This window comes from Bacillus sp. B1-b2 (assembly GCF_009183415.1).
Lineage (GTDB): Bacteria > Bacillota > Bacilli > Bacillales > Cytobacillaceae > Niallia.
Genome location: NZ_WEHU01000030.1, coordinates 1 through 50,157 on the forward strand (window position 1 = coordinate 1; position 50,157 = coordinate 50,157).

General features: G+C 33.8%; 49 protein-coding genes. 36 read left to right on the forward strand and 13 right to left on the reverse strand.

Annotation, left to right across the window (positions count from 1 at the left end):
* Positions 1 to 188 precede the first annotated feature (188 nt).
* Positions 189 to 923, forward strand: coding sequence for an EcsC family protein (locus F9279_RS20620; protein ID WP_152116080.1), 735 nt, complete (start codon positions 189 to 191; stop codon positions 921 to 923).
* Between the two features lie 165 nt (positions 924 to 1,088).
* Here F9279_RS20620 and F9279_RS20625 read toward each other — a convergent pair whose 3' ends face one another.
* Positions 1,089 to 2,270, reverse strand: coding sequence for a M20 family metallopeptidase (locus tag F9279_RS20625; protein WP_152116081.1), 1,182 nt, complete (start codon positions 2,268 to 2,270; stop codon positions 1,089 to 1,091).
* A 186-nt stretch (positions 2,271 to 2,456) separates the two neighbouring features.
* Between F9279_RS20625 and F9279_RS20630 the strand changes: the two genes are divergently transcribed.
* A complete protein-coding gene (locus F9279_RS20630) occupies positions 2,457 to 3,113 on the forward strand; it encodes a phosphatase PAP2 family protein (protein ID WP_193224655.1) in 657 nt (218 codons plus the stop codon).
* A 13-nt stretch (positions 3,114 to 3,126) separates the two neighbouring features.
* On the opposite strand, the gene F9279_RS20635 is transcribed toward F9279_RS20630, so the two are convergent.
* A complete protein-coding gene (locus F9279_RS20635; protein ID WP_152116083.1) occupies positions 3,127 to 4,530 on the reverse strand; it encodes a hypothetical protein in 1,404 nt (467 codons plus the stop codon).
* A gap of 254 nt (positions 4,531 to 4,784) precedes the next feature.
* Between F9279_RS20635 and liaF the strand changes: the two genes are divergently transcribed.
* From liaF to F9279_RS20650, 3 genes are read left to right on the forward strand one after another with little or no spacing between them, the layout of a single operon-like run.
* Positions 4,785 to 5,534 (forward strand): cell wall-active antibiotics response protein LiaF, encoded by a 750-nt coding sequence (liaF, locus tag F9279_RS20640; RefSeq protein ID WP_193224656.1) that lies wholly within the window; start codon positions 4,785 to 4,787, stop codon positions 5,532 to 5,534.
* A gap of 15 nt (positions 5,535 to 5,549) precedes the next feature.
* A complete protein-coding gene (locus F9279_RS20645; RefSeq protein WP_152116085.1) occupies positions 5,550 to 6,584 on the forward strand; it encodes a sensor histidine kinase in 1,035 nt (344 codons plus the stop codon).
* Positions 6,577 to 7,209 carry a response regulator gene (locus tag F9279_RS20650; RefSeq protein ID WP_152116086.1) on the forward strand — a complete coding sequence of 211 codons (633 nt, stop codon included), beginning with the start codon at positions 6,577 to 6,579 and terminating at the stop codon, positions 7,207 to 7,209. Before F9279_RS20645 ends, F9279_RS20650 begins: the two co-directional genes overlap by 8 nt.
* Positions 7,210 to 7,281: 72 nt before the next feature.
* On the opposite strand, the gene F9279_RS20655 is transcribed toward F9279_RS20650, so the two are convergent.
* On the reverse strand, positions 7,282 to 7,800 hold the full coding sequence (locus F9279_RS20655) for an antibiotic biosynthesis monooxygenase family protein (protein ID WP_152116087.1): 519 nt from the start codon (positions 7,798 to 7,800) through the stop codon (positions 7,282 to 7,284).
* A 125-nt stretch (positions 7,801 to 7,925) separates the two neighbouring features.
* A complete protein-coding gene (locus F9279_RS20660; protein WP_152116088.1) occupies positions 7,926 to 8,552 on the reverse strand; it encodes a spore coat protein in 627 nt (208 codons plus the stop codon).
* 396 nt (positions 8,553 to 8,948) lie between these two features.
* On the opposite strand from F9279_RS20660, the gene hemE reads away from it, so the two are divergent.
* The 7 genes from hemE (at position 8,949) to F9279_RS20695 (ending at position 17,393) form a co-directional block, all read left to right on the forward strand.
* Entirely contained in the window at positions 8,949 to 10,001 is a 1,053-nt protein-coding gene (hemE, locus tag F9279_RS20665) for a uroporphyrinogen decarboxylase (RefSeq protein WP_152116089.1), read from the forward strand.
* Positions 10,002 to 10,028: 27 nt separating this feature from the next.
* Positions 10,029 to 10,973, forward strand: a complete 945-nt coding sequence (gene hemH / locus F9279_RS20670; RefSeq protein WP_152116090.1) for a ferrochelatase — start codon at positions 10,029 to 10,031, stop codon at positions 10,971 to 10,973.
* A gap of 272 nt (positions 10,974 to 11,245) precedes the next feature.
* Positions 11,246 to 11,818, forward strand: a complete 573-nt coding sequence (locus F9279_RS20675; protein WP_152116091.1) for a TetR/AcrR family transcriptional regulator — start codon at positions 11,246 to 11,248, stop codon at positions 11,816 to 11,818.
* Between the two features lie 72 nt (positions 11,819 to 11,890).
* On the forward strand, positions 11,891 to 14,107 hold the full coding sequence (locus F9279_RS20680) for a YhgE/Pip domain-containing protein (RefSeq protein ID WP_152116092.1): 2,217 nt from the start codon (positions 11,891 to 11,893) through the stop codon (positions 14,105 to 14,107).
* Positions 14,108 to 14,335: 228 nt separating this feature from the next.
* The gene (locus tag F9279_RS20685) at positions 14,336 to 15,325 is read left to right on the forward strand and encodes a lipoate--protein ligase (protein ID WP_152116093.1); all 990 of its coding nucleotides are present in this window, start codon (positions 14,336 to 14,338) and stop codon (positions 15,323 to 15,325) included.
* Between the two features lie 155 nt (positions 15,326 to 15,480).
* Positions 15,481 to 16,755: a M48 family metallopeptidase gene (locus F9279_RS20690; protein WP_152116094.1), complete on the forward strand. Its 1,275-nt coding sequence runs from the start codon at positions 15,481 to 15,483 to the stop codon at positions 16,753 to 16,755.
* A 206-nt stretch (positions 16,756 to 16,961) separates the two neighbouring features.
* Complete coding sequence (locus F9279_RS20695; protein ID WP_226793786.1) at positions 16,962 to 17,393, forward strand: GNAT family N-acetyltransferase; 432 nt, start codon at positions 16,962 to 16,964, stop codon at positions 17,391 to 17,393.
* Between the two features lie 300 nt (positions 17,394 to 17,693).
* Here F9279_RS20695 and F9279_RS20700 read toward each other — a convergent pair whose 3' ends face one another.
* Complete coding sequence (locus F9279_RS20700) at positions 17,694 to 17,927, reverse strand: IDEAL domain-containing protein (RefSeq protein ID WP_152116096.1); 234 nt, start codon at positions 17,925 to 17,927, stop codon at positions 17,694 to 17,696.
* Positions 17,928 to 18,114: 187 nt separating this feature from the next.
* Between F9279_RS20700 and F9279_RS20705 the strand changes: the two genes are divergently transcribed.
* Positions 18,115 to 18,690, forward strand: coding sequence for a competence protein ComK (locus tag F9279_RS20705; protein WP_152116097.1), 576 nt, complete (start codon positions 18,115 to 18,117; stop codon positions 18,688 to 18,690).
* A 6-nt stretch (positions 18,691 to 18,696) separates the two neighbouring features.
* Here F9279_RS20705 and F9279_RS20710 read toward each other — a convergent pair whose 3' ends face one another.
* Positions 18,697 to 19,077 (reverse strand): hypothetical protein, encoded by a 381-nt coding sequence (locus tag F9279_RS20710; RefSeq protein ID WP_152116098.1) that lies wholly within the window; start codon positions 19,075 to 19,077, stop codon positions 18,697 to 18,699.
* A gap of 198 nt (positions 19,078 to 19,275) precedes the next feature.
* On the opposite strand from F9279_RS20710, the gene F9279_RS20715 reads away from it, so the two are divergent.
* The 7 genes from F9279_RS20715 (at position 19,276) to F9279_RS20745 (ending at position 31,758) form a co-directional block, all read left to right on the forward strand.
* A complete protein-coding gene (locus F9279_RS20715; protein ID WP_152116099.1) occupies positions 19,276 to 21,252 on the forward strand; it encodes an alpha/beta hydrolase family protein in 1,977 nt (658 codons plus the stop codon).
* A gap of 596 nt (positions 21,253 to 21,848) precedes the next feature.
* Positions 21,849 to 22,469, forward strand: a complete 621-nt coding sequence (locus tag F9279_RS20720; RefSeq protein ID WP_152116100.1) for a TVP38/TMEM64 family protein — start codon at positions 21,849 to 21,851, stop codon at positions 22,467 to 22,469.
* A gap of 36 nt (positions 22,470 to 22,505) precedes the next feature.
* The gene (gene lepB, locus F9279_RS20725; RefSeq protein ID WP_152116101.1) at positions 22,506 to 23,060 is read left to right on the forward strand and encodes a signal peptidase I; all 555 of its coding nucleotides are present in this window, start codon (positions 22,506 to 22,508) and stop codon (positions 23,058 to 23,060) included.
* A gap of 135 nt (positions 23,061 to 23,195) precedes the next feature.
* Positions 23,196 to 26,693: a helicase-exonuclease AddAB subunit AddB gene (addB, locus tag F9279_RS20730; RefSeq protein WP_152116102.1), complete on the forward strand. Its 3,498-nt coding sequence runs from the start codon at positions 23,196 to 23,198 to the stop codon at positions 26,691 to 26,693.
* A complete protein-coding gene (gene addA / locus F9279_RS20735) occupies positions 26,680 to 30,405 on the forward strand; it encodes a helicase-exonuclease AddAB subunit AddA (protein ID WP_152116103.1) in 3,726 nt (1,241 codons plus the stop codon). Before addB ends, addA begins: the two co-directional genes overlap by 14 nt.
* A 154-nt stretch (positions 30,406 to 30,559) precedes the next feature.
* Entirely contained in the window at positions 30,560 to 30,865 is a 306-nt protein-coding gene (locus tag F9279_RS20740; protein WP_152116104.1) for an HNH endonuclease, read from the forward strand.
* A gap of 260 nt (positions 30,866 to 31,125) precedes the next feature.
* The gene (locus F9279_RS20745) at positions 31,126 to 31,758 is read left to right on the forward strand and encodes a nitroreductase family protein (protein ID WP_152116105.1); all 633 of its coding nucleotides are present in this window, start codon (positions 31,126 to 31,128) and stop codon (positions 31,756 to 31,758) included.
* Between the two features lie 85 nt (positions 31,759 to 31,843).
* On the opposite strand, the gene F9279_RS20750 is transcribed toward F9279_RS20745, so the two are convergent.
* The 7 genes from F9279_RS20750 to F9279_RS20780 all read right to left on the reverse strand — a co-directional run bounded on the left by F9279_RS20750 (position 31,844) and on the right by F9279_RS20780 (position 34,250).
* Complete coding sequence (locus F9279_RS20750) at positions 31,844 to 32,062, reverse strand: spore germination protein (RefSeq protein ID WP_152116106.1); 219 nt, start codon at positions 32,060 to 32,062, stop codon at positions 31,844 to 31,846.
* A gap of 17 nt (positions 32,063 to 32,079) precedes the next feature.
* Positions 32,080 to 32,298, reverse strand: coding sequence for a spore germination protein (locus tag F9279_RS20755; RefSeq protein ID WP_152116107.1), 219 nt, complete (start codon positions 32,296 to 32,298; stop codon positions 32,080 to 32,082).
* Positions 32,299 to 32,364: 66 nt separating this feature from the next.
* A complete protein-coding gene (locus F9279_RS20760) occupies positions 32,365 to 32,901 on the reverse strand; it encodes a spore germination protein GerPE (RefSeq protein ID WP_152116108.1) in 537 nt (178 codons plus the stop codon).
* 2 nt (positions 32,902 to 32,903) lie between these two features.
* The gene (locus tag F9279_RS20765) at positions 32,904 to 33,083 is read right to left on the reverse strand and encodes a spore gernimation protein GerPD (protein ID WP_152116109.1); all 180 of its coding nucleotides are present in this window, start codon (positions 33,081 to 33,083) and stop codon (positions 32,904 to 32,906) included.
* Positions 33,080 to 33,718 (reverse strand): spore germination protein GerPC, encoded by a 639-nt coding sequence (gene gerPC, locus F9279_RS20770; protein WP_152116110.1) that lies wholly within the window; start codon positions 33,716 to 33,718, stop codon positions 33,080 to 33,082. The genes F9279_RS20765 and gerPC overlap by 4 nt, the downstream gene beginning before the upstream one ends.
* A 42-nt stretch (positions 33,719 to 33,760) precedes the next feature.
* Positions 33,761 to 34,000, reverse strand: coding sequence for a spore germination protein GerPB (locus F9279_RS20775; RefSeq protein ID WP_152116111.1), 240 nt, complete (start codon positions 33,998 to 34,000; stop codon positions 33,761 to 33,763).
* 28 nt (positions 34,001 to 34,028) lie between these two features.
* Complete coding sequence (locus F9279_RS20780; protein WP_152116112.1) at positions 34,029 to 34,250, reverse strand: spore germination protein; 222 nt, start codon at positions 34,248 to 34,250, stop codon at positions 34,029 to 34,031.
* A 284-nt stretch (positions 34,251 to 34,534) separates the two neighbouring features.
* On the opposite strand from F9279_RS20780, the gene F9279_RS20785 reads away from it, so the two are divergent.
* The 16 genes from F9279_RS20785 (at position 34,535) to F9279_RS20855 (ending at position 49,551) form a co-directional block, all read left to right on the forward strand.
* Positions 34,535 to 35,440 carry a fumarylacetoacetate hydrolase family protein gene (locus tag F9279_RS20785; protein ID WP_152116113.1) on the forward strand — a complete coding sequence of 302 codons (906 nt, stop codon included), beginning with the start codon at positions 34,535 to 34,537 and terminating at the stop codon, positions 35,438 to 35,440.
* Positions 35,441 to 35,502: 62 nt separating this feature from the next.
* Positions 35,503 to 35,841 carry a DUF1516 family protein gene (locus tag F9279_RS20790; RefSeq protein WP_152116114.1) on the forward strand — a complete coding sequence of 113 codons (339 nt, stop codon included), beginning with the start codon at positions 35,503 to 35,505 and terminating at the stop codon, positions 35,839 to 35,841.
* 114 nt (positions 35,842 to 35,955) lie between these two features.
* Positions 35,956 to 37,068, forward strand: coding sequence for a sensor histidine kinase (locus tag F9279_RS20795; protein WP_152116115.1), 1,113 nt, complete (start codon positions 35,956 to 35,958; stop codon positions 37,066 to 37,068).
* On the forward strand, positions 37,061 to 37,699 hold the full coding sequence (locus F9279_RS20800) for a response regulator transcription factor (protein WP_152116116.1): 639 nt from the start codon (positions 37,061 to 37,063) through the stop codon (positions 37,697 to 37,699). Before F9279_RS20795 ends, F9279_RS20800 begins: the two co-directional genes overlap by 8 nt.
* Before the next feature lie 99 nt (positions 37,700 to 37,798).
* Positions 37,799 to 38,110, forward strand: coding sequence for a DUF3243 domain-containing protein (locus F9279_RS20805; protein WP_413463233.1), 312 nt, complete (start codon positions 37,799 to 37,801; stop codon positions 38,108 to 38,110).
* A 340-nt stretch (positions 38,111 to 38,450) separates the two neighbouring features.
* Positions 38,451 to 39,383 carry an ABC transporter ATP-binding protein gene (locus tag F9279_RS20810; RefSeq protein ID WP_152116118.1) on the forward strand — a complete coding sequence of 311 codons (933 nt, stop codon included), beginning with the start codon at positions 38,451 to 38,453 and terminating at the stop codon, positions 39,381 to 39,383.
* 13 nt (positions 39,384 to 39,396) lie between these two features.
* Entirely contained in the window at positions 39,397 to 40,647 is a 1,251-nt protein-coding gene (locus tag F9279_RS20815) for an ABC transporter permease (protein ID WP_152116119.1), read from the forward strand.
* Complete coding sequence (locus F9279_RS20820; RefSeq protein ID WP_152116120.1) at positions 40,648 to 41,742, forward strand: ABC transporter permease; 1,095 nt, start codon at positions 40,648 to 40,650, stop codon at positions 41,740 to 41,742. It begins immediately after the preceding gene.
* A 71-nt stretch (positions 41,743 to 41,813) separates the two neighbouring features.
* Positions 41,814 to 41,942, forward strand: a complete 129-nt coding sequence (locus tag F9279_RS26015; RefSeq protein ID WP_264298274.1) for a hypothetical protein — start codon at positions 41,814 to 41,816, stop codon at positions 41,940 to 41,942.
* Positions 41,943 to 42,156: 214 nt separating this feature from the next.
* The gene (locus tag F9279_RS20825) at positions 42,157 to 42,777 is read left to right on the forward strand and encodes an NUDIX hydrolase (RefSeq protein ID WP_152116121.1); all 621 of its coding nucleotides are present in this window, start codon (positions 42,157 to 42,159) and stop codon (positions 42,775 to 42,777) included.
* A 252-nt stretch (positions 42,778 to 43,029) separates the two neighbouring features.
* Positions 43,030 to 44,343, forward strand: coding sequence for a hemolysin family protein (locus F9279_RS20830; RefSeq protein ID WP_152116122.1), 1,314 nt, complete (start codon positions 43,030 to 43,032; stop codon positions 44,341 to 44,343).
* A 369-nt stretch (positions 44,344 to 44,712) separates the two neighbouring features.
* Positions 44,713 to 45,726, forward strand: a complete 1,014-nt coding sequence (locus F9279_RS20835; RefSeq protein WP_152116123.1) for a siderophore ABC transporter substrate-binding protein — start codon at positions 44,713 to 44,715, stop codon at positions 45,724 to 45,726.
* Positions 45,727 to 45,760: 34 nt separating this feature from the next.
* Positions 45,761 to 46,768, forward strand: a complete 1,008-nt coding sequence (locus F9279_RS20840; RefSeq protein ID WP_226793789.1) for an ABC transporter permease — start codon at positions 45,761 to 45,763, stop codon at positions 46,766 to 46,768.
* Positions 46,768 to 47,832: an iron chelate uptake ABC transporter family permease subunit gene (locus tag F9279_RS20845; RefSeq protein WP_152116127.1), complete on the forward strand. Its 1,065-nt coding sequence runs from the start codon at positions 46,768 to 46,770 to the stop codon at positions 47,830 to 47,832. Before F9279_RS20840 ends, F9279_RS20845 begins: the two co-directional genes overlap by 1 nt.
* The gene (locus F9279_RS20850; RefSeq protein WP_152116125.1) at positions 47,829 to 48,581 is read left to right on the forward strand and encodes an ABC transporter ATP-binding protein; all 753 of its coding nucleotides are present in this window, start codon (positions 47,829 to 47,831) and stop codon (positions 48,579 to 48,581) included. The genes F9279_RS20845 and F9279_RS20850 overlap by 4 nt, the downstream gene beginning before the upstream one ends.
* 412 nt (positions 48,582 to 48,993) lie before the next feature.
* Positions 48,994 to 49,551: a GNAT family N-acetyltransferase gene (locus F9279_RS20855; RefSeq protein ID WP_152116126.1), complete on the forward strand. Its 558-nt coding sequence runs from the start codon at positions 48,994 to 48,996 to the stop codon at positions 49,549 to 49,551.
* Positions 49,552 to 50,157 lie beyond the last annotated feature (606 nt).

The window sequence follows — 50,157 nt, forward strand, 5'->3', positions numbered from 1 at the left end:
AAATAAACTGTGCACAGGGAAAATAAAAGTTCAATATAACACGTTGGTAAGCCGTATGCCTTAATAGGGCACGTGCGGTTTGATGAGGGGGTGGCCATGTGAATGGTCACCCTACTCTATTCGTTTTATAATACGGAACCATTTATATTCTCCATACGTATGTTATAAGATAAAAGGAGGTCAAAGAAATGCATGAGTATGAAAAAATGGCTTTGCTTGAGACAAATGAATGGAAAAGAAAGCTATTGAAGCGATCTTCTATTATACAGAGGGTTTCAAAAAAAGCCCAAAATAAAGTAAATTCCTATATACCTGAAAAAGTACATAAAGCCCTTACAGAAGCAATCAAGCAAATGATTCAAACAACCATTGCAGGAAGTAATGTACTAACTAAAAAAAATCAACAGCCACTACCATTTTTATTAGATAAGGATATTGAATTAAAACGAAAAATGGATCAATATCGAAAACTAGCAGTCGTAGAGGGAGCAGGTACGGGTGCAGGCGGCATTTTATTAGGCTTAGCAGATTTTCCTTTATTGCTATCGATAAAAATGAAGTTTTTAATGGAAGCAGCTAATATTTATGGGTATGATACAGATACATTAGAAGAAAGAATTTTTCTTTTGTATATATTTCAGCTAGCTTTTTCTAGTGAGGAAAAAAGAAGAGAAGTAGTAGAAATAGTGGAGAATTGGGAGAAACAAAAAGAAAAAGCTGCTACTCTTAATTGGCAAGAGCTTCAACAGGAATACCGAGATTTTATCGATCTTGTTAAGATGCTACAGCTAGTTCCAGGAATTGGCGCTGCAGTAGGAGCCGTTGCCAATTATAACTTAATGGACCAATTAGGAGAAGCTACCTTGAATGCATATAGAATTCGTTATTTTAAAGAGAACGAAACTAGGAAAAGTATAGAATAGAGGAAAAAAGGAAGGAATATCAAAGAGATATTTCTTCCTTATTATTTTTAACAGATTATTAGGACTGACTGCTAGCATAGCATATAAGCCAACGGTGGTACGGTTCTTCGATTGATTATTTTTCCTTGCAAGAAGGAAAGAGAGTACTGTTTATATATGAAATGTTTATTTTTCAAATGCTGTATGATATTGGTATGCTGCTGAACATAATGTTTTAGCTGCGATAAGCATGGCTTTCTCGTTAATATCGAATTTAGGATGATGGTGTCCAAATGCTTTTTCTTCTTCTTCTGGTTTAGCACCGGTAAAAAAGAAAGTTCCTTTAACATGTTGAAGATAATAAGAAAAATCCTCGCCTGTTAGGTCAGGATCACCTTCTACTACTTCTACACCAGGAATTTCTTTAGCACAATTGGCCAAAAATACTGTTTCTTCTTGATGATTGACAACAGGTGGATAGCCATCATGATAATCAAAGTCATAACTACAGTTTGCGGTTAGGCAAGTCCCATTTATGATTCTTTCCATTTCTTCTTTTATGATTGCTTGAGTCTCCACATTAAAGGTACGCACCGTTCCACCGAGTATGGCCGTATCTGCAATGATGTTAAAGGCATTGCCAGAATGAAGATAACCAATGGTTAGTACAGAGTGTTCGATAGGATTTACTCTTCTACTAACAATCTGCTGTAGGTTCAAAACAAGCTGTGAAGCTGTAACGAGAGAATCCTTCGTTTTATGTGGTTGTGCTCCATGACCACCTTTTCCTTGGATTTTTACTTCAAAACGATCTGCCGCAGCCATCATCGATCCAGCTCGATAAGAAATAGAACCCGTTGGTAGAGTAGCCCATAAATGTGTGCCAAATATGACATCGACCCCTTCTAAACATCCAGCTTCAATCATAGGCTTTGCCCCACCAGGAGAGTATTCCTCTGCATGCTGATGTACAAATACAAATGTTCCAGTAAGAGATTCTTTATACTCATTCATTACCTTTGCTAATACCAATAAGGTAGCAGTATGGCCATCATGACCACAAGCATGGGTCACTCCAGGTATTTTTGATTTATATGGAACATCTTTTTCATCTTGGATAGGAAGGGCGTCAAAATCAGCTCGAAAAGCTACTGTTTTCCCTGGTTTTCCTCCATATATTTTTGCTACAACACCATTTCCACCTATATTCCCCTCTACTGAGATTCCTAACTTTTTGTAAAAGGAAAGGATATATTGTGCTGTTTTAACCTCTTGAAAGGATAATTCAGGATATTGATGCAAGTATCTACGAATCTCGACCATTTCCTCGTAATATTGTTCTAATTGTAGAAACATGTTTTCTAACATTTTAATAGGTCACCTCTATAAAATTTATCAGAGTATTGGGTATTTTCATTATTATAACATGTAAATAATCCTATAGTGACTACTTCCATTTGAAGAACAACATTTCACTCTATTAAAAGAAGGAAAGTGTTGATAAAATAAGGAGAATGGATAAATATTCTAATAAATGTATTTATGGAGGATAAAATGGATATTAAAAATTCAAAAGTTGCTTTTGGAGGAATAGTACTTTCTATATTGTTGTTCATCTTAACGATCATTGCTGTGTCTAATGAAGGGGAGCTAGCATTTGATAGAGCAATTACGGACTTTATACATACTCTTATTCCATCGAGCCTAGACCCTTTCTTTGAAGGTGTTTCAGAACTAGGCGATAAAATCGGCATTGGGATAGTAGCTCTACTGTTTGTTATATTGCTATGGTGGAAAAAGAAAGACTATGCGGGAATTGCTGCATTTGTTTTGTGCGTGGGCTTAGGAAATGAAGTGAATAAAGTAGTAAAAGACTTGATTGCAAGACCAAGACCAGTTACAGCACATATACAAGAGGCTGATACTTTAAGTTTTCCAAGTGGTCATGCAATGGTTGGATTACTTTTATATTTATTCATTGCTCATCTTTTAGCAAAGGATTTAAAAAGTAATGCTGCCAAGCTTGTGCTGGCAGGAGTAGCCATGCTATTAATACTCTTAATAGGTATAAGTAGAATTGTTTTAGGTGCTCATTATCCGACTGATGTAATTGGTGGTTTTTTATTTGGGGGGATTTGGCTATTTATATGGGTATTTCTTTATGAAACATATCATGAGCGTTTAAATAGAAGAGGGGAAAAGCGAGTTTAAGACAACTCGCTTTTTAAATAAGAAACATCGCAAATATAGTGGTGACCACTAAGCCTATACAGACAGGTAATAGGTTTCTTCTTGCTAATTCGAAAGGGTCAACGTTACAGATGGCTGCTGCTGGTATGAGTGCCCAAGGGACGAGGGTTCCTCCACCAACCCATATAGCTGTAATTTGCCCTAATGCCGTTAATGTTTCAATACCACTACCTATAGCATGTGCAAATAAACCTGCTATAGACCCTGCTAAAGAGATGCCAGAAAATCCAGATCCATCTAGTCCGGTGATAACACCAACCAATGTTAAAGTAACAGCTCCTATTTCTTTTGTTAATGGAACTGTAGAGGCAAGTGCAACCCCAAGGTCATTAACAATACCTTGTGAGTTATCGGGTAGAACGTCACCAATAATGGTGCTAAAGCCAGAATCACCTAAGTAGAAAAAGGCAGCAATAGGAATAACAGGACCGAACACCTTAAAACCAAATTGAAATCCATCAATTAGATAACTGGTGGTTTTTTCTAACCCCTTGTTTTTATAAGATACTAACGTAATAAATACAAGGATGAATATGGCGGTACCCCCAACAAGAGCTGTCGCATCTCCCCCTTGGAGATTAAATATAAACATGGCCACTACATCTAGAATAAATAATAGAGGAATAAGGAGGGCGAAGATTCTCTTTTGCATCTTAGTTAAAAGCAACTTATTTACTTCTGGTAATAGATCAGATTTTGTAGAAGAAGTTGTTCCTGTTGTAAGCGTTAACGTTCCTCGTTTCATATCTCTTTTAATAAAATAAAAGGCACTAACTGTTGTCACAATTCCCATTACAATTACCAATGGTATACTTGCTTGCATAACATCTTGAACAGCTATTCCAGCAGCATCAGCAGTAAGTTTAGGAGCAGCTTGAATAATATAGTCACCTGAAAGAGCGATACCATGACCAAATAAATTCATAGCCATGGCAACAGCTATGCCTGGTAAACCAACACGCAACGCGACGGGCAACAAGACAGCACCAATTAATGCGACTGCAGGTGATGGCCAAAAGAAAAAGGATATGAGCATCATGACAATTCCAATAATCCAATAGGCTAATCCAGGCGAGCGTATTAATTTAGAAAAGGGAGAAATCATGACATCATTTATGCCTGTTTTCGTTAAGATTTTACTCATGGCAACTATGATAGAAATTACAACAATGGTAGGAAGTAATTCGGTTATAGCATATATAAAACTAGTAAAAATACTACTAACGGACGAACTAAGAGAACCAGTTGCTGTAATAGCGATTAGAAAAATTCCAACAATACAAATAAATGTAGTATCTCTTCTCATTACCATAAATCCTATGATAAAGAATATGAACAGTACATATATCCAGTGCAATGCAGTTAATTCAATACCCATACTATCTAGCCCCTTTCATCCAGAAATCCTTTAATCAATAGGCGTTTATCATTATTTGGATTTAATACAGATTATGTAGAGTGTGGTGAATGGTGATAAAAATAGAAGATGGAAATATACGGATATATAAGAAGGGAATACATAAATTCAGCCTTAAGGCGGAGAAAAAAACATAAGAAGCATGAACAAAAAAATACCAATGGATAGTACAATAGAGAAACTAGCCTCAATTCTGTAAGAAAGAAGGGATGATTATGAAAAAATCCACTTCAAAAATGCTATTCTCCATTAGTTTACTATTAGTAGGGGTAGTTCTATTACTAATAAATATAGGTGTCATTTCCTTGGAAATAAAAGAGGTTTTTGTCGTAGGATATCCATTTTTGCTTCTTCTATATGGATTATTTTCTATGTATCAACTTGTTATAAAGAAGAAGAAATATATATTCTTTCCTTTGTTTATTTTAACCTTTTCCATTTTACTTATCTTAGATCGTATTCATTTACTAGATTTTAAGTTTATAGATTTCTGGAAACTATGGCCGCTAATTCTTATTCTCTTTGCATTGGGGATTTGGAAGCCAGGACAAATAAAAATCGAATATGAAAGCAAAGACTTATATGAGAAAGTGATGACAAAAAAGAAGAGCTTTCGAATCGGAGAATTAAAATATAATAAGGACAATTGGTCAGTGGAACCTATGTATTTCGCTCATTTGATAGGAGATGTCTTTATCGATTTTACGAAAGGTTTTATCCCAGATGGAGAGACGGATATACAAATTTATGCCGCTATTGGAGAGATTAAGATTATCATACCAGAGGATTTGCCTATCCATATTACAGCTAGGTCAAAAATTGGTGAGGTGAATTTACTTCACTCTAGTAAAGATGGGATTGAAAATGAATTAGAATATAAATCTGCTGATTATGATGATGCTATAAAAAAAATAAGACTTCGTTTATCCTTGAAGATTGGTGAAATCAATGTGAAAAATGTATAGAAAGGAGGGAATTATATGGCAAATCGGTATCGACTTTTTATTCCTATTTTTACTACTAGTCTAGTAAGTTCGCTTATATTATTTGTTATGATGCAAGTGTATATTACGCTCAAACCACAGTCTATTTTTTCTTCCTTAGTAACACTTATGATAACGGCTATTTTGTTTATTACTAATTTACTAGCTGGTGCTTACTTTTCTAGAAAGATGAATAGTACAATTAAGAAACAGTTAGACGACATATTATGGTATTTATCAGCTCTTAGAAGAGGGAAGATTCCTAAAGACATAGCATCTTTACAAAATGAAATGACATATGATATTAAGACAGAGCTCTTTGATCTTTCGACATATCAACAGGAGCTTGTTTCTTCTTTACAAAGATTGGCTAATGAAAAAGCTAGCCTTGGCCAAACAGCTCATCAAGCAGCGGTTATGGAGGAGCGGCAGAGATTGGCTAGAGATTTACATGATGTTGTTAGTCAGCAATTATTTGCTCTTAATATGATGTCATCTGCAGCTTTTAAAATGTTTGATCGCAACCCTGAGTTAGTAAAAGAACAATTAAAGGATATCGTTATGATTGCGGGAAAGGCTCAAGGAGAAATGAGAGCATTATTACTTCACCTAAGACCAGTGGAATTAAGTAATGACTCCTTATGTGATGGGTTAATCAAATTGATTCAAGAGCTGAAGGGAAAGACGAGCATTACATTCTCAGCTAGTATTGATGAAATTGAACAGCTATCAACTGCTGGAGAAGAGCATTTGTTCCGAATTGTTCAAGAAGCATTATCCAATGTTTTAAGGCATTCTTATGCAGATAAAGTGAGGATTATTTTAGAAGAGCGAGAGAATTATGTTTACTTACATATTAGTGATAATGGAAAAGGCTTCAATCCATCTATTGAAAAAATGGCTTCTTATGGACTAAAGACGATGAAGGAACGCAGTGAAGAGATTGGTGGAGTAATGGAGATTCGCTCGAAAAGTGGGGAGGGAACCTATATTGATATTCGGGTACCAACAGAGGGGTGGAAGAATGATTAGATTAGTTATTGTAGATGACCATGAAATGGTTAGAAAGGGGATCAAATCCTATTTATTAACAGAACCAAATATGCAAGTTGTGGGAGAAGCAAATAGTGGGAAATCAGCTGTCAAATTAGTGCTAAAAGAGAAGCCAGATATAGTGCTTATGGATTTGCTAATGGAGGATGGTAATGGAATTGATGCAACAAAATTAATCTTAAAAGACTATCCTACCTGCAAGATTATTATTATTACAAGCTATTATGATGAAGCTCAAGTAATTCCAGCAATTGAAGTAGGTGCATATAGTTATCTCTTAAAAACAGCTAATGCCACGCAAATAGTGGATGCCATTAATAAAGCTCATTTAGGAGAAACAGTTATTGAACCGAAAGTAGCGAATGTTATGGTAAACAAATTGCGCTCCGTAGATAAACAGCCTCACCACACTCTAACAGAACGAGAATATGAAGTATTAATGTGTATTGGAGAAGGAATGACGAATCAAGCAATTAGTGAAGAATTATACATAGGGATTAAAACAGTGAAAACGCATGTAAGTAATATACTATCTAAATTAGGAGTAGCAGATCGTACACAGGCAGCTGTATACGCAAATAGGAATGGAGTTATAAAAAAGTAAGGAAGATATCCATTTAAAGAGACCTCAGAAGGATATCTTCCTTAAGCATCATGAAGTTGCTTTAAGAGGAACTTACTTTTTTTCAGGTATAAATAAGGATGTATAATAAGGCTTCCCATTAAATAAGGAATGTTGAAAGCTATTCCATGTATATTCCGTACTCTTTCCAATAGGTGCATTAGCATGATGAGGCAGTTGTTTCCATGAAATGTAATCCTGTTTATCCTTCCATAAACAAAGAAGTATATATGTGTCTCCCTTTTTCGGACTAAGTAAGCGAATAGCTGCCATATTACGTTCTTCTATCCCTTTTAAATACTCTTTTAAGCTGTATTCAAAAGTAGGTTTATGTTCATCACTAATTGGGATATGATTCATAGTAATATAACCATTGTTTATTAAAGCTCCATAGGAAAAGATAACCTCAAAAGCTCTTGGTTCTTGGAAAAGGGAACTACTAGAACTTTCATGTAGGAGTATAGCTCGATCACTTTCACTTTCTTGCATAAGTAGCATAGTTTCTTCTAAAATATTTTTTTCATATTTTTTAAATAAATAGTCATATGTCCCACTAGTAAGATAAATGTTCATTTGCTCTCCTCCTATAAGGTATTATTTTTAAGCATACTATAAATAGGAGATTCACACGAATAGAAAATGAGAAAACCTTGAATTAGAGAACGGTTAAAAGAGCCTCTAGTCCAAGGTTTAAGTTATTATTGGTAGAGTTGTCCACTATTACCAGCAGTAGAATCTTGATTATTCATCATAAAACCTTGCATGTTAGACGCATCCTCAGGAACAACTAGATACATGGAACCTATATTTTGTACCATTGATAAACTTGCTTCCTCGAGTAAATAGTAACCTTTTTTCACCATGTATTGCCACATTTCATAAGCGTGTGAACAGCTCATCATAAATGCTGTTTGACAGAAAGCACGAATTTCTGGATTTGCCATCTCCATTGCATTCCAAGCATACTCTCTTCCAGCTCGTTTCAGTGTTAATAAATAAGAGGTTGCCATTTCTCGATCATTCAAGTTGTCTACGATTGTTCGTGGTTGTACTGCAGGAGCTGGGGGTGTTTCCATATTAGTAAATTGGGAAAGCATTGCGTTTTCTTTTAGAAGAGGAAGTTCCTTAGTAGCACCTTCTCCTTTTTTTAGAAATTCCACTTTCATATTATAATCACGTATATGAAGAGGGAAATGTCTTTCTAAAATGCTTTTAAATTCAGGATCTTGCACATGGTTCATCATATATCCCATATTCGTAATACTATTAACACAGCTTAATGTTAATTCATTTAATGCATGTACTTCATGAGCAGCTAGTTTCATTTTTTTGTCTCCTTTAATATAATCTCAAGTTGTTTTAGACAACAAAGATTATATTTTCTATTTACTAGATGAAATATACCGAAAATATTTCCAATTTTTTCTTTAAGACAAGCTTAAAATCGTCTATTTTGTGACAATTTCCTACGTTATCTATGCAAAGATAGTGAAAAAGATATATATTAAAGATATAACCATGTTTCAGAATGTCATTTTTTACATAAGGTAAGGATAATAAGGACTATAAAGTGAGTGCCGAAAGAAATGGCATTCTTTTTTCATGGATATAAGTACTTTTGCTTGCAATTTATTTATATATATTATAATTTAATAATTATTATAATTAATTGGTGATATACAATATAAACATATACCTTTTGAAAGGTGGACATATTAAGAATGAGTAAAAAATGGAATGATACATTTATAAAGGCAGTGAGAGGAGAGTATACCGACTATGTGCCTGTATGGTATATGCGTCAAGCTGGACGCTCTCAACCAGAATATAGAGCAATAAAAGAGAAGTATTCTTTGTTTGAAATTACTCATCAACCGGAATTATGTGCATATGTTACAAAATTGCCTGTTGATCAATACAATGTAGATGCAGCTGTACTATATAAAGATATTATGACACCACTTCCTGCTATTGGTGTAGATGTAGAGATTAAATCAGGAATTGGTCCTGTTATTGCGGATCCAATTAAAACAATAGATGATGTGTTAAAACTAGGTATGTTACAACCTGAACAAGATATTAAGTATGTGCTAGACACCATTGAATTACTTACAAAGGAACAATTATCTGTGCCTTTAATTGGATTCTCTGGAGCTCCGTTTACTCTTGCAAGTTATATGATTGAAGGAGGACCTTCTAAGAATTATCATAAAACAAAAGCATTCATGTATAGTGATCCAGAAGCATGGAATGCACTAATGGATAAATTAGGAACAATGGTTATTACATATGTAAAAGCTCAAGTTAAAGCTGGTGCAAGTGTGATTCAGCTATTCGATTCTTGGGTTGGAACACTTAATGTACAAGACTATCGAACATTTATAAAACCAATTATGACTAAAATAGTGTCAGAGCTAAAGGCGGAAAATATACCACTTATTATGCACGGTGTAGGCGCAAGTCACTTAGCTCTTGAGTGGAATGACCTTCCTATTGATGTGGTTGGCTTAGATTGGCGATTACCGATTAGGGAAGCAAGGGAAATCGGTATTACAAAAGCTGTTCAAGGAAATCTTGATCCAAGCTTCCTTTTAGCTCCATGGAATGTAATCGAGGAAAGAGTGAAAGAAATCATTCAACAAGGAGTAAAACAACCAGGATTCATTTTTAATCTAGGGCATGGAGTCTTTCCAGAGGTTGATCCCGCTGTGTTAAAAAGACTAACTAGCTTTATACATGATTATTCAGGTGATTTACTTAGTAAACGAAAATAATGATAAAAGATAAGTGAGGGAATGTAGATGAGCCGTAAAAAAATGGGTCTTTTAGTGATGGCATATGGTACACCATATAAAGAAGCAGATATTGAGAGATACTATACAGATATCAGACATGGTAGAAAGCCAACTGAGGAAATGTTAGAAGATTTGAAAGGCAGATATGCAGCAATAGGTGGTATCTCTCCTTTAGCAAAAATCACGATGGAACAAGCAAAAGGACTAGAGGAACATTTAAATAAGATACAGGACGATATCGAATTTAAAATGTATCTAGGATTAAAGCATATTGAACCATTTGTAGAAGATGCTGTACAAAAAATGCATGAGGATGGCATAGAAGAAGCTGTAAGTATCGTGCTTGCACCTCACTATTCTACTTTTAGTATAAAATCTTATAATAATCGTGCAAAAGAAGCAGCAGAAAAATTAGGTGGATTAACGATTTATAGTGTAGAAAGCTGGTATAAAGAACCTAAATTTATTGCTTATTGGGCTAAACAACTGAAGGAAATTTATCAAAATATGTCTCAAGAAGAAAGAGATAATGCTGCATTAATTGTTTCGGCACATAGCTTACCAGAAAAGATTTTACAATATGGAGATCCATATCCTGAACAGTTAAAAGAAACAGCAAGCCTTATTGCAGAAGAAGCAAAAATCTCTACTTATTATTTAGGCTGGCAAAGTGCAGGGAATACGCCAGATCCATGGCTTGGTCCAGATGTTCAAGATTTAACAAGAGAACTATACAATAAGCATGGATATAAATCCTTTGTATATGCTCCAGTAGGTTTTGTATCAGAGCATCTAGAAGTTTTATATGATAATGATTATGAATGCAAAGTGGTTACAGAAGAAATAGGAGCATCGTATTATAGACCAAAAATGCCAAATGCACAGCCTGAGTTTATTGAAGCATTAGCTACGGTAGTATTAAATGAAATATCTGTTCATACAAAAGGATAAGTTGTATTTATGGGAAAAACTAAGCAATAACCTTTGGGTTTGCTTAGTTTTTTTTACTTATTTATTCAGTATAAGTTCACTCCATCTCTCGTTCTTCTTACATGCAATGATGGATTTCTTAGAAAACAAGCTTATTATAGTAATAATACATTCTTGCAACAACAATTACACTGTGGTATATTAATTTCTGTACTAAATGACCGAAATGTTATTTTGGTCATTTTATCTCATGCAGCGGATTCAATCGGTAAAAAAAGAAGTGAGGTGAATGCATGGCGGTTGATCGAAAAAAACTCATACTAGAAGCAGCAGCAAAGTCTTTTTCTATGTTTGGTTATAAAGCAACAACAATGGATCAGGTTGCGAAGATTGCCAATGTAGGGAAAGGCACCATCTATACTTTTTTCAAGAATAAAGAAGAGCTTTTTGAAGAAATTATCAATCAGTTGATACAGGAGATGAAGGAAAGGGCCGATGCATCTTTCAATCAACAATCAAGTTTTGTCGAGAATGTACACAGAGCTTTAATGAGCTTGCTAGAATATCGTAAGAAGCATCAACTGACCGTAAAGTTATTTCAAGAACAAAAGGAAATAGGCACAATGGAAGTTAAAGCTGTTATTAGTCATTTAGAAAATGCAATTTTGCATTATATGCAAGAACGAGTCCAAGAAGCAATGGATAAAGGAGAAATTAAAGGTAAAAACAGTGAAATTACTGCTTTTATTATTTTAAAGTTATATATTGCATTAATATTTGATTGGGAAAAAATGCATGATCCATTAAGTGCGGAAGAAATAGCCTCAAGCTTTGAATTACACCTATTTGAAGGATTATCATCATAGATAATCCTAAAATAATAACGAAAAATGACTAAATGAACTATTTGGTCATTGTGGAAAAATGGAGGAATATGTATGAAACAAAGTTTATTAAAAGCAGAGCTTTCCTCTATTTTTAAAAATAGAATGAAGCTTATTTCTATTATTGCCATTATCTTTATCCCTATCTTATATGCAGGTGTCTACTTATGGGCTTTCTGGGATCCCTATGGAAACCTAGATAAATTGCCTGTTGCCGTTGTAAATGAAGATACAGGTACGGAATTAAATGGAGAAGCACTAGAGATAGGAAAGGACCTAGTGGAGAACTTAAGAGATAGCAATGAGTTTCATTTTATTTTCGTTGATAAAGAAACTGGCTATAAAAATCTAGAAAATCAACAATATTATATGTTAATAGAAATACCGAAGAATTTCTCTGAGAATGCCACAACACTTTTAGAGGATAATCCGAAAAAACTAGATTTAACCTATGTTTCTAATCCTGGATATAACTTTATCTCCTCTCAGATTGGAAACTCTGCTATTGAAAAAATCAAAGAAGGCGTAAGTAAGGAAGTTACACAAACTTATGCAGAATCCATTTTTGATAATATAAACGAAATGAAAGATGGATTACAAACAGCAAGTGATGGTGCAAAGAAATTAGAAGATGGAACAAACAAAGTCAATAATGGCACAAATGAAGTATATGAAAACCTTGCAACCTTAGCAGAAAAATCTATTCAATTTTCTGAAGGTGTTAATACGGCCAATGACGGTATGACTAAAGTTGCTGATGGAGCAAAAAAATTAGATGATGGAATGTCCCAACTTCAAACAGCTCAAGGTCAATTGAATAATGCTGCAGGTCAATTGCAAAGTGGAGATCAAGCAATTTTGAACGGTATATCTCAAGCAAAAGATGGAATAGATTCTATGCAGGATAGTGTTCCTACTTTAACAAAAGGGACAACTGAGTTAATAGCTGGTTCCAATACATTAACTGCTGGCTTAACAGAATGGAATGATAAAGCTGAAGCATTGGCAACTGGTGCACAACAACTCAATGATGGTGCAGTAAAATTACAGGAAAAAATAGAAACCATCATTCCACTGCTTGAAGGTGTGCCAGAGGAAAATAAACAAGAATTAATCAAAGAATTACAGAAGCTTGTTGATGGAACTACATCTATTTCGACAAATACGACTGCGTTAAGCCAGGCATCTAGTCAGTTAACAAATGGCGGAAAAAACATAGCAAGTGGTTTAACAGAATTAAATAAAGGACAGGAGAAATTACAAGAAGGGGTAAACAAGCTAAGTGAAGGCAGTATCCAGTTAGAGAATGGAGCAAAACAGCAGGTTGCTGGTCAAGAAAAATTTGTTGCTGGTATGAATGAATTCTCCACTAAATTTACCGAAGCAGCTAATGGGTCCTCCGATTTAGTAAATGGAGCACAAACTCTACTAACAGGTATGAACTCATTATCTACTAACTCTATAGCTTTATCTGATGGAACATCTCAATTAAAGGATGGTTCATGGGAATTAGTGGAAGGAACAACCACTCTATTAGATGGTAGCAAGGAACTCTCTTCTAAACTATCAGATGGTGCAAGTGAAGCAAGCTCTATTCATTCAGATGAGAAAACTTATGATATGATGGCAGATCCAATTAAAGTAGATTCAGAGAAAGTATCTGAAGTTCCGAATTATGGAACTGGATTAGCTCCTTACTTTATTTCACTGGGGTTATTTGTAGGTGCTTTAATGCTATCTATCGTATTTTCCTTTGATGAACCAGAAGGACAACCGAAAAATGGATTACGTTGGTTCTTCAGTAAATCAGCAATATTAATGGGAGTAGGAATCCTTCAAGCATTAGTTGCAGCATTTGTATTACTTGTTATTTTAGGGATAGAAGTACAAAGTATCCCATTATTCATAGTCTTTACAATTCTAACTAGTCTAGTATTCTTCTCGATAATTCAATTTTTTGTTACTATCTTAGGGAATCCTGGTAGATTTGTCATCGTATTAATCATGATTTTCCAATTAACAACTAGTGCTGGAACATTCCCGATAGAGTTAATCCCTAATGTTTTACAGCACATTCATGATTTATTACCAATGTCGTACTCTGTTTCTGGTTTACGAGCCGTTATTTCGACTGGGGACTTTGACTATATGTGGCATAATGCAAGTATTTTAATAGGGTACCCAATTTTCTTCCTTACGGGTACAGCTGTATATTTTATTGTAAAACATAAACGAAATTTTTCTAGTGAATTAGAAGTAAATGTAGATTAAGTGGAGTAACTGTTACTAGTTTCTTTTACTGTATGGCTACTAGCTAGTCATATAGTAAAAGGGATAATGGTAACAGTTTTTTATTAATAGCAAAGAAGAAATCTCTACCATTTATAAGAAAAAAGTACAAAGTGAGTGATTATTTATAGATTTTTCGTTATAGTATAAAAGGGCGCTATAATTCGAGATAATTGGATATATTTCTACAAAATTTTAAGGGGTGTCTTTATGCTATTTATAGACAATAAAGGGATAACAGATCCAAGGATTAATCTTGCAATAGAAGAGTATGCTGTAAAGAATCTAGATATAAATGAAACATACCTTTTATTTTATATAAATGAACCTTCTATTATTATTGGAAAGAATCAAAACTCAATAGAAGAAATTAATACAGAATATGTAGAGTCACAAGGGATTCATGTAGTGAGAAGAGTTTCTGGTGGAGGCGCTGTTTACCATGATTTAGGGAATCTGAATTATAGCTTTATCACGAAAGACGAGGGAGATAGTTTCCATAATTTTAGAAAGTTTACAGAGCCAGTTGTACAAGCACTTAAAAGCATGGGAGTAAATGCAGAATTAAGTGGGCGTAATGATTTGTTGGCAGAAGGTAGAAAAATATCTGGAAACGCTCAATTCGCAACAAAAGGAAAAATGTTCACACATGGAACATTATTGTTTAACTCTGAAATGGATCACATTGTTTCCGCATTAAAAGTAAAAAAAGATAAGATTGAATCAAAGGGAATTAAGTCTGTTAGAAGCAGAGTGGCTAATATAATGGAATTCCTTCCAGAGAAAATATCGATAGAAGAGTTTCGTCGTTTACTTTTAACTCATCTTTTTGATGGAGAAGAGAACATCCAAGAATACGTATTAACAGAAGAGGACTGGGAAAAAATTCACCAGCTTTCTAAAGAAAAATATCAAAATTGGGATTGGAATTACGGCAAATCTCCTAAATTTAATTTACAACATTCTCATCGTTTCCCGGTAGGTCAAATTGATGTCCGTTTTGATGTGGTTAAAGGTATCGTCAAAAATTGCAAAATATATGGTGATTTCTTTGGAGTGGGTAGTGTAGAAGATATCGAAAATAGATTAATTGGTGTACGCTACGAACGCTCAGAGCTAGAAAAAGCATTAGATGACATTTCCGTTAAACATTATTTTGGAAATGTAACAAAAGAAGATTTTCTTCAATTAATTTATTAATCCTTATTAAATATACTAACATCCTAACATTATGGTTTAGGATGTTTTTTTATGGCAGTCAACAAAAAAGTAACCTGACCTAGTTTAATTTAAGTTCTAAATTTTTTTTTGAGGACTACTTATTAGTATAGGTTGTACTAGGCAGGAGGGAAATTATGACAAGAAAGATTGGTTTTTATGCAGTGCTAATCTATGTTCTATATGGCTTGTTTTTTTATTGGTATTTATTTCAATATTCAACTCCCACTTTACCTTTTGAATTTCAAGGAACAAGTAGTGATCCATCCACTTTTTTAAATAGTAGAGAATTGGTATTAAGTGAAGAATATTCAAGAGTGAAAAATTTTCTATTCTTTATTTCCACTCCTTTTGAATGGCTTCTCTATTTGTTTATTTTATTATTCGGCGTGTCTAAGGTGTTTAAAAAATGGGGAGAAGATTCAGCCAAATACAAAATGCTACAAACAGCTATTTATCTATTTTGGTTAAATCTAACAGCCTACATTCTTACATTTCCAATTAGTTATATTGGCTATTCTTTATCAAAAACGTACCATATTTCAACACAAGGATTTTCTTCTTGGATGAAAGATGAGTTAGTAGATTTTTGGATTAATTTTCTTTTTCTATACATTATTGTGTCTGTTCTATATTGGTTGATGAGCAAAAGTAAGAAGAGATGGTGGCTTTATGCTTGGTTATTATCTATCCCATTTACATTATTTATTACCTTTATTCAACCGGTTATTATTGATCCACTTTATAATGAGTTTACTCCATTAAAAGATAAAGAGTTAGAGGCTAAAATATTAGAATTGGCAAGTGCTTCGGGAATCCCAGCTGACCATGTGTTTGAAGTAAACATGTCAGACAAAACCAATGCATTAAATGCCTATGTAACAGGAATAGGTAGTAATGCCAGAATTGTTTTATGGGATACAAGCTTAAAAGAATTAAATGAGGATGAAATACTGTTTGTCATGGCACATGAAATGGCTCATTATGTGGAAAAACATATTTATATAGGAATTGCTATTAGCTTAGCTTTTTCTCTTCTAGGCTTATATTTAATATATAAACTGATGCATTGGTTGGTAAAAAGATGGGGGAAAGCACTTAACATTAGGAGAGTAGAGGATATTCAATCATTTCCGCTAATTCTTTTATTGATCTCTATGCTATCTTTTGCTGTAAACCCTTTTTCGAATCTAATGTCTCGTTACGAAGAAAAAAGAGCAGATGAATATGCTGTTCAACTAACACAAAATCCCGAGAGTGGTATAACTACTTTTCAAAAGCTGGCAAAAAGCGGTTTAAGTGAAGTGAATCCTCCTGTGTTAGTGAAAGTATTCCGTTATAGTCATCCAACAATGTTAGAGAGAATAAGTAAGTTGGAAGAGGAAAGTATTGAGTTAAGAAATAAGGAGTAAGATTTTATCATAAGGATATATTGTTAGAATAACACTAGATAGAATTCTGGAGAAAAATGAAGTAGAGGTTAATTTTTATGGAAATTAAAACAGTTTGTACATGGGATGAGCATCTATGGAGTGATGCTAGTCCCTTGTACATAGAGGCTTTTGGAGAAAAGGGAGCAAAGCCAATTTAAATTGTACGACATATGCTCTTGCAAAACATGGCTGAGCTTCATGTAGGATATAGTGATTCTGTCCCAGTGGCAATGGCTCTCACTGGGAGGCTTTCCAGTGAACAGGTAATGATTATTGATTATTTGACAGTAACAGCAGGAAAGCGAAATCGTGGATTGGGAAGATTCTTTGTAGATTATTTGGTGAAGAAATCAATGATTGAAGATTATAATAAGGTGATTATTGAAGTTGAATCAGAGGAAACAAAAGAAAATAAAGCACGCATTCAATTTTGGAAGAACTGCGGTTTTCTGTTCACAGATTATATTCATCATTATATTTGGGTACCTGAGCCTTATCATGCTATGTATTATCCTATTTCCATTTCTTCTGCAGAACAAAACAAAGTAACAGGGGAAGAATTGTTCACTTATATCAACAAATTTCATCGCCTTTGTTTTCGTGGAGGGAAAGAGTAATTAGCAAAATAAATGAAGAATTTCCGGTTAAATAAGGGAATATTCTCCGGCTATTCTGAATGGGTTCTTTTCCTCTTTCTACAACCGAAAGACACAGATGATTGTCATAGAACAATGGCGGTTGCTGGAGCATATCAAACTTGTTTGTGGGTAAAATAGGCCTCTAGGTCTGGCCATGAAGTAGTGCAATTTGCGAATTCTTAAGTAGCCCTTTAGAGTTTGGTTAGTAACAAAAGCTTTTAGCTGCAGAGGAAACCACCCGTATAATCATCACGGGTGGTATTTATTTTATGATACAACTTAATTATCAAAGCGCTTACATAATTGTTTATATTCAATACTTAATTCAGTAAAGCTTTCTCTGTCTTGTTCGTCAATGGCTTTATCAATCAGGGACATTAGATTTGCTTTCTCGATGTTCCATTGGATTTCTGAAAGTAGCATCTCAATGTAAAGATCTATCACATAAGTTTCATTGCCTTTATTCTTGTTAGCATGCAATTTGGTAAACTCAGTGTATGACTTATCATTCATTGTCTTTCCCTCCTGATACCTTTTTAATATTATATGGCGGGTATGCGAAAATATCAATGAATATTTTAAAGATTTAGAAAAAAAGATGAAGAATATGTAAAAACTCTGAAAGAATGATTTTTTTTATTATAAAATAGGAAAAAAGTGCTATCATTAGAGAAGATTACTAAAAGAAAAGAGGTTTTTTATGGATCAATATAATTGGATCGATACTTTTGAAATAAATTATTATACCTTGGCTATTGTTCCAATCGTTATGAAGGATAATTTGATTTATTCAAAAATATATCAAGATAAAGAAATATATCTTTGCAAATTAAGTCCCTTAATGATCATAAAAAGAAGTTGTGATTACTTTTGCTGCTCATACGAGGGGCGAAGAGAAGGAACACGCAAGCTGATGAATTATAATCATAAACTGCCCATTATTATAGATGAATCTAACTCCGTATATTTTTTCCCCACTCATTCACCGAACAATGTAGATTGTGTATGGATTTCATTTCACAATATTCTTGATATAAAGGAAACAGAAGATCTAAAAGTAGCTATAACATTTAGAAATCTACAACAATTAAACATCGATGTGTCATTACATACCATTAATAATCAACTTATGAGGACAAACGCATTAAAGACTGTGCAACAGTATAATATAGAAGCAAGTAAAAACTCGAAAATGATCTATAAAAAAGGAAGTGACAAACGAAAAAAATTAGCTGAAAATCAAGTTACATATAGTAGAAAAAAGGATTTAGAGTAAAGGGATTTAAGTAGTCGGTGAATCATCCAACATAAACCTTTTGAATAAATAATATTCTAATAATTCTTGAACTCTATTACGTAAACGTGGATTAAAGTAATTATGATATTCCTCATATCCTTTGTATAAAAATAAAAACATAGTAAAAGCTTCGTCACGATTGGTTTCTTGTATCTTCATATTATGTTTATACATATAACTCTTCGTTATTCTTAACTCCTCTTGTACAGTCTTCATCGCATTCTCCACCAAATCAATATATGGCTGTTTTAGCTTGAAATTACTTTTCTTTATGATCTCTAAATCTCGATTAAGTATAATTAACAGCATTGGCAGATAGATTGCTTTTTCCATTATATTTCTATCCTTGTCTGGAATACGTGTCATAATACCCAACTCCTCTTAAAAACAGAACAAATGTTCTTGTTAATCATACAATGAATGTTTATGCTTTTCAAGTAGCTAACTGTATTTTGTTTATAGTATGGTTATCCTATGCTTTATAAGAAATTATAGTAAAAAAAAAGGGGATTTATTTCTAATGTTGAAATAATTAAAGTATTATTTACGGAAAGGAAGAGATAAATGGGTAATAAAAGTATTGTTGCAGAAGATTTATATGAATTAAACTCAGTAGCTGATCCACAGGTGAGTATAAATGGAGACTGTTTATATGTCATGACTTCGATTAATCAAGAGGCAGACAAGTATCATTCAAATATACACTATAAAAATCTTGATACGTTAGAAGATCAACAATGGACATTTGGGGAAGGTAAAAACGTTTCACCTCGCTGGTCACCAGATGGAAAACGTATCGTGTTTGTATCTGATCGATCAGGTAAAAACCAACTATACTTATTAAGTAAGAGCGGTGGAGAAGCAAAGCAACTTACATTTTTAAAAAATGGCGCAAGTAACCCAATTTGGTCGCCAGATGGAAAACAGATAGCTTTCCAATTTTCTTTAAAAGGGGAAGAAACAGTTGAGGATAAAGAAAAGAAGGAAGAAACTAAGACATCATTAAAGGCACTTGAAGTTACTTCCATGAAGTATAAATCAGATGGAGCAGGATTTTGGGATGGATGTTATGAGCATATTGCCACTGTTGATGTAGAAACAGGTGCTATTAACCAAATTACATCAGGGAGCAATGATTATACTTTACAAAGCTGGTCTCCTAATGGTGAATACTTAGCTATCTGTGCAGATGAGACAGAAGAAAAGGATTTTAGTTTTATCTCAGATATATTTTTATATGAGTTAGCAACAAAAAAATGGATTAAAGTAACGGAAAGTAATGGTAGCTTTGGTAAAGTGACATGGACACCAGACAGCAAAAAGTTGGGACTTATAGGAAATGGTCGAGAATATGAAAATGCTACTTTGTCCAAATTATGGGTTTACGATCTTGAAAGTAAGTATCTACATTGCTTAACAGATAGTTGGGATGTTAATGTCGGAGATTATGCAATAGGTGATTTTCAACAAGGAGTAGTTACACCAGGCATTCTATGGGGAGAAGATAATGAGAGTTTTACATTTATTGCAACTGATAATGGAAGTACCATTGTCTACTTTGGGCATATTTCTGGGGCAATTTATCCATCATTAATTGATAAGCAATATGTTTACGGGCTTTCAACTGGAGGTAGTTTAAAGCGAGCGGTAGTAGCAATTAGTACTCCAACCAACCCAGGTGATTTATTTACGCTAAATTTAGAGACTGGTGAGCTTGATCAAATTACCGATGTGAATACTGATTTTAAAGAGAATCACACATTTACTAGTCAAGAGTCTATACAGTTCCAATCTCGTGATGGTTGGGATATACATGGGTGGTTAATGAAGCCTTCCAACTATAAAGAAGGAGAAAAGTATCCATTGGTGCTAGAAATTCATGGAGGTCCACATGCCATGTATGCAAATTCTTACTTTCATGAGTTCCAAACATTAACTTCTAATGGGTTTGCTGTATTATTTATTAATCCAAGAGGCAGCCATGGTTACGGACAAGAGTTTGTTAATGCTGTACGTGGAGATTATGGTGGAAAAGACTATGAAGACATTATGGATGCAGTAGATTATGTACTGAATACATATGACTTTATTGACGAGAATCGTTTAGGTGTTACTGGTGGAAGCTATGGTGGTTTTATGACAAACTGGATTGTTGGTCATACAAACCGATTTAAAGCAGCAGTTACACAACGTTCTATCTCTAATTGGATTAGTTTCTATGGAGTCAGTGATATTGGCTATTATTTTTCAGAATGGCAGATTAAAGCCGATTTAAACGATATAGAAACATTATGGAAGCATTCTCCACTTAAATATGTAAATAATATAGAAACACCACTATTAATATTACATGGTGAAAAGGATTATCGATGTCCAATCGAACAAGCAGAGCAGTTATTCATCGCCTTAAAGGCTCAGAAAAAGGAAACGAGGCTAGTAAGATTTCCAGAGTCTAACCATGAACTTTCTCGAAGTGGAAAACCTACATTACGCATACAACGATTAAATTATATTAATGAGTGGTTTAAAGAATATTTATAAGCAATTAAATTAGTAGAGGTGCCTTTTTGGCCCTCTATTTTTCTATTTCAGGAGGTTTCTTTAATTTTAAGGAAGAATCAATGTAGAATTTTTATTTTTTTGATATGATAAATAAGACAACTTTTATAATTCATGATTATTAGGTAAAGTTTGTTGCTATCTAGCCTATTTTGTTAGAAAATGAGAAAATTATGATACAAAAGAATTTTAAACAACCTTCAAGTAAATATTTTTATTATATGAAAATATTTACTTTAGATGGTGACTATAATTTACCATAAGGGTTAGAATTTATAAGGAAAAGCAAAGAGAATGATCTAAGCTAAACATTATTAAAGGGATTAGTGGTTGGGCAAATATACATACAAATAGGATAATGAAGGCTAAGAATAAGAAAAGGAAAATCTTTTTTCATAATCATTAAGAAGAATAGAAGTAAGTGAGATTAAGCGTGTGTTTAATGGGGAAAAGGATGGAAATGGTGGGTCTTAATCTTTATTCATTCCTATTAATATCTACTATATGAATATTTAGTAGAACAATCCTACATTAGATAATCTATAGATGCAGAAGTAAGATACAAGGGGTTTTAGCTGATGGATATTAATACACTAAAAGAATGGTTTACATTAGAAGGCATTATGCAATTAATTGAAAGTTATCGCTCATTCGGTCCCATCCCTGGAATTCTTTTGCCCTTGTTAGAAGCTTTCATTCCTTTTTTACCTCTTTTTGTTTTTATCATGGCTAATGTGAATGCATTTGGCTATTGGATAGGATTTCTTTGTTCATGGGGTGGGACGGTAATAGGTGCATTACTAGTGTTTTTGATTGTTAGAAAATATGGACAAAAGAAGCTATTAAGTTTCTTAAGAAATCATAAAAAAGTACAAAAGCCGATGATATGGATAGAAAAGCATGGATTTGGTCCATTATTTATATTACTTTGCTTCCCTTTTACACCATCAGCATTAGTTAATATTGTTGCTGGATTATCAAGAATAAAAATGAGTCAATATGTACTAGCAGTTGTGGCTGGGAAATTCGTTATGATCAGTATCGTTAGTTTTATCGGTTACGATATAACAGCGCTCATTCAAAAGCCTTTAAGAACAATTCCCGTTGTTATAGCAATCTTTATTCTTTGGTATGTTGGTAAAATAGTCGAAAAAAAATTAAATAATACAGATGTAGAGAATAAAGAGAGAAGTCATTAAGAATTACTAGCAAATCTTATTTGGAGGAGATAGAGATTGAGAGAAGCAATAAAAAAAGAAAGCATAGAATGGTTAAAAGCATTTGGAATAGGTATTATCATCTTTATTATTATTCGTGCTTTTCTCTTCTCCAATTATGTAGTAGATGGTGAGTCCATGTTGCCAACATTACAGGATGGAAACAAATTAATTGTCAATAAATTAGGTTATAGGATGACTGGTTTTGAGCATTTCGATGTGATTGTATTTCATGCTAATGAAAAAGAAGACTACGTAAAAAGAGTAATTGGAGTACCTGGGGATAAAATAGAATACCGTGACGATCAGTTATATATTAATGGAAATAGATACGAGGAGCCCTTTTTAAATTTTTACCGAAATCAAGTATCATCTGGCCGATTAACTGGTAATTTCACTTTAGAGGAACTAACAGGGGAAAAAATTGTGCCAAAAGGAAAGTTATTTGTCTTAGGGGATAATCGTCTAGGAAGCTGGGATAGTCGCCATTTCGGTTTTATACCAATAGAAGATGTAGTGGGGAAAGTAAACTTAAGATATTGGCCGTTTAACGAAATACAATATTCTTTTTAAAAAGAACTCATTTTTTGGGTTCTTTTTTTTATTGATACACCAAAAAATCCCAGAGTTTTCATAGCTATAGAAACATGTGTTTCTATGATATGATAAGATGATAGAAGAATTACGTAGATGAAAAGGAGGTTAAATATGGCCATTCGTTTATTAGCCGGAAGATCTGGTACAGGAAAAACAACTAAGTGTATAGAAGAAATACAAGCTAAATTAATAGAAAGCCCTGAAGGAAAACCTATCATATATTTAGTTCCAGATCAAATGACCTTTCTCTCTGATCAACGGTTAATCACAGGACCTATTGTTCAAGGTATGTTTCGTGCACAAGTATATAGCTTTACGCGTCTAGCTTGGAGAATATTACAAGAAACAGGTGGAATTAGCCGTTATCATATTAATAGTGTAGGTGTTAATATGCTGATCAGAAGGATTATTGAAGAAAATAAGCATGAATTAACTCTTTTTAAAAAAGTAGCAGATAAAAATGGTTTTATTGAACAAGTAGAGCAACTTGTTACTGAATTTAGAAGGTATACAATAACACCTGAAGCACTCTTAAACACCAAAAGTCAAATTACAGAAGAAACAGGATCAAATAAAGCTCTACAAGATAAAATACGAGATCTTGAAGTGATCTATGAGAAATTCGAACAAAGCATCATGGGTAAGTATATTGATGGAGAAGACTATTTTCGCTTGTTAGCAGAAAATATTACTACATCTACTTACTTAAAAGATGCCGAAATTTATATAGATGGCTTTTATAGTTTTACTCCACAAGAGTATTTAATCATTCAGCAATTAATGATCACTTGTAAACATGTAACTATAACAAATACATTAAATCCTAAGAATATAAAAAGTAACATAGAGGATTTAAGCTTATTCCGCATGACCAATGAAACGTTTGAAACACTATCCTCTATGGCTAATCAATTAGGCAAGGAAGTCGAAGTTATACAATTAGAGAATTTTATGAGTAATACGCCTCTTTCCTTAAATCATTTGGAACAGCACTTTGATAGCAGACCAAGTAGGAGTTTTGATGGAGAAACAAATGTCATCTTTGCAGAAAGTATTAATTTAAGAGCTGAAATCGAAGGAATTGCAAGAGAAATAATAAAGCTGATTAGAAATAAACATTATCGTTATCGAAACATAAGCTTGTTATCTCGAAACATGGGAGAATATAAAAATATTATAGAGACGGTGTTTCAAGATTACAATATACCATTTTTTATAGACCAGAAAAATTCCATGCACGATCATCCACTTGTAGAGCTTCTTCGTTCCACTTTGGAAATTTTTGAAACTAACTGGCGTTATGAACCTGTTTTTCGTTCTATTAAAACAGAGTTATTATTTCCCTTACATGAACGGAAAAATAATATTCGAGAAAAAGTAGATAGATTAGAAAATTATTGCCTTGCTTATGGAATTAAGGGGAAAAAATGGACATCAAAGGAAAGATGGAAATATAGAAGAATTCAAGGTCTTGAATGGGAAAATGAGGGACAAACAGATTACGAGCGTAAAATAGAGCAAGAATTAAATGAATTGCGTCTGTCTTTAACAGCACCATTGACAAGACTTCAAAACCGTCTAAAGAGACGAAAAACAGGTAGAGAAAAATGTGAAGCTCTCTATGTATTTCTAGAAGAGCTAGAAATACCAGTAAAGATGGAGTATTGGAAGAATGAGCTAGAGGAAAAGGGTCAATTAGTAAAAGCAGGAGAACATGATCAGGCTTGGAACAGTATCGTAGATTTATTCGATCAATTTGTAGAGATACTAGGAGAAGAAGAAATTTCTGCTAAACAATTTGCTTCCGTTATTGGAGCTGGACTGGATTCGTTAAAATTTTCGCTTGTACCACCTGCGATGGATCAAGTGATTGTTGCCGATCTTGAGCAATCTCGTTTAGATGATATAAAAGTCGCATTTGTTATTGGATTAAACGAAGGCGTATTTCCTTCTAAGTTTCAGGATGAGGGAATACTTGCAGATAGTGATAGAGAATTATTAATGCAAAAGGGAATGAAGCTAGCACCCACAAGTAAAACAAGATTGTTAGATGAAGAATTCCTAGCATATAAAGCTTTTACTACACCAGCGGAATCCCTCTATTTAAGCTATCCTTTAGCAAATGATGAAGGGAAATCCATTTTACCATCCACATATATAAAGAAAATGAGAGATTTATTTCCAGAAGCTGCAACGCTTTACTTTATGTCTGATCCGAAAGACTTACCAGAAGAAAGTCAACTAGATTATGCTGTTCATTATAAAACAACCCTCTCTTATCTGACAGGTCAATTACAATTGAAAAAGAGGAATTATCCGATTTATGATTTTTGGTGGGATATTTATAACCAGTATATGGATAATGTTAATTGGAAAGAGCCAGCTACAAAAGTTTTCTCTAGTTTAACCTATCAAAACAAAGCTACTAATCTTACGGAACAAACGAGTACAGAGTTATATGGTGATACGATATCAGCGAGTGTGTCTAGAATGGAGCTATTTCATGCATGTCCATTTTCTCATTTTGCCAATCATGGATTGAAGTTAAGAGAACGTCAAGTTTATCGCTTAGAGGCTCCTGCAATTGGCGACTTATTTCATGCTGCCTTAAAGTATATTGCAGAAACAGTACTAGTTCAGAATTTAATGTGGTCTAAGCTTACGAGAGAACAGTGTGAACAACTAGCGCGGGACGCAGTAGATATGCTTGCTCCTAAATTACAAAATGAAATTTTATTATCTACTAATAAACACCACTATATTAAACGAAAACTAGAACAAATCATTAGCAGAGCTTCCTTTATCTTAAGCGAACATGCAAAGCATAGTGGTTTTTCTCCCATCGATTTGGAATTAGAGTTTGGGCCTAAAGGAAAGCTACCTTCTATTACTTTTCCTTTAAAAAATGGTTCCAAAATGAATTTGGTAGGAAGAATTGATCGTGTAGATAAAGCGGAAATGGGGGATGATGTGTATCTTCGAGTTATTGACTATAAATCAAGTGCACATGATCTAAATATGAATGAAGTTTATTATGGCTTGTCCTTACAGATGCTTACCTACTTAGATTTGATTATGGAAAACAGTACTATATTAGTAGATAAAAAAGCTAACCCTGCAGGAGTCTTATATTTCCACGTGCACAATCCAATGATTACTAGTAAAAAGATTCTCACATTAGATGAAATAGAAGAAGAATTATTGAAGAAGTTTAAAATGAATGGATTAATGCTTGGCGAAGAAAATGTTATTCATTTAATGGATGAAACACTAGAAAAAGGTAATTCACCTATCGTTCCAGCAGGATTTAAAACTGATGGAACACTTACGAAAGCATCAAAGGTGGCATCCAAAGAAGATTTTCAACATATGCAAAAATTTGTTCGACACAAGTATCAAGAAAGTGGCGACAAAATTATTAGTGGTTCGGTTGGCATTGAGCCATATCAATTAAAGGAAAAGAAGCCATGTACTTTTTGTTCTTTTAAATCTGTTTGTCAATTCGATGAATCACTGGAAAGCAATCAATATAGAAATTTACCTTCGTATTCCAAGGATGAAGTATTAGGGCTAATACGAAAGGAGGCTAAACTGAATGAACATTCCTGATAAACCAATAGATGTTACATGGACGGATGACCAATGGAAAGCGATTATGGCAAGTGGTAAAGATATATTGGTTGCTGCAGCAGCAGGATCAGGTAAGACAGCCGTTCTAGTGGAACGAATGATAAAGAAAATTGTTTCAGAAGATCCTATAAATGTCGATGAATTACTTGTTGTTACATTTACTAATGCATCAGCCGCTGAAATGAAGCATCGTATTGGAGAGGTTTTAGAGAAGGAAATCAATGATAATCCTAATTCTAAGCATCTAAAACGGCAACTTTCTTTACTAAATAAAGCACAAATATCTACCTTACATTCCTTTTGCTTAGAGGTTATTCGCAAGTATTATTATATGATAGATTTAGATCCAGGATTTAGAATAGCAGATGAAACAGAGGCTCAACTTTTACGGGATGAATGTCTAGAAGAGTTGTTTGAAGAAGAATATGGCATAGAAAATAATATGGTTTTCTTTGATTTAGTAGATGCTTTTACGAGTGATCGAAGTGATGATGCTCTTCAAAGAATGGTACAAGAGATATATGATTTCTCAAGGTCCAATGCTTTGCCTAATGCTTACTTACATTCCTTAATTAATATGTATGATATAGAGGAAGATACTGATTTAAGCCAAGTGGCATTTATGAAATATTTAGAAGAAGACGTAGAATTACATTTACATGGAGTAAGGCAGCTTTTAGAGTACGGTTACGAATTAACCAAGCTTCCAGGTGGACCAGCACCAAGAGCTAGTACCTTTTTAGATGATTTAGAACAAGTATCTATTTTACAAAAAGCGAAGGCATCATCTTGGGAAACCTTATATGAGGCTATGAAATTGCTGAAATTCTCACGTGCAAAAGCTTGCAAAGGGGATGAGTATGATACAGCACTTGTAGAAGAAGGTCAACAAGTAAGAGATCGAGCTAAAAAAATTCTGCAAGACTTGCAGGGAGAATTATTCACTAGAAAACCTCAGAGCTTTATAAAGGATATGCAGGCAATGAAGCCACATGTTCAAACATTAGTTCATCTAGTACAAGCTTTTGGGGAGAAGTTTCAAGAGATAAAGGTAGAAAAAGGTCTAGTTGACTTTGCCGATTTAGAGCATTATTGCTTATCTATTTTACGTGATCCTATTAATGAAGATGAGCTTACTCCTTCTGTTGCAGCGTTAGAATATCGAAAGCAATTTAAAGAAGTACTTATTGATGAATATCAAGATACGAATATGGTTCAGGAGTCCATTCTTCAACTAGTAACAAAGGATGTAGAATCAGAAGGTAACTTATTTATGGTTGGGGACATTAAACAATCTATATATCGGTTTCGATTAGCAGAACCTACCCTCTTTTTATCCAAGTATCTTCGTTATCAAGAAAGAGAAGATGCTGGTTATAAGATTGATTTGGCGAAGAATTTTCGTAGTAGAAAAGAAGTCCTAGAAGGCACTAATTTTATCTTTAAACAGATTATGGGCTCTCAGGTTGGAGAAATTGAGTATGATGAAAGTGCAGAGTTAAAGCTTGGGGCAAGTTACCCTGAAGACAAAGCATATCCAATTGAAGTAGCCTTAATTAATCAGAGCTCAAGCGAATCAGAGGACATGGATGTAGACGTGGAAGGTATCAATGCTACAGAGTTGGAACAAGCTGAGTTAGAAGCAAGAGTTATTGCCAAGAAGGTAAGAGACATACTGGAATCTAAGCAAGAAGTATATGATGCTAAGCAAAAAGTATATCGACCAACTCGTTATAAGGATATGGTTATCTTACTTCGATCGATGACATGGGCACCACAGATTATGGAAGAATTAAAACAATTTAATATTCCAACATATGCTAACCTTTCAACAGGTTACTTTGAGTCAACAGAAGTGGATATTATGATGTCTCTTTTGAAGGTTATTGATAATCCGTACCAGGATATTCCTTTAGCATCTGTTCTGAGGTCTCCCATTGTTGGCTTGAATGAGGAAGAGTTAAGTCGAATAAGAATTGCGAGTAAACAGGGAAGTTTTTATGATGCTATTCAATCCTATTTAAAAAGTGGTGCAAATAAAGAAGAACAAGGGTATGAAGAGCTAAAGCGTTTCTTTGAGAAATTCTCTATGTGGAGAACGGATGCTAGAAGAGGTTCCTTATCGGAGTTGATATGGAAACTCTATCGTGAAACTTATTTTTATGACTTTGTCGGTGGTCTTCCTGCAGGAAATCAACGTCAAGCTAATCTTAGAGCATTGTACGACCGTGCACGCTCGTATGAAGAAACATCCTTTAGAGGATTATTCCGCTTTTTACGATTCATTGAAAGAATGCGAGATCGAGGGAATGACCTTGGTGCAGCGAGAGCACTAACTGAACAAGAAGATGTAATTCGTATTATGACCATTCATAGTAGTAAAGGACTTGAATTTCCATTTGTCTTTATTGCTGGTACTGGACGTAATTTTAATACGATGGATTTAAGAAAGAGCTTTTTACTGGATAAGGATTTAGGATTTGCCACTAAATATATCGATCCAAAAAGAAGAATATCCTATCCATCTCTTCCACAAATGGCCTTCTCGAAAAAGAAGAAAATGGAGTTGCTTGCAGAAGAGATGCGTGTATTATATGTAGCCTTAACACGAGCAAAAGAGAAATTAATACTAATTGGTACGGTAAAAGATATAGAGAAAGCAAAGCAAAAATGGTCACAAATGGCCATGCATTCGAACTGGCTATTAAATGAGTTTGATCGTGCTTCTGCTAAGTCGTATTTAGATTGGATTGGCCCTTCACTTGTTCGCCATAAAGATGCCGAGAATATTCATCTAGAAAGCTGGATAGAGAAAGAAGAAATATCCTCTCATTCTTCCAGTTGGGAAGTACGAATACTAAATAAGGAAGAATTAATTCATCTTGATCTTGATGAGCAAAAGGAAGAAGAAGAGTGGTTAAAAAGGGTAACTGAGGGAAAAAGGATGGATAGTATCTCTCCTCATTATGAACAGATAGAAGAAACATTAAAATGGGCTTATGAGCACCCAAAAAGTACCTCTCATCGATCTAAGCAATCTGTCTCTGAATTGAAAAGACAAAATGAGCTTAGAGATGTACAAAGTGGTACAGAGATAGCAAAGGCGTGGAAGAATACTGTCTGGAACCGACCGAAATTTATGCAAGAAAAAAAGCTAAGCCCAGCGGAAATCGGTACAGCAATGCATATGGTTATGCAGCATGTTGAATTAAAGACAGAAATAACAGAAGCGTATATTCATGAATTAGTAAATAATATGGTGCAGAAGGAATTATTGACAGATGAGCAGGCAGAAGTAATCAATGCAGCATCTATCGTGACTTTTTTTCAAAGCACTATTGGACAAAGAATGCGTCTAGCACCTAAGGTTGTCCGCGAGATTCCTTTTAATATTGCTTACCCAGCAAGTAAGGTGTATGCAGATTGGAAAGGTGCAGAGGAGAGTGTCCTAGTGCAAGGTATTATCGATGTGTATTTTGAGGATGAAGAAGGTACCGTTCTACTTGATTATAAGACAGATACGATCACAGGCAAATTTAAGGGTGGCTATGAAGAAGCTAAACCTAAGTTAGAAGCACGATATAAAGTGCAAATGGAGTTATATACAGATGCATTAGAAACCATCTTGAAGAGAAAAATAGAGGAGAAGTACTTATTTTTCTTTGATGGAGCACATATTTTACCACTTTAAAAAGAGAGACAGTATTTTCTATTAAGAATATGCTGTCTTTTCTTTCCATTAAAAAGCTTTAATAATTGGATAGGTACAATAAAAAACGTTGAGAATGAAAAAATAAATCCTAAATTTGGATACATCATAATAATGGGAGGAAAGGGATAAATTCATGAGAAAGGTATCAAAAAATATTGGTGTTTGCGAACTATGTCAACGGGAAGACATAGAAACCACTGTCCACCATTTAACACCTAGAGAAATGGGAGGAGCGATGTTAGAGACTGCCGATCTATGTCATGCTTGTCATAAGCAGATTCATGCTATTTATACTAATCAGGAATTGGCACTTAGACTAAATAACATTCTCCTATTACGTGATGATCCAGAAATTATGAAGTATTTAAAATGGGTAAAGAAGCAACCAGCAACCAAGTTATCTAGAGTTAGAAAATCAAATAGTATAAAAAGAAAGTAGAATGCAATGATTATTCTAAATTATGTAAGTAAAACTTTGTTCATCAAATACATAATCGTTTTTTGCATGTAAGTCATCTCCTAGCCACGTCATAAATTATCCATAATTATTTATTAATTCGAATAAATGAAGCTATAATTTTGACATGCTCACTTTTCTTCTGCTATTTTAAAAAGAGAGAATAGGTAAAAAATCATAGGGATATTTAACTATTTGTTATAGCAAACTCAAATATAGATAAAGAAGAAAAGGGGAAAAACATGGATTTTCTTGAATTAGCAAAATCTCGCCATTCAGCTATGAACTTTATAGAAGAAGAGGTAATGACAGAAGAGGATTTTAAAAAGATCTTCGAGTTAACTAAGCTAGCTCCAAGTGCATATAATCTACCGTTTACAGATTATTTGGTAATTATGGATAAAGATAAGAAGGAAAAAGTAAGAGAGTTAAGTTATAATCAATACAAAATCCATACAGCAAGTGCTGTTATCATTGTAATGGGCAATAAAAAAAGCGTTGAATTAGCAGAAGTTGAAAGAATATACAGCCCAATGAAAATGTTGAAAATGTTAGATGAAGTAGAATATGAAACAACAATCAGTCAAATAAAGGGATTTGCAGAAGGAATAAAAGCAGACCCCGTGAAATTAGAAATGGAACTAGTGAGAAATACGAGTATAAATGCCATGCAGTTCATGCTGAGTGCTAAACATTATGGTTTTGATACTTGTCCTATGCATGTTCATAATGTAGACCAATTGAAGGAAGCTTTTCATATACCAGAGCATTTACAGCCTGTAATGATGATTACTATAGGAAAAAGTGTAGATAAAGTACGCCCTCGTGGATATCGCAAACCAACTAATGAGTTTGTTCAATTTAATGGTTATTAAGGGGATACTATTTTATATCTTTCTTTGAAAACTCTATTTATGTAGATAATGGCTCCCCCGTTCTTAACAGGGAGCCAATTTTCGTTTAATTATTTTCCGTTACTGACTGATCAACGCCACTAAAGTCTGTATAATTGCTAGCATTTAGTGGGTTATTAGTGATGACAAATGCTCCGCTGTTTCCAGTTCCTGAGCCAATAGTTGATTTTGAATTTTCTTTTGGTGAAATAAATAAGGAGTCTCCGAATTGAACAATACCTCCTCCAGTATTAACAATTTGTACAGGTCCAATAATAGCAGGCATGAACTTCCTCCGTTCTTTTAATTGTTAGCTACAACTGGCTGGTCAATAAGACTAGTATCTATATAATTACTAGCATTGAGGCCGTTGTTTGTAATGATAAATGCACCAGTATTAGAGGTGCCGGAACCTAATGTAGCTTTTGAATTTCCTTTAGGGGAAATAAATAAAGAGTCTCCAAATTGGACAATTCCATCCCCTACGTTTACGATTTGCACTGGTCCTACAATTGCAGGCATAATAAACCTCCTCATAAGCAAATTCGCATCATTTACTTTTCTTTCTACTGTTTTTGTGAATTATGGTCATCCGTGGTTATTAATAGTTGTACTTTGATTATTAGTCAGATCTGCTTCTGTAATATCTGCTCCAGCAGTATCTTTTCCAGTTACAGATACGGGGCTTTGTGAAGTTACAATATCTAGCTGACTTGGTGCATTTAGCTGAATTAAATTATCGCCAACTGGAGTACTTACTGATTGCTCAAGCTGACGTATATGTTTTATTCTCGCTTCGGAGTATAAATGACGGCAGTTTCCAATTTGTAATAACGAAGCGGAAGAGACACCTGTTATATTTATATGATTAACTTTAATAATTGGTTTTAGATTTTCAAAATGTGTTTCTACATTTTCTGTTATGGGTGGTAGAGGAATAGGTTCTGAATAGATAGGAAAGCTTTCATAGAAGCCTTCTGTCCCATAAAATAAATTCCTTTGTCTTTGAACGGCCAAGGCACGAGATAAAGCCTGATAATAAGTAGCATCACCAATTTCAACAATAGAAGAGAAGGAAACAGCACTAACATTTAATAAATCAACAATAGAAGTTCGTTGAAGCATGACTAAATTTTCGGATGAAGGGGAACAAATGGGCCAATAATTAATGATTCAGCTGGTGTGTCAAAAGTTGCAGCTAATTGAATGGTTTGAGCATCTCCAATAAGACAGATAGAAGAACTTGCTACCCCTATAATTTTTAGCTCACCAACTTGAAGTTCACGATTGTACACTTGAAAGTTCATTCTGGTTCCCTTCCTTTCATGTTATCAGGTATATGACTTAAGAATAGGTGAACACCATTTGCCATCTCTTCTTTTAAAGCCTGAATAATACGCTCGTTTGAAAACTGACCATTATCAGTAGCTCTGTTTTTTGGCGCTTGGTTTAAATAATATTGTATTCTAGTAGGTAGTTGTTTCGTAACATCTTCTTGAATAAAGGTGATATAGGATTCTTCTTCTGGTAAATGTAATTCAATTTGTTTATTACGTATAATGTCGGGAAGCTCTAATTGTATGAATTGATGCATTTGCTCTTCAATATCCATGGATCTGTTCATCATTTGTTTAGGGTCTATAGGTGGATAGAAGGGGGCGTTTGGCTGAATGTTAGGATTGTTAGGATTGATGGATAATTCTTCTATATTACTTAGATCTTCTGGATTAAGTCCGATATTTAATGTTCCTTCTAATGTTTCTATCTTTAGTTGATCAAAGCTGTAATCAATACGATCCACATGAACAGATGGTCTCGATTTTAATGTATCAATTTCAGTGGTTAGAGTATTAACTACCTGTTCTAAATGCTTTATCCGTTTTTCTACTTGCTGTAAATAGTACTTCATTTGTTCACTATATTGATAAAAATCATAAGACATTAGCTTCCCTCCTTCTTTATGAGTGAAAGGAAATATTTACTATTATCTCGGAGCTTGTAAAGGAACAGCGGGCGAGAAAAGAGCTTCTTCATCAGCTACATTTGAACCAGGAGTATCTTGAGCTTTTAATTCAGGTGCTGATTCACTAAAGCCCCCAGAATTGTAAAGGTAGGAGGTAGGCTTAATAATACCAGAACTTCCTATTTGGAAGACCGAAGAATTAGATATCCCTCCAATTCTTATTGTTTGAATGATAATGGATTGTTGAATGAAATAATTCATATTTTAATCACCTTATTTTATGATAAGTTTAAGCATTCATGGCAATCGGTTGATCTACTCCATCATTATCATAAGTATTTGTTGCGCTGCGGTAATTTGTAACCTTTAACCCGTCCCCTGTATTAAAAGAACCTGATCCTGAAAAGGTCTTTGCATTGGAGATAGGCATCATTTTATACACATCACCAATATTAAAAATCGAACTACTCCCGACAGATATCACCTGAGCTACTCCAACAATAGCGGGCATTTTAAAACATCCTTTGTATGATATTTGTTCTATATACTATGAGAATGCGGAGAACTGGTGATACAATTGCCTAGAAAATCTGTAACTCACTAATTAACATATTACGGTTTAAGGTTGGACTATTACTATAAATAAAAACATGGATTATATTAAAATTGGTTTCTTGGGTTATATGATTGCTTTTCTATTAAATTCACATAAGGCTCTTTACTTTGTTCTTTTTACTTGGGAAAATAATATTAGAAAGTTTATAATTTTTGATAAATAGCGAATGGGGGATTATCATGAGACTAATCACAGCAGAATATAAGAACAAAAAATTTGTTGGTATTGTAAAAGGGGATGGTACAGGTGTCCTGCCTTTAAATGATGTGGAAGAAAAAAAATCTGGGCAAAGATCTTTTTCTGATTCACTTATAAAGTGCATAGAACAACAGGATTTTCTAGAGCAAGCGCAATCACTATTGAATTGGGTGAAAGGACAGAATAGAGAGAATGACTTTTATTTACCTCTAGACCAAGTGAAAGTGATGGCACCTATTCCAAGACCGAAAAAGAATATTTTCTGCGTAGGGAAGAACTATGTAGAGCATGCAATAGAAATGGGAAGTAAAGAAGATATACCAGAGCATGTAATGGTATTTACAAAAGCTCCTACGACTGTAATTGGGGATAAAGAAGGTGTCCTACTGCATCAAGAAGTAACCAATCAACTTGATTATGAAGGTGAATTAGCTGTTATCATTGGAAAACAGGGAAAAGGTATAAATAGAGAAGAAGCACTTGATTATGTATTTGGCTATACGATTTTAAATGATATTACAGCAAGAGATTTACAGGCAAGGCATAAGCAATTCTTTATTGGCAAAAGCCTAGATACTAGTGCTCCTATGGGACCATGGATTGTGACAAAAGAAGATATTCCAAATCCAAATAATTTGGAAGTCACAACAAAAGTAAATGGAGAAACTAGACAACAGTCTAATACAAACCATTTTATTTTTCCAGTAGAAGAGGTAATTCATGTTCTTTCCCAAGGAATGACTTTAGAGCCTGGAGATATTATTGCTACAGGAACACCTGCTGGAGTTGGTAAGGGATTTAAGCCACCTAAATTTTTGAAAGCTGGAGATTTAATAGAGATAGAGGTTGAAGGAATTGGTAAACTCTCTAATGAAGTCATAGGATAATAGAGCATTGGCAGTGCTTTTACCTTTCATGATAGAATGGAAAGGAAGGGGGGGAATATTTCATGAGTGCTATTGATGTCCATGTATTAACATGGATTATTGGCTTAATTTTATTTGCATTGTCATTTGGCTTACATAAAGCAGGCAAAGAAAAAATTAGTAAAATCCTACATATGGTATTACGTTTAGTATATATTCTCATAATTGGCTCAGGAATAGGTTTATTAGCAGTAACCGGTATGGATTTTATGCATACCATAAAGATGCTAGTAGGTATTTGGGTGATAGGTATGATGGAAATGGTACTAATTCGTACAAAAAAAGGGGAAAAAACAACGATTCTTTGGATTCTTTTTGTGGTTGCCCTTATTTTAGTATTATTGATCGGCTATAATATTTAAAGGTTTTATAGCTATATTAATGAAAACAACTATCAAAAACTTGTAAAAGACCGTCTCTTTTACAAGTTTTTTACTATTATAATTTAAGTAAAGCATTGTTTAGAAGGGAGACAAATGAAAGAATTTTACATAAGAATACTTATATTGACTTGTATAATAAGTGGCTTACTGTATCAAGCATATGGCACGAACGAAACTAGCTTTATCTATTCTCTCTTTTTTATAACAGGAATTTTAGTCTTTTACTTTTTAATCCCTATTACGAAAAAGAAGTTTATCTATTTTGTATGTATTTTTATTTTGTTACATGTTTTCCTATTTTTAGTAGATTATTCAGTAGCTATATTTATATACTTATTATGCTTTTATTTCCTAACAGAATGGAGCAAATATCTAAGAGAGAGAACCTTATTCTTTATTCTCTTATTCTTAAGTTTGTTAGAAATATTCTTAGGAATTATTTATTTCTCCTACCCTATGTTTGCTTGGATTAGTGTGATTATTCTTATCTCATACATGATTATTAGCTGGAATGAGGTGAGAACTGCATATATGGAATTGAAAGAAATATATGAATCTTTATTAACGGATTATCGTATACATAAAAGACAATCCTTTCATAATGAACAAACAGGTAGATTAGAAGAACGAAATATGATTGCTAGAGAAATGCATGATTCAGTTGGGCATAAATTAACGGCTCTATTAATGCAAACAGAGCAATATTGTTTATCCGAAAAACATGAAAACTATTATACAATAAAGCAGCTAGCAGCAGAATGTTTAGAAGAGACTAGGAAAGCTGTCAGGTTGTTGCAGAGTGATGAGGTTAGTGGAATTGCTTCTGTTATCTCGCTTATAAAAAAGCTAGAAAGTGAAAGTAATATATTGGTGCATTTTACCACTAAACAGGGAGTTCTACAGTTACCTATTAGTAATAAACAAAGTGCTATCCTTTATCGATCTATTCAAGAAGGAATAACAAATGCAATGAAATATAGTAGTTCGAAAGAAGTTTTTATTACCCTTGGCGTTTCAGCTATTGGTTATTTAACATTTGAGATGAGAAATAACTATTCTCACAAGCATCCTATTCATGATGGGTTTGGACTTTCCAATATGTTACAAAGAGTTGCTGAGGTAGGAGGAAAACTAGAAATCTATCAAACAGAAGGGCAATTTATCCTGCAGGGTAACATTCCCGTTGGGAGAGAACAAGATGATTAAAGTTTTAATCGCAGAGGATCAGTCCATTGTTAGAAGTGGTTTAAAGATGATAATCGAGCAAGATCCTAGCATTTCAGTTGTTGCCGAAGCAGAAAACGGAAAGGAAGTCTTACATCTACTAGAGAGTATAGTAGTAGATATTATTCTCATGGATATTCGAATGCCAGTGATGACTGGAATTGAGGCTACAAGAGAAATTCGTAAAAAGCTACCGCATGTGAAAATACTCATTTTAACTACTTTTAACGATGAGGAATATGCATTAGAGGCTTTTAAAGAAGGAGCTAATGGCTTTTTATTAAAAACCACTGACAATGTAACATTAGTAAATAGTATTAAAAGCTGTTTAGCTGGTGGGTTATCGATTCATGATCAGGTTGCTGCCAAGCTTATGCCGAAACTTTTAAAGCAAAGCACATTACATAATCCAATCAAAGAAATACCACTTTCAGAAAGAGAGTTACAAATTGTACAAAGAATAGGGTTAGGAAAAACAAATAAAGAGATTTCTAATGAACTATACCTATCCGTTGGTACGATAAAAAATCATATAACACAAATATTATGTAAGCTAGAAGTTCGGGATCGAACCCAACTAGCCATATATGCAGTGAAAAATGATTTGATTTAACAAATTTTGGCCTTGGATATATTTACCAGTCCTTTTGTTGTTTGATTCTTTTCTGAACGGGAATTAGAACGACAACAACAAATTAAGGAGTGGATGAACATGAGTACAGAAAATAAAGTAGGTAATAAAGTAGAAGATGTATTACAAAATTTAGATAGTGGGAAGAAAGAAGAAATTTTAACAAACTTTGAGGAATTCAAGAGTTTCCTAGGTGATAAAGTATCAAAGGGTGAGAAGCTAGGCTTAAATGAGGAGCAATTAGCTCTTGCTGCTCAAAAAGTAGGGGACTATTTAGCGAAGAAAGAGCAGCCTCGTAATAGGGAGGAGAAGCTTTTGCAGGAGCTATGGAAGGTTGGTACAGAAGAAGAGCAGCATAAGTTAGCTCATTTATTGGTTAAATTAGTAAGTTGATAATACTATGTGTCTAAACATAATGTAAGATATGGCCTCCTATTCGATGGAGGTCATTTTAGTTTGTATAGTAGATAAATTTAATCGTTATACTAGTTTATCTAATAATTGGGAAGTAATTTTGCTTAAAGCCTTGTATGTACTCCAGGGTCTTGGACTGACTCGCTAATCCCAAAGAAACTACTACGCCATCCAATACTGACTAATTTTATAAATTAATTTCATGTAAGAAATGACCTCCAACATGACTGAGGTCATTTTTTTTCTGCCATATTATGACCTTTAGGTATAGGAAAAAGGAAGATTTTTCTTTAAGCTGTATAGAGAAGGGGTGATAAATTTGTTGGAAATTATAAACTTATCAAAAGCCTATAAACAAAACAAAGTCGTAAACGGTATTAATTTATATGTGGAAAAGGGAGAAACAATTGGCTTGCTAGGACCGAATGGAGCGGGAAAATCAACTACGATCTCTTTAATTTCCTCGCTAATTCAACCAGATGGAGGAGATGTACGTTTAAATAATGAAAGTATTTTAAAAACACCACAGAGCCTTCGGAAAATACTGGGAGTGGTTCCTCAAGAAATAGCGCTTTATATGGATTTATCTGCAAAAGAAAACTTAATCTTTTTCGGTAAAATGTATAAAATACCTAAGAATCAATTAGCTAAGAGAGTAGAAGAAGTACTCCATATTATCGGATTAAAAGAAAGAGAAAAAGATTTAGTAAAAACATTCTCTGGAGGGATGAAAAGAAGGTTAAATATTGGAGTTGCTTTGTTACATGAGCCAGAAATTATTATTATGGATGAACCAACAGTGGGGATTGATCCACAGTCACGAAATTATATCTTAGAGACAGTAAAGAGGTTAAATGAAGAAGAGAATATGACGGTTATATACACGAGTCACTATATGGAAGAAGTAGAGTTTCTATGTAAACGAATTTATATCATGGATCATGGTGAAATAATTGCTTCTGGTACAAAAGAGGAAATAAAAAATATCTTATCAGCTGAAACAGCTATAAATATAAAAGTAGATTTAGTGAAAAATGAGTTCACAGAAGATTTGCGTCTTCAGGAAAATGTTCGTAATCTTTCTATTCAGCATTCTACTATTTCCATAATTGTTCCAAGACAAGTAAATATGTTGAAAGAGATATTTCGATTGGCTGAGGTTCATTCCACTAATATTCTATCTGTACAAATAGAAACACCATCCCTTGAAGATGTTTTCTTACACCTTACGGGAAGACAGTTAAGAGATTAAGGGAGGTGAAATCATGTTAAGGCAACTGATAATAAAGGAATTATTAATGCTTTGGAGAAGACCTAGAGAGCTTATCGTTTTATTGTTAATGCCGTTTATCCTCATTACTATATTAGGAAGTGCGCTTGGGGCATTAGATGGTGGAGACGTATCTATCCATCCAAAGCTTGCAGTAGTAGTAAAAGATCAAGAAATGATGGGACAGCAAAAGGCTATAGAGGAAGTAACGAAATCCACTCTTAGTGCAGAGGAAATAGAAGGCAGAATCCAAGTAATTCAATCTGTAAACCCAATTAGTATTTTTCTAGACCAAGTTGTAAAAGATCCAGAATTAGAAAAAATTCTATCTGTAAAAGTATTTGAAAGAGATGTAACAGAAAATGAAGACAAAAAGTATGATGGCGTTCTTGTTATACCATCTGGTTTTTCAGAGGCGTTTTATCATCATTTATTCAATCAAAGTACTACCATCCCATCATGGCATCTAACGGTACAAGAAAAGGGCTCCATAAATGCAAGTGTAATAGAGGATATTCTAGCAAGTTATCAAAAAGAATGGAGCTATATGAAAACAGCACAAGATTTACAAATAGATGATACAATGCTTGCTGATAACCACCATTCTATGAAAATAGAAAGCATAACCAAAAAGAAAGAAATCGGTGCTTTTAGTTATTATGCTATAGGTATGTGTGTCATGTTTATGTTTTATGTTGCTACAACAATAGCTGGTTTAGCTTATCAGCAAAAAGAAGAGGGAATTTACGAAAGGATCATTTTAGCAAATGTATCTCCTGTCTATTTCTTTGCGGCCATTTTTATTGCAGCCTTTTTATTTTCCTTTATACAATTGCATTTACTATTTGGGTTATCTGCTCTCATATATGGTGTCATTTTCTCTCATTTTGTTCCTTATTTCATCATAACCCTATTATTAAATATGATGGCAGCAGCACTTGCTACTTTTGTAACGCTTCTTTCCTTTAGATTTAATTCACGTAATGTTGAAAATATGATATCAAACCTTGTGATACCTGTTTTGGCTTTTATTGGTGGAAGCTTCATTAATTTAAGCTCTTTAGGAGGCGTAATGGAAAAGCTCGGAGAATATTCTCCTGCAGGTGCAGCAATAACCGCTTATTTAAAGGTATACCAGGGATATGAATTAACGGAAATAGGAAGTCAAATTCTAGCAATGCTAGTATTTATTATTCTATTACTATTACTTAGTCTTACTTTGGTAAAGAGAAGAGGTGACGTTTAAGTGCGTGCAATTTTATGGGGAAAGATTAAACACTTTATTCGTAAGCCTGGTGGATTTTTAACTACTACCTTAATCTGTATCATTTTTGCTTATTTAATTGGCATGTCTTCTTTTTCTAAGGTGGAAGTTCCAGTATTTGCTGAAGACACGACCGAGATTGATGCTATTCTAGATGAATTAAACGAAAGTGAAAGCTATACATTTGTTCGTTATCAGGAAGAGGAAGTGAAGAAGCTTTTAGAAGATGGAGATGCAGAGGTTGGTATTTCTCTAGATAATAATCAATATACTATCTATCGAGAGGCGAATACGGCTAGTGTCCTAACCATTCAGAATTATTTAGAGAAATACTATAATTATAAAATGAAAGAGCAACAAATTATTAGTATGGCAGAAAATAAGCCAGATGCGAAAGAAAAGCTAGAGAAGAATTTAGAAAATCCAATTATACCAATTAAGGGTGATAGTAATATCTCAGAAAAAGAGGCTACACATCAACAATCACTTCAAGCCTTGTTTGGCTTTACGCTATTTTTTAGTATTTATACGGTTGCATTTACCGTAATAGAAATACTAAGAGATAAGCAAGCTGGTATATGGGATCGTATTATCCTGTCAGCTACTTCCAAAACAAAAATATATTTAGGACATTTACTATTTAGTTTTGGGATAGGTTATTTCCAAATCATGCTTATTTTTCTTGTTTTTAAATTTGGATTAGGAATCACTTTCCAGGGAAACTTTTATTTAACACTTATCCTAATCATTCCATACTTGTTTTGTATTGTAGCACTAACCATTCTAATTACAGGACTGGTAAAAAACGTGAGTCAGTTCAATGCCTTAATTCCTTTGATTTCAGTGAGTTTTGCTATGCTTGGGGGTGCTTACTGGCCAATAGAAGTGGTCACTTCGAAGGTAATGCTTCTTATTTCGAAAATAATTCCCATCACATACGGAATGGAATTGTTGAAAGTAGGAGTTATTGATAATGGGACTCTCTTGGAGTTATTACAACCAGCAGGAATACTATGCTTAATGGCAACAATTATGCTGGGAATTGGTATTCAATTAATAGAGAAAAGACATATTTAAACTAGAATATTTCGAAAAGAAAGAAAATGGTGTATAATGGAAATAACTAAGAATAAGGGAGTGGAATCCAATTGTTCAAGAAATTGTATAAAGGATACTTAGTTGTTGTAGTTTTACCAATTAATTTTATTCTCTCCATACTATTTGATCCAAGTGGAAACCTTGTAAGAATGACAAATGATACAATAAAAGATTTATAACCAAGAAATGAGCATCTGCTAATTATAGTAGATGCTTTTTTGCTTTTTTATATGCAGTAATCTGCTAAAAATGGGCTGAAAAGACGCTCGCTTTGCTAAAACTATGAAGAAAGCTAATAGTGTATTATTCTTAATAGAGATTCTCTTAGTTTGGAAGTAGGTATTTAAAGAAGAAATGCGCAATAATCTGTAATAGGGAGAGGAGTTCTATACCTTGGAAGAAGAATTATTAAAAGTTTTTGATGAAAATAGGAAGCAATTAACGGTAGCTACACGAAAAGAGGTTCATGAAAAAGGATTGTGGCATGAAACCTTTCATTGTTGGATTGTATCGGATGAAGAACAAAAGCCTGTTATCTATTTGCAAATTAGAAGTCCATTTAAAAAAGATTATCCAAATTTATTTGATATTACCGCTGCTGGCCATCTTTTAGCGAATGAAGACGTAAGAGATGGCGTACGGGAAATGGAAGAAGAAATAGGCATAAATGCGGGTATTAATGACTTAACTTATTTAGGAATTCTACGTTATGAAATGGTGAATGGAGATATATTGGATAGAGAATTTGCACATACTTATTTATATAGAAAAACAATTCAAAAAGAAGAATTTATACTGCAACAAGAAGAAGTAGTTGGCGTTGTTACTGCTACATTAGATGACTTTTATGCATTATGGAAGGGACAGAAAGATTCAATTGAGGTTAGTGGCTTTGTGGTAGATATAAATGGAGCTACTACGGAAATTCATCGTGATGTCACTAAAGTGGATTTTGCACCACATCCATTAAGCTATTATTTAGAGCTATTAGAGCTTTTAAATGAACATATATGATAACAGGAAAGCTCCTGGGCTGAGTGGGAAACCTTACTATCAACATATAGAAGTTACAATGTAGAACAGCTACTGATCAAGTAAGTAGCTGTTTTTTTCATACGGATAAACTGAAAGGATTAACAAGAAATGAAAAAGGATATATATAGGATAGGTAGCAGTAGTACATATGTATCTACTTAAAGTAGTAAGTTTATTAGAAAAGTATTTACACATAATAAAAAGAACTTAACAAAGGATGGTGAACATTTTTTGGATAGTATAGGAGTTTCTATTGTTATTGTCTTAATTTTAATTATTGCAAACGGTATTTTTGCTATGACAGAAATTGCTATTGTTACTTCCAAGAAAAATAGACTGGAGAAATTAAAAGGAGAAGGAAATACGCAAGCAGGCTTCGCACTGAAGCTGGCAGAGGATCCTAATCAATTATTATCCACTATTCAAATAGGAATAACGCTTATCGGAGTCATAACAGGTGCGTTTGGTGGAGCTACTATAGCTAGTCAATTGTCTGTCTATGTAGCAAAGATAGATGTTCTTGCTACTTTTAGCTATCAGCTAAGCTTTGTGATTGTTGTTGGTATTTCGACTTATCTTTCTTTAATTATTGGAGAATTAGTTCCAAAGCGAATTGGGATGGGGAATCCTGAAAAAGTTGCTTGTATGATAGCTAAACCGATGTATTATTTCTCTAAAATTGGAAAACCGCTAATATGGTTTCTTAGTAAGTCAACGGAGGTAGTATTAAAGCTATTAAGAATTAAGCCAGCACAAGAACCAGATGTAACAGAAGAAGAAATTACACAACTTATTGAACAGGGAGTATATAGCGGTGTAGTTCAAGCAATTGAGCAAGATCTAGTAGAGCAAATTTTCTATTTAGGTGATAAGACGTTAGGGGACATTCTTACACCACGAACACAACTAGTTTGGATAGACTTAGAAGATTCCTTTGAAGATAATATACAATTAATGATGAATAGTCCTTATTCTAAGTTTCCAGTAGGAAAAGGAAGCTTAGATGAATTTAAAGGAGTCATTCATACAAAAGATGTACTTTCAAAAATGGTATCAAAGGGCGAATTTAGATTGGAAGAATGTATAGAAAAAACACTAGTATTATTAGAAACATCAAAGGTGTATCAAGCTTTAGAGAGTTTAAAGGCATCTGGAAGACATGAAGCTATTATCATTGATGAATATGGAGGAATAGAAGGGTTAGTCACTTTACATGATATCATGGAAAACATTGTTGGTGATATGCCTGAAAGCAACGAAGAGGCAGAACGTCAGATTACTCAAAGAGAAGAGAATTCATGGTTAGTAGATGGTCTTGTCTCTATCGAAGATTTCATGGAGTACTTTGACCTAGACATGAATATTATCGAGCGAGGAAGTAAAAGAAGATTTCATACAGTTGGTGGACTCATTACAAATCACTTAGGCTATATTCCAAAAGCTAGTGAGTATATGGAATTAGAGCATTTGAAATTAGAAGTAGTAGATATGGATCATTTTAGAGTAGACAAAATTATGGTTACTAGGTTGAAGGAAGAAGAGTAATTTATAAAAAAGTGATGATAATATAAGTATTCCAAGTAATGAAAACCTTGAATGATAAAGCGAATTTTTAATGTCTCTTTCGCTTACATTATTCAGGTTTTTTTTGTTGCATTAAAGGAAAATGTAGCCTACGGTGCTTAGTTTTTTGAAAATAAGTACTGAAAAAAATGTTGACAATAAATTGTAAATTGGTATACTAAGTACAAATGTTGAAATTGATAATCATTATCATCTTTGTTTTTGAAAGGTCTTTTTGCATTATAGTTAATAAAGATAATTTTAATACATATTGCATTAAAACATAACATAGATGTTGCTTTATTAATTCAATAAGCTGTTAAAAAAGATTACATAGGGAGAGTATTAAAAATGGGGAAATTTAAATTAACGATTATCTTAGGAATTTTTGCTTTAATGTTAGCAGCATGCTCCAATTCAAGTAATGGAAGTAGTGAAACGGAAACGGATGCGAAAGAAAAGGAATCTGCTGAAGCAACAACAGTTGAAATAACGGATATTCATGGAACTGTTCCTGTTCCTGTAAACCCTGAGAAGGTTGTTGCTTTAGATAATAGAACATTTGAAACATTATCTGATTGGGGAATAGAATTAGTGGCTGCTCCAAAAGATGTAATGCCTGCGGATTCTGCATATGTTAAAGATGAATCAGTTCAAAATATCGGAAATCACCGTGAGCCAAACCTTGAAATTATTGCAGCTGTAGATCCTGAGCTTGTTATTGTTGGTCAGAGATTTGCTAGTTACTATGAAGAAATAAAAAAATTAGTGCCAAATGCAGCGGTTGTTGATCTTAGCTTTGATGTTTCTGAGGAAACAGACACACCTGGAGAAAACTTTGTAAATGGATTTAAAGATACAACAAATTCTTTAGGACAAATTTTTGATAAAGAAGAAGAAGCGAAACAATTAGTAGCAGATTTTGATAAATCTATTGAAGATGCTAAGTCAGCATATAATGGAACAGATAAAATAATGAGCGTTATTGTTTCTGGTGGAGATATTGGTTTTGCCGCTCCTAATTCTGGTCGTGTTTGGGGACCAATGTACCAAATTTTTGAATGGGCACCAGCATTAGAAGTGGACGAGACTTCTTCCGATCATCAAGGTGATGAAGTTTCTGTTGAAGCCATTGCTCAAAGTAATCCTGATTGGCTGTTTGTACTAGATCGCGATGCTGCAGTATCTGCTGAAGAGGGAGCAGTTCCAGCTAAGGATGTAATGGAGAACTCACCAGCTCTACAAAACACAACTGCTGTATCCAATGGACAGATTGTTTATGCACCTAATGATACTTACACAAATGAATCCATTCAAACATATATCGAGTTATTCGAAAATCTTGCAAGTACTTTAGCTAAATAGTCTAAGGGAGTATATCAAAGTGTTGAAAAAAACAATAGCAAAGAAAGCTGGGGTTGAGAGGAATTCTCAGCCCCAGCTTTATAACCACAATAAAATTATAACAATACCTTTAATAATAACGAGTATAGGTGTTATCATTCTAGGAATTATATCACTGTTTACGGGAGTCTATGATATAAGTGGACAAGAGGATGGAATGGAAATGTTTTTCATCACTCGAGTTCCAAGAACAGTAGCATTAATGCTTACTGGAGCTGCAATGGCTATGGCAGGACTTGTCATGCAATTAATTACACAGAACCGTTTTGTGGAACCAACTACAACGGGAACAATTGAATGGTCAGGTTTAGGACTTTTGCTTGTGTACTTATTGTTTCCTTCTCCATCCTTAGTTCTAAGAATGACTGGTGCCATCATTTTTTCTTTTATAGGAACGATGATTTTCTTTTTGTTTCTAAGAAGAGTTAAACTTCGGTCGTCATTGATTGTCCCGATTATAGGTTTAATGCTTGGTGCAGTTATTTCTGCCGTTTCTACCTTTATTGGACTCACTTTTCAAATGACCCAAAGTATTGAAAGCTGGTTTGTAGGTTCTTTTGCAGCGGTTCAAGTTGGAAGATATGAATATTTGTGGCTAATTGTTATTGTCACTATTCTTATTTTTCTTTTTGCAAATAGATTGACTCTAGCTGGACTTGGAGAAGATGTTGCTACTAGTCTTGGATTAAATTACAATAGAATCGTTCTTTTGGGTACTGCTTTGATCTCTTTTGCAGTTGGAATTGTTGCAGCTGTTATAGGAAACCTACCTTTTCTAGGCTTAATAGTACCAAATATTGTTTCCATGTTTAGAGGAGATGATCTCAGAAGTAATTTGCCTTGGGTATGTTTAATAGGAATGGGTACGATAACTCTTTGTGACATTATTTCTCGAACCATTATTATGCCTTTTGAAGTACCTGTATCATTAATACTTGGAACAATAGGGTCAGTCGTATTTATTACTATATTATTGAGACAGAGAAAACAGGGGAGGCTATGATGAACACATTGGAAGTTAGGAATAAAGAATATGTCGAAATCGAGTCTAGCCTTCATAATGAAAAAAGATCAGCTAGAGCTTTTCGTTCTAAGAAAGAAGAAAAAAGATATTGGATTTTACTTATAACATTTATTGCTTTAGGTCTCCTTTCATCCTATGGACTATTAGTTTATAACAATCCAGTTCCAGTAAATTCACCTTCTTTTATTCCCGTTGTGATGAGAAGAATAGTAGCAGTTGTAGCCATGATCATTGCCGCAGTTTGTCAGAGCTTGTCTACCGTTGCTTTCCAGTCTATTACGAATAATAGAATTATTACTCCTTCCCTATTAGGATTTGAATCATTGTATTCAACCATTCATACTAGTACCATGTTTTTCTTTGGTGCTAGTGCCATGATAAACTTTACTGGAATTGGTCCATTTGTATTCCAAGTTATTATGATGGTCTTAATGAGTTTGATACTTTATGGATGGTTACTTTCTGGGAAGTATGGGAACTTGCAGCTCATGCTTTTGGTTGGAATTATTATTGGAACAGGACTGAATTCGGTGTCCACTTTTATGAGAAGGCTTCTTGCTCCTTCTGAGTTTGATATTTTACAGGCAAAATTGTTTGGCTCGGTCAATAATGCAGATTCAGAGTATTTTCCTATTGTTATACCAATGGTAATAGTTATAGGGTTTTTAATTCTTGCTTACTCTAAAAAATTAAATGCTTTGTCACTTGGAAAGGATGTTTCTACTTCTTTGGGAGTTAAATATCAATCTAGTACTATTTATGTCCTTGTGTTAGTTGCTATTTTAATGTCCATTTCAACAGCTTTGGTTGGACCACTTACTTTTTATGGATTTTTAGTTGCAACTCTGAGTTATCAAGCGGCTCCGACTTATGATCACAGATATGTTTTTCCGATGGCTCTTGCTATTGGGTTTTTGATCATTACGAGTGCATACTTTTTAATGTATCATGTATTTAATGCTCAAGGTGTCGTTTCCGTTATTATTGAACTATTTGGTGGAATCATATTCTTAATCGTCATTTTAAGGAAGAGGGCTTTATGATAAAGATTAATAATGTTAGAAAATTGTATAGTGATAAGGTAAAAATAGGACCACTGAATATTGAAATACCGAAAGCTGGTCTTACTTCTTTAATTGGTCCTAATGGTGCTGGGAAGTCTACGACCCTTTTAATGATTGGTAGGCTTTTGGATATGGATGAAGGTCAAATTCAGGTGGCAAATATGGATGTTTCTCAATCTAAATCAAATGACTTAGCAAAGATATTAACTATATTGCGACAAGAAAATCATTTTGTAACAAGGCTTACGATTAGACAGCTAGTTGGATTCGGACGTTTTCCGTATTCAAAAGGGAGATTAACAAAGGAAGATGAAGCAATTATTTCTAAATATATCGATTTTTTAGACTTGACTGCTCTGGAAAATAGATACTTAGATGAACTTTCTGGTGGTCAAAGGCAAAGAGCATATGTTGCAATGGTTCTGTGCCAAGAGACGGAATATGTCCTTTTGGACGAGCCTTTGAACAATCTAGATGTTGCTCGTTCTGTCCAAATGATGGAGCATTTGAGACAGGCTGCTAATGAATTTGGAAGAACGATTGTAACTGTAATGCATGATATTAATTTTGCTGCTAAATATTCTGATAGAATTTGTGCGATGAAAGATGGACAAATTGCTGCTTTTGGAACAGTAGAAGAGATTATGGATCCTGTAGTTTTGACAGATATTTTTGAAACGAAAATAGAAATTCTGGCTGGTCCTTATGGGCCAATTGCGATTTATTAAATAAAACATGGTTTAAAAGGAAAAGTATCTATTCCTTATCGTCTACATAGGCAGTTGTTTGTGTAATTAAAAAAAGTAAAGAGACTTGCTAGTCATAAAATTTAGCAAGTCTTTTTGATTTTTTATAGAAAAGAACCTTTGGCTTAACCTGATTCCCCAATAAATAAGAGTGGACCTTCTCTAAAGAAAAAATGAAAATGTGGGAATTAACCTTTATTGATCTTTCAGAGATATTTATCAAAGTATGGTATAGCATTTAACATAAAATCATGACATTGTTATTAGTTTACATGCGATAACTATTGCTTTTACATAAAATGATATTGAAGGAAATTTAACGTCTTAGTATCGATTTATGTTAAATTAAATAGATGGAAAAATATAGGGAAATGTAATAACAGGAGATGTTTCAATGATTAGTAACCTTAAAAGTGATAGAATAACCTTACGAGAAATGGAAGAGATGGATTGGATAGATGTGCATCAGTATGCTTCAAAAGAGAAAGTATGTCAATACCAACCATGGGGACCAAACACAGAGGAAGAGTCTAAAGATTTTGTAAAACAAGTAATTGTAGATGCGAAAAAGGAAACAAGAACTCGATTTGTTTTTGCCATAATGGAGAAGAAAACGGAAAGAATGATTGGTTCAGTAGAGTTCCATATTCAAGACATTACAAATAAAACAGGGGAAATTGGATACATAATAAATCCAGAAGCTTGGGGAAATGGATTTGCAACAGAAGCAGCAAGCATTTTACTAGAATTCGGATTTACACAATTTAAACTTCATCGTATTTATGCTACATGTGACCCTAGAAATCTTGCTTCATCAAGGGTGTTAGAAAAAATCGGAATGACTAAAGAAGGTAGGTTGCGCGAAAATATGTTATTAAAAGAAGGCTGGCGTGATTCACTTTTATTTAGCATTTTAGAGCAAGAATGGAATAAATATTGTAATTTTAATTGAACGGAAAGTGCTTTCCTTTATAAATAGGAGAGCACTTTTTCTTATGTAACAAATGGGGTTGTTTCGTTTACAAAATTATAAAGATTGATATTTAGCAAGAAAAGGATATAAAAGAGAAAGTGAAATAGAAAATATAAGTGCGAAAATGAGTGAAAAACCAAAATTGAATTTTAAAAGCTCTAAGCACAACCAGTATACGAGGAAGAATGGCACTACAGATATGGATACAGCTATAAGGCGAGTGATAAACCTTACTTTATGGGATGTTTTTAGGAGCAGGTAATAGGCTTATAGAAAAACAAAAACGAATGATATAAAGTACTCCAGTTAAACTTTCGGTTACATTTACTACACTTATGCATAATAATTACCTCCATAATTTAGTTGGATTATATCGTTATAGATATTCTTAAGTATAAATGGATAGAGAAACTGTAAACAAATCTTCTATATTCTTACAATCTATTTTTCATTATCAAAAACTCACTAATGTCGCATAAATAAGTTTTGAATTTTCTGTTTTTGTTTTTCCCTCAAAAAGAGAAAGAACGAAAACATTAAAACGAAGGTAGTAAACATCCATTTTTTTACTATAACTTTTGACGA

Bases quoted from the DNA above. Each gene is read 5' to 3' on its own strand.
- F9279_RS20620 (WP_152116080.1), top strand. From the start codon at position 189: ATGCATGAGTATGAAAAAATGGCTTTGCTTGAGACAAATGAATGGAAA.
- F9279_RS20625 (WP_152116081.1), bottom strand. From the start codon at position 2,270: ATGTTAGAAAACATGTTTCTACAATTAGAACAATATTACGAGGAAATG.
- F9279_RS20630 (WP_193224655.1), top strand. From the start codon at position 2,457: ATGGATATTAAAAATTCAAAAGTTGCTTTTGGAGGAATAGTACTTTCT.
- F9279_RS20635 (WP_152116083.1), bottom strand. From the start codon at position 4,530: ATGGGTATTGAATTAACTGCATTGCACTGGATATATGTACTGTTCATA.
- liaF (WP_193224656.1), top strand. From the start codon at position 4,785: ATGAAAAAATCCACTTCAAAAATGCTATTCTCCATTAGTTTACTATTA.
- F9279_RS20645 (WP_152116085.1), top strand. From the start codon at position 5,550: ATGGCAAATCGGTATCGACTTTTTATTCCTATTTTTACTACTAGTCTA.
- F9279_RS20650 (WP_152116086.1), top strand. From the start codon at position 6,577: ATGATTAGATTAGTTATTGTAGATGACCATGAAATGGTTAGAAAGGGG.
- F9279_RS20655 (WP_152116087.1), bottom strand. From the start codon at position 7,800: ATGAACATTTATCTTACTAGTGGGACATATGACTATTTATTTAAAAAA.
- F9279_RS20660 (WP_152116088.1), bottom strand. From the start codon at position 8,552: ATGAAACTAGCTGCTCATGAAGTACATGCATTAAATGAATTAACATTA.
- hemE (WP_152116089.1), top strand. From the start codon at position 8,949: ATGAGTAAAAAATGGAATGATACATTTATAAAGGCAGTGAGAGGAGAG.
- hemH (WP_152116090.1), top strand. From the start codon at position 10,029: ATGAGCCGTAAAAAAATGGGTCTTTTAGTGATGGCATATGGTACACCA.
- F9279_RS20675 (WP_152116091.1), top strand. From the start codon at position 11,246: ATGGCGGTTGATCGAAAAAAACTCATACTAGAAGCAGCAGCAAAGTCT.
- F9279_RS20680 (WP_152116092.1), top strand. From the start codon at position 11,891: ATGAAACAAAGTTTATTAAAAGCAGAGCTTTCCTCTATTTTTAAAAAT.
- F9279_RS20685 (WP_152116093.1), top strand. From the start codon at position 14,336: ATGCTATTTATAGACAATAAAGGGATAACAGATCCAAGGATTAATCTT.
- F9279_RS20690 (WP_152116094.1), top strand. From the start codon at position 15,481: ATGACAAGAAAGATTGGTTTTTATGCAGTGCTAATCTATGTTCTATAT.
- F9279_RS20695 (WP_226793786.1), top strand. From the start codon at position 16,962: ATGGCTGAGCTTCATGTAGGATATAGTGATTCTGTCCCAGTGGCAATG.
- F9279_RS20700 (WP_152116096.1), bottom strand. From the start codon at position 17,927: ATGAATGATAAGTCATACACTGAGTTTACCAAATTGCATGCTAACAAG.
- F9279_RS20705 (WP_152116097.1), top strand. From the start codon at position 18,115: ATGGATCAATATAATTGGATCGATACTTTTGAAATAAATTATTATACC.
- F9279_RS20710 (WP_152116098.1), bottom strand. From the start codon at position 19,077: ATGACACGTATTCCAGACAAGGATAGAAATATAATGGAAAAAGCAATC.
- F9279_RS20715 (WP_152116099.1), top strand. From the start codon at position 19,276: ATGGGTAATAAAAGTATTGTTGCAGAAGATTTATATGAATTAAACTCA.
- F9279_RS20720 (WP_152116100.1), top strand. From the start codon at position 21,849: ATGGATATTAATACACTAAAAGAATGGTTTACATTAGAAGGCATTATG.
- addB (WP_152116102.1), top strand. From the start codon at position 23,196: ATGGCCATTCGTTTATTAGCCGGAAGATCTGGTACAGGAAAAACAACT.
- addA (WP_152116103.1), top strand. From the start codon at position 26,680: ATGAACATTCCTGATAAACCAATAGATGTTACATGGACGGATGACCAA.
- F9279_RS20740 (WP_152116104.1), top strand. From the start codon at position 30,560: ATGAGAAAGGTATCAAAAAATATTGGTGTTTGCGAACTATGTCAACGG.
- F9279_RS20745 (WP_152116105.1), top strand. From the start codon at position 31,126: ATGGATTTTCTTGAATTAGCAAAATCTCGCCATTCAGCTATGAACTTT.
- F9279_RS20750 (WP_152116106.1), bottom strand. From the start codon at position 32,062: ATGCCTGCTATTATTGGACCTGTACAAATTGTTAATACTGGAGGAGGT.
- F9279_RS20755 (WP_152116107.1), bottom strand. From the start codon at position 32,298: ATGCCTGCAATTGTAGGACCAGTGCAAATCGTAAACGTAGGGGATGGA.
- F9279_RS20760 (WP_152116108.1), bottom strand. From the start codon at position 32,901: ATGCTTCAACGAACTTCTATTGTTGATTTATTAAATGTTAGTGCTGTT.
- F9279_RS20765 (WP_152116109.1), bottom strand. From the start codon at position 33,083: ATGAACTTTCAAGTGTACAATCGTGAACTTCAAGTTGGTGAGCTAAAA.
- gerPC (WP_152116110.1), bottom strand. From the start codon at position 33,718: ATGTCTTATGATTTTTATCAATATAGTGAACAAATGAAGTACTATTTA.
- F9279_RS20775 (WP_152116111.1), bottom strand. From the start codon at position 34,000: ATGAATTATTTCATTCAACAATCCATTATCATTCAAACAATAAGAATT.
- F9279_RS20780 (WP_152116112.1), bottom strand. From the start codon at position 34,250: ATGCCCGCTATTGTTGGAGTAGCTCAGGTGATATCTGTCGGGAGTAGT.
- F9279_RS20785 (WP_152116113.1), top strand. From the start codon at position 34,535: ATGAGACTAATCACAGCAGAATATAAGAACAAAAAATTTGTTGGTATT.
- F9279_RS20790 (WP_152116114.1), top strand. From the start codon at position 35,503: ATGAGTGCTATTGATGTCCATGTATTAACATGGATTATTGGCTTAATT.
- F9279_RS20795 (WP_152116115.1), top strand. From the start codon at position 35,956: ATGAAAGAATTTTACATAAGAATACTTATATTGACTTGTATAATAAGT.
- F9279_RS20800 (WP_152116116.1), top strand. From the start codon at position 37,061: ATGATTAAAGTTTTAATCGCAGAGGATCAGTCCATTGTTAGAAGTGGT.
- F9279_RS20805 (WP_413463233.1), top strand. From the start codon at position 37,799: ATGAGTACAGAAAATAAAGTAGGTAATAAAGTAGAAGATGTATTACAA.
- F9279_RS20815 (WP_152116119.1), top strand. From the start codon at position 39,397: ATGTTAAGGCAACTGATAATAAAGGAATTATTAATGCTTTGGAGAAGA.
- F9279_RS20835 (WP_152116123.1), top strand. From the start codon at position 44,713: ATGGGGAAATTTAAATTAACGATTATCTTAGGAATTTTTGCTTTAATG.
- F9279_RS20845 (WP_152116127.1), top strand. From the start codon at position 46,768: ATGAACACATTGGAAGTTAGGAATAAAGAATATGTCGAAATCGAGTCT.
- F9279_RS20850 (WP_152116125.1), top strand. From the start codon at position 47,829: ATGATAAAGATTAATAATGTTAGAAAATTGTATAGTGATAAGGTAAAA.
- F9279_RS20855 (WP_152116126.1), top strand. From the start codon at position 48,994: ATGATTAGTAACCTTAAAAGTGATAGAATAACCTTACGAGAAATGGAA.